The sequence below is a fragment of the Spirochaetales bacterium genome, from assembly GCA_016930085.1.
Lineage (GTDB): Bacteria > Spirochaetota > Spirochaetia > SZUA-6 > JAFGRV01 > JAFGHO01.
Map to the genome: position 1 here is coordinate 1 of JAFGHO010000022.1, position 57,671 is coordinate 57,671.

A 57,671-nucleotide genomic window follows, 5' to 3' on the forward strand; every position below is an offset into this window, starting at 1 on the left:
CCTCCTGGGTGATTTTTGTTTTTTGCTAACTTATTTCACCACAAGGATGTATTTTTTTCAATAGGCAAAAATCGCTCAGGTTAGGTATAAGTAAACCACAAAAAGCGAGGACATACTTAAAAGTAATTCTATATATTTCGATCTTTACGGTTTTAATCGCAACCAAAATAAAGTTTCACATTATTAAAAAAACATCCTCACTCGTTCCTCTGTTTTATTTCATAGCCGCCGTTTTTAAGATAAACCTCTCGCCTATTCTCTTCGATATCATTTTTCACCATCAGCTTGACAAGGTCCTGAAATCCCATTTCCGCTTCCCATCCCAGATCCTTTTTTGCCTTTGCGCTGTCGCCCTGAAGATACTCGACCTCGGTGGGGCGGAAGTAAACGGGATCGATTTCAATCACGGCATCACCGCTTGACGTATCGATTCCCTTCTCGTCGACGCCGGTACCTTTCCATTCGATCGCTATTCCCGCTTCTTTAAAGGCGTATTCGGCGAACTCCCTGACCGTGTGACTTTCACCGGTCGCGATCACGAAATCGTCCGGATTTTCATGCTGAAGCATCATCCACATTGCCTTAACGTAGTCGCCCGCGTATCCCCAATCCCTCCGTACGCATAGATTGCCGAGATATACCTTTTCCTGCAATCCCAGTTTTATCCGCGCGGCCGCCCTAGTTATTTTTCTCGTTACAAAGGTTTCGCCGCGGAGGTGACTTTCATGGTTGAAAAGGATTCCATTCGAAGCAAAGATACCGTAGGCCTCCCGGTAATTGACAGTAATCCAGTAACCGTAGAGTTTCGCGGCGCCGTAGGGGCTTCGTGGATAAAAGGGCGTCCGTTCGTCCTGGGGAATCGTTCCTGATTTTCCATACATCTCGCTTGTCGAAGCCTGGTAAAACCGGACCGTGTCCGTCATCCCGAGGATCCGTATCGCTTCGAGAAGCCGCAGCGTCCCGACCGCGTCGGCATTGGCGGTGTATTCCGGCGTTTCAAAAGAAACTTTGACGTGGCTTTGCGCGGCTAGGTTATAGATTTCATCCGGACGGATACTCTGGATAATACGGATAAGGTTGGTGGAATCCGTCATGTCGCCGTAATGGAGAAAGAACTTCACTTCCTTCTCGTGAAGGTCCCTGTAAAACCTGTCCAACCGGTCCGTGTTGAACGAGGAAGAACGTCGCTTTATTCCGTGTACTTCGTACCCTTTCCCGAGAAGGAATTCCGTGAGAAAGGCCCCGTCCTGTCCGGTAACACCGGTAATGAGTGCTTTCTTACTCATTCAGTATCCTCATATTATTTAAACCAAAATGATATCCATAGTTGATCGGTTTAATCATTATCGATTTCTTTTATCTTTCTTTTTCCATTTAAACTGACTTTTTATATCTTCCCATTTCCCCGCCTCGACCGGGTTTTTTTTCAGGCTCCTGAAATATTCTCGTGCAAAAGCCATAGCGATAGCAAAAAAGAACGCAGCGCCTGCTCCGAATAGGCACATTCTTCCGCGGTATGGACCCGACTTGAGTTTCAATTCCTCCGCGGGCTCGATTATCTGAAATATCTGCGAATTGTCGTTTTCTTCAATTTTTACCAACTCATACTGCTCGCGGAGTGTGCTGTATATCCTGGCCTGCACATCCATTTCACTTTTGAGATTAAAATATTCGGTTGTGAGTGAAGGTATCTGATTTTCTGGGATGACATTAACGGTCGAATCCGTAAAACCCTTTTTCAATTCTTTTAATAGTTTCTTCTTTTTAGTGATTTCGTTTTTTGAGAGAACGACCTTCGATGAATTTTCCGGGAGGTATTCAAGCAGAGTTTCGAGTTCGAGTTCGTCCTTGATGACTTCCTCGCTTAAATCCGCGATGAGGTTCGTCTGTTCCCTTGCCTGATTTGAAATATCGAGAATCCCGTGGGTAACCTGAAACCGGATCATCCTGTCCTGAGCTTTCAGTAAATCCGCTTCCGCAGCCTGCAGACGGTCCTCGATAAAAGCCTTTCGCCGCATCACCTGGCCGGACGTAAGCTCCTTGAAACGGGTTTCGACAAGCTCGATTGCTCTGTTTAAAAATTGCATGGAAAACTCGGCTTTTATATCTCTATATGAGATGGAAAACAAGGTACTTCCAACGTTTTTACTGACATTCATGTGAAACTGCCTATCAAGGTCTTCTCGAATTCCTTTTCGTGCCTCATAACTTTCCTGTTTAGACTGTATATCCAAATCATCCAAAAGATGAAACTCATCGATAAGCCTATCTTTAACTGTATTTCCCCTCAGGATAACCTCCGTCAATTCAATATACCGGTTTGTCGTCGATACTCCGCCGCTTGCAAGCATACTTGTAATAGCACTTGCACTTGTATTTTTTCCTAAAATCGAACTACCCGGTTCCTGTATATTTATAACGACTTGCGGGTTGTAATAATCCGGCATTATATTGACTGGCCAATCTGGCGGCATGATTTTTGTGATAAAAACAAAAAGAAATATTAGTACACTAATGATAATCGTAGCATATACAATAAACCATCTCTGGTTTACAAATATGGATACTATATCAAATAGTGATATTCTTTTTTTTCCTTGTTTTGATATATCGGAATTGTTCAACGTTAACAAGATCTCCTTATAGTGTTTATATCTCAGTATTTAAATCTGAATCATCGCTTATTTCCAAATGGATGGATAATCCATCTATATTAGGAAAAAAACAATCAGATATATCACATCATCGATACTGATCGAATTAATGGATTATCCTTTTTTCCCGCTATATAATATCACAGAATTATAAAACAATCCAGCCCATCGGAATAATATACGGTCTAATAAAATTTCCATGTCCCCTGGATGCCTGTATAATGATATATACCGCCGTCTCCTGATTCATTAAACCGATTTTCAACCACCCGCAGCCGGTACCAGCCGCCAATCGTTACGTTTTTAAACAATTCGTAATAGATAGAGACACTGAAATTCTCCGTCCACTGGGCGGTTCCGGTCGGAGCGCCGGTTAACGGATACCCGTCCTCCCCGATGTATGAATAATCATTGCCGTCATCCCAGCCGTAAAGATCGATTTCCCCTTTCCCGTTTCTGTTCCAGTGGAGTTCCGCCTCCCATTTTCCGGGAACGCCATATGCGAGGGCGAGGTTGATATCGACCACATCCGGGCCGAGGTAAAATCCGAGGGGGAAATCCACCCAGTACCGTCCATGATATGATTCGACATAGATGATCCTCGTGGTGAACTTTCTCAGATTGTAATACTTTCCGTACACCCACGGATCGACAAGGGCAAACTCTCCGTCAAGCCTGAACCTTCCGGGCCCCAGGTTGAAAAAGGGCTGCGACAGGAGGGAAAATCCCGCCTGGTATGCGGCGGCCATCGGGTTGTCTGCCCGTTCAATTTCGTCGCCCAGCACCGCATCGTAAAAGAGGTAGTCGGCGTACAGTTTCACACCGCGATAAGGGACAACGGTGAGGGAGGCGTTAAAGGGAACGGAATACACCCCCTCAGCATAGGTGTTATGGTAGACGGAAAAGGGATTGAAATCGGAAAAAAGCGGAGTTCTCCCCGCGATGAGGTTTGTCTGCATGACACTGAGTGAAAGCCAGGGAAACGGTGTGATCGACAGCCGTGCGAGGGCATAATATTTCGAACGGTCAACATATGCCTTTCCGTTCGCGCCGGCATTGTATTCCGGGTTTGAACCGCTTGTATATAAATCATCCAGATAGACGCTTTCATCCTTCGAAATCGTCGGGTTGAGCTGGAGAAGATAAAACGAGAAAGAAAACCAATCCCAAAAGAACCTGACTTTCAGATAATTGTAATAGGGGACGAGCTGATGCAGGGTCAGGGTGCTCCATTTTCCCGGTCCGATCTTCAGTTTGTCCCTCCCGAAGCGTGCCTCGAACGGGGGATGATAATACGCTGCAATGCCCCGGTACGGAATGTTCTGGTCGATTCTGACGATATCGAGCGGGACGTTCAGAAGGTAATCATACTCGAGCATGTAGGTGTGCGACGACCTGAGTTCGGGTTCGAAGAGGATGGAAAATCCCCCGCCCTGTGCGATAAATCCGATGGTAAGGAAAGAAGGGATCGATTCGATGTCGTAAAAATAGGTGAAATCGACGACACGGGCGGTCATCGATTTGTTGTCGTTTGTATCGATCTCGCGAAGCCTTCCAGGCTCGCTGTCAAAGGCCGCGCAAAAGGCCGTTTCGACGATCGGTGTAAAAAATCCAAAAACCGGGAGTGTTATACCGGCCGTGATCGCGTCGATCTCGGATTTGATAAAGCTGTTTCCGCGTTTTTCAGCCAGTTGATTGAGATTAAGGATAAGGTCACCGGCAATAACCGGGGTTTCATCGAGGGGGGGGACGTACCAGGAATTGATAAAAAGTTCTTCAGCCCGTTTATAGCATTCGGAATCGATGGGGAGGATCCAGGAGTTCTGACTGTAACAATACAAAGATAATAGATGTAGTACAATAAAGCCGCAAAGACACTTTTTCATGATTGTTATCCTTTTGTGAGATATATACTGACAATTTGCTCTTACCAATATTAAAAGACGACATACAAATAATAATATTTTTCAAAAGCAAAATATATTTGAACTGATCGAAAAACGCTTTATAATAATTACATTATTCTTTGATTATATTCAAGCTATCAATTGAAGGAATAAATTGGAATCCATTTAAAATGGTGTTTCGCAGGACCAATGTCCCCCCGGCCATTTTCTTGCTTTCGAGAATATGGATGGCGATAAAGTTATTGAAAACATACGAATCTTCTATAGTAATATCAAATGGAACAGTATCTTCATTGTGGGCCTTAACACAAATCAGGATGCCTGGCCCGCTGTTGTTCCGGATAACACAATTCCTGACCGTGCAGTTGATAAATGTTTCATCAGGTTTGTTCGGTTCAAAATCAATCCCTGCTGCGGGTGAATGGCCTTCCGTATAGGACATTTCAGTGTTTTCAATAAGAAGGTTTTTCGCGGAAATGACACTGATACCCTGCCTGAAATGATCGCGAAGAGTAACGTCCTTTATAACGATGTTTTCATTGAAGCCGCGGTCGCCGCTTCCAAGATATAACCCGTCACCTCCGCTTGATTCCGCGGTCAGCCCCAATATAGAGATATCCTTGCAGCCTTTTATATTGATCGCCATCCTCCATTGGGCTTTTTTATACGGGGGTTTTCTGTAATCATCCTTGTGCATCTTTATCCGGGCACCATAACCATAAATAGTAATATTATCGATATTGACAAGATTAAAAAGCGAAGCACCGCCTTTATGAAACGATCCTTGTTTCGCATGGATTTCCGCACCTTCTTCCAGAACGATTGTCGTGTTGCTGTTGATATAAAGTGGTTCGGTAAACCAAGGTGATCCCATATCAGGAATCAGTATAAAGCTGGCTCCCGAATTGAGTGCAGACGTTAAAATGTGTGTTGAATCATTGGTATCAAAGCCATACCACGCGGCGGATACAATGTCGGATTCATCACCTTTTCTTCCATCTATCTTCCGATGCCTTTTTGTATCAAGAGGGCCAAAAAGCCTTTCTATAAATTGTCTTTGACGTTCCAATCCGTTTTTCATGGACACTTCTCTGTCCGGTAACCTAATACTGGTACATGACGAAAGAATCAGCAAAGAAAATAAACATGATAATGTTAATTTAACTCTCATAATTATTACTATAATAATGAATTTAAATAATTATATCAATTGTTCAATTATACAATGCAGTCTCTTTATCTCTTCACAGAAGACAATAAATATGATAATAATCATAAAGGTTATAGTTATCAATGAATTTAAATAATACTGATTCTGAAAGCATTAAAAAAAATTTATACGGATGTATGTATGATTATTACACACATTAAAGGCGGCTTGGGTAACCAGATGTTTCAATATGCTATGGGGAGAGCACTCTCCCTGCGCCTGAAGACGAACCTCAAACTCGATTTATCATGGTATGAACGGAACAACAACAAATCACAATACGGATTGCATATTTTCTCGATGGACGTCGATACGGCTGCCAGAAAGGAAATAGAAGCGTTTGCCGGTAACTTCAGAAATCCGGTACTTAAAAAGATAAACAGAATGATAAACAAATATCTTCCAGTTCCCCGTAAAAGATTTATTATTGAGAAAAAAGACAAGGCTTTTGACCCTGCAATGCTTGCGATAAACGACCAAGTGCTTCTTGAAGGTTATTGGCAGAGTGAACATTATTTTAAAGATGCCGAAATGGAGTTACGGAAAGATTTTAGTTTTTCTATTAACCCCCTGAAAACGCAAAAAGAAATTTTACATAAAATAGCCAGCATGAATTCAGTTTGTCTTCATTTCCGCCGAGGCGATTATTATCAAAATATAAAAACAGAAAAAATATTCGGCACATGCGGAATCGATTATTATGTACAGGCTGTCCGCTTCATCGCTTCGAGAATCAAGGACCCGTTTTTTTTTATTTTCTCCAATGACCTTGACTGGGTAAAATCAAATTTTAAAATCGATTTCCCGATGCATTTTATGTACCCGGTTTCGCATGACGCCACATTCGATGATTTTTATGCGATGAGTCATTGTAAACATTTTATTATTGCCAACAGTACATTCAGCTGGTGGGGAGCATGGCTTTCTAAAAACACAAAAAAAATCGTTATTGTTCCCCGGCGATGGAACAATCGTGGAGACAAAGCAAATAAGGACAGACACCCAAATGCATGGATACAATTATAACAATAATTTTGGTCGTTGTGCGATTTTAATCAATTCATTTACAAGCGGTGGTGCGGAACGTGTTGTTACAACAATCGTTCAGCATATTATTGCATCTCAAAAAAGTAATATCGACATTATTTCGATGGAAAAAAATGATTATTATAACATCGATCGAAAAATCACCTATTTATCGCATCTTACAGGAAAAGAAAATCTTCTTGTAAAGACAATATGGCTCGTCATTTTTGCTTTTCGATTAAAGCGTTTGGCTAAAGCCAATGCCATCGATGTAATTCAAAGCCACCTGTATCGCGCGAATTATGTCAATATCCTCGCAAGAATTCTCGGATCGAAACACAAAACCCAGATCGTCAATCATGGAACAATAGGTGTCTTCAAGAAAGCCGGTGTGACCGGTTTAATAAAATACAATTTTATTCGTTTTTTTTATACGAACGCAGATTCGATCATCTGTGTTTCGCGCGGCATGAAACATGATATTGCTTCATTGATCGGAGATGAAAAAAAAATAAGGGTTATCTATAATCCTTTTGAAATCGGATACATTAAAAAAGCTGCACGCGAAAAAATCCCGGTAAATGAATTTATTTTTAAGAAACAAAAAAAATATATTATTTTTGTCGGACGTCTTGTCGCATTAAAACGGGTTGAAGATCTTTTTAAGGCTTATATTGAACTCAACGGAAAAGAAAATGATATTGAATTAATTATCATGGGAGACGGTCCGAAAAGAAATACACTTGAAAAACAAGCAAAAGAAAAAGGTATACAAGAACACGTTCATTTTACCGGTTTTGTGAAAAATCCTTATAAATATATAAAAAGATCTCATGTACTGGTGCTTACCTCATCAAGTGAAGGATTTGCGAATGTACTCGTTGAATCGATGATCTGTGAAACTCCGGTTATTTCGACAGACTGTCCGACCGGTCCCAGAGAAATATTAGCGCCTGAGACGATCAATAAAAAGAAAACGATAACCACTGTAGAATATTCCCCATACGGTATTTTAGTCCCTGTCGGTAATATTTCACAGATTGCAAAAGCCATTAAAAGTATTCTAAGCGATAATAGGATGACATGTTTTTTAATTAAAAATGGCATAAAAAGAGTCATTGATTTTGATATTACTATAATCAGCAATCAATATATGGAAGCAATTAATGACTGTTTTAAATGATAACATAAAACCCAATGAACAACTCCTATATCATTTTAATCTGTTCAAAATCGCCCGTGGACTGAGGCTTCCTTTTTTTATCAGATTCACTAACGATTGAGTGATGTTTGATATTTGTTTTTTGTATAAAACTATACCTAAACAGGTTAACGCAACAGAATACAAAACATGATACCAGTAAAACTCAATAAAGGTACTAATAAAAACATATCCTAGAAACAATAATAATATAAATGTTGTTTTTTTAAAATTAAATTTTATATTAAAATATTTTTGTGAAAATGTCGTTTTCAAAATAAAATAAACAATATATGAAATGCCGGTCGAGATAGCCGCTCCCTTTGCTCCTATAAAGGGAACCAATAGTATATTTCCTATCAAATTGATAATTGTAATAATGATAGATATAAAAATATGCCATCCTGTTTTTTTCTTGATATTTATACCAATCGACGTCACTTCCGAAATCGTCGACATTAAAGGCACTAAAATAAGAAAAGGCAAAATCATGCTTGCCCCATGATATCCTTCTCCGAGGATTAATATGACGATATCCTTAAAAGCGAGAAATACAACCGAAATCAAAAACATGACTATGAACATAATATCGAAAATTTTTATAAAGAACTGCTTATCATCCGGATCTTCCTTGTATTTATCATAAGCGACGGGAATCCAGAATGTTTGAAACGATCTTTGGATAATCTTTAGAATTCCGACCAATTTAAATGCTGCCGCATAGACACCAATAGTTGAAAAATCCGTCCAGTTACGAAGCGCCATTTTATCCATACTTTCGAATATAATAAAAATAATATGGGTGGGCATAAAAGGTATTCCATAAAGGAAATAGTGCCAGATATTAATGTCCCGTTTTCCCTTTTTTGAATTATCAGCAAACCAGAATTCTTTCATGAATATGATCGAAAGAAAAAATGCGATACTCATGCTGCCGATATATCCAATACAAATAACAATAAATATCTTTCGCCAGAAAACGGCTAATATAATGGTAAGTAATGATTGTACTATTACCTGAAAAACGGAAATAATCGAACACTTCAAGGCTTGTTTTTTCATCCTGAGAACAATAAAGCCATAACGGTAAAGTACCGTGAAGGAATTGGCGACAAACAATAATACAAAATAAATAATGTTATTGTTCTGGAATAAAAGATTGGAAAAAACATTCCAATATATATATATTATTATATATAAGATTATTATTAAAAATATATTTAATAATATTGATTTAAATATTATCTTCCTTTTTGTCTCATCATCAATATCTATACTGTATCGCATGTAACTAGAATCAAGTCCGAACAGGACGATAAAGGAAATAATGCTGTTGGCGAGTATAAACATGGACGCTCTGCCGAATTCTTCCGGTACAATAAGCCAGGTGATAATCGGCGTTGCGATAAACGATATAATTGCCGACAACCAAGGTCCAATCGAAAAGCCAAAAAATGTTTTAAAAAGAGATTTCATTGAATATGAATCCTGATTTTGTATAAGTTAAACACATATGATAAAAAAAAGTGAATTGTAGGTTTATTTTTTAACAAGATATTTTCTTATATTCTTAAATTTTAGATAATGATATATTATCTGTTTAATAAAAAAGTACGGATTAAAAATATAAAGATCGAATACTTTTATATTATTACCCCGTAAACGGAGATATATTTCAATAATTTTTTTAAATCCCAGTTTATACTTTACAGCGTTAAGCAAATAGCTTCTTCCGGTGAGATTTAAAATAGACAAATCCTTTTTACTCAATCTTCTTTGCAGATAATGACAATATCTGATGTGGACTCCAAGCCTTGCATCGAATGCCGCTTCATTTATTTTTGTCGACAAGCTGCCTTTATTTCTCGTCACGCAATAGATAATTTCTTCACTGGCTTTAAACGATGACATGAAATAAGATACCTTTGTAGAAAACATTGCATCGTTTGCAACGGGTAACTCATCAAATGTAATATTGTTTCTTACAACCAGATTTCTCTTTATCAGTTTTGACCATGGAACATAAAACTCATATCTGAGTCTTAATTCCGCTTCAAGATCCTTTCCCGCAAGGTAATCTGCAATCTTTTTTTTATAATGGATATGCCTGTCGGCAAGAACTCCTGTTTCTGAAAAAATGCTTGTCGGTGTAAAAAATACGACATCAAAATCTGAATCAAGATATTCATGGACTATTGAATAAAAATTTTCAACAAAAAAATCATCTGAATCGGCGAACAACAGCCAGTCACCGGTCGCTTTTTTTAAACCGATATTTTTGCAAACTCCGTCACCTTTTTTTTCTGTTTCGTTTTTACAGAAACAGACATGGCTATAATGTCTGTTATCTATAATTTCTTTATATGCCTCCGCTTGTCGATCGCTTCTATCATCGACAACGATAATTTCGATCTCGTCCTTAACCGGTATTGAATCCAATAGCGTCGTTAACGTTGAAACGGTATTGTAATGAGATATAACAATAGAAAGTTTTTTTGCTTTATTCAATATAATCTCTCAAAAATATTAATTCAATAATAGTAAGAATACATACGATTATTTCTTTATACTAACATTCAATGAAATTAGTGGCAACATGCAGTTTCAACAATTCAATCCAACCGCACACCTCCCCCTTTCCCCAACATCCGAGTCGATTCGCCCGGCTTCCCTTAAACGATGTCGCCGAAACAGACTATCACGGGATCACACCGGTATGTATCATACTCAATCAAACAGGGGGAACCCTTTTTCCCCCGCCCTTTTATATCATATCGTCCGTCCGCTGTTCAAGCGCCTTATACCACGGCGATTTCGAGTGCGGACGCCGCCTCTCTCTCCTTTGCTTTCGACTCCGCCATCACCTCGAACCCGAAATCGACCTCGAACGACTCGTCATACACATCGAGCCGCACCCTGGCGCGCTTTTTTCTCCTGTCGACCCGTATGATATTTCCCTCGAGCCCCTTTAACGGGCCGTCGAGGACGACAATCCGGCTGTCGACATCAAAGATCACCAGAGACTCCTTTATGAGGTCGCCGTATGAGAAAAAATGGAAGAAAATATCGCTGTCCCTGCCCTGAAGGGGCATGATGTCATAGTTCGAGTTGAGAAATCTGAAAAAACCCGGTTTTTTTCGAAGTCCCCAGTAAAGGCGCGGGGGTACGGCATTCGTCTTCAGAAACACATAGCCGGGAAAAACGCTTGCCACCACTTCCCTCCGAAATCCCTTTCTGCGGATTTTCAGCTTTCTCCTCAAGTGGATCACCTCGGCATCATATTCATTCGCCAGAGACCTGCTTTGCCTGACAAAGCGCTGTTCCTGTCCTGTCTCGACCTGCATGACAAATAACGACATCTTCTTACCCCGCATTCTCATCATAGCCGTATCCCCGCACGATAAACCGGGGATTTTCAAGGCATTTCTTGTTGTATCGCACGGGCCCGCCCGCCTCGAAAACCGTTACGGACGCCCCCGCTTCTTCGGCGATAATCTGGCCCGCCGCGGTATCCCACTCCATCGTCGTCCCCAGGCGCGGATACAGATCCGCCTTGCCTTCCGCCACGAGACAGAACTTCAGGGCGCTTCCCGCGCGGATGAACCGGATACGGCGGCCTTTTTCCGCCAAAGAGGCGCAATATTCTTCCGTCTTTCCCCCGAAATTCGATCTGCTTACCGCTATCACCGTCGTATCTCCGTCGCGCCCGGCTTTCAGGGGGAGTTTTTCCGCCATTGAAATAATAAGACCGATTGGTTCCCCGCCTTTGAGTCTACGCCGGGCATTCGTGAGGCGCCAGGACCCCAGACCCCTTGCGGCGAAATAGAGGACATCACGCACCGGAACATGGATCACGCCCGCCTGCGGCCTTTCGTTTTCTATCAGGGCGATATTGACCGTGAAATCTCCGTTTCTCCCGACAAACTCCTTTGTCCCGTCAAGGGGATCGACGAGCCAGAAGACCTCCCACCCCTTTCGATCGCTGTACGGTATATCCCTTCCCTCTTCACTCAAAACCGGGAGGGGGTATCCGTTTTTTAAAAGTTCCATGGTAATGCATTCGTGGCTTTTTCTGTCCGCGATCGTGACGGGTGAACGGTCTTCCTTGTAATCGACCTCAAAATCCGTCCCGTACACATCGAGGATGACCGTCCCGGCCGCGAGTGAGGCGGGGATTGCCCGTTCAATGTATATAACCAAATTCATATCGGTCCCGATCATCGCACCCCCCATCGCCCTATACCGAAACCCGGAGCAGAATACTGCTCAAGTAGCCCGTATTCTTTTCCGCGTCCGCATTCTCTTCCGGGCGGGTGTTTTCCGAAAAAAGATAAAAAAGGTTTCCGTCCGCCGTTCGTTCCGGCGAAAGGTAAAAACCGATTCCCTCGTTGTGGCAGCAATGTTTGACGATAAAATCGAGATCGCTTTTCCCCACAAGGCAGATACCGCGGAAGCCCTTCTCCCTTACCCCGCGGATAAAACCGGCAATCGATTCCTTGTAGTAGACGACATTTTTGACCGTCCGCCTCAGGTACTGGTAGCCTTTTTGTGTCAGGATCTTCATTCCCGCCGGTGAAACGGCATAATGGATCGTACGGTTATTGAGTTTTTTCATGGAAAGCCACCCCTTTTTCACCAGGCGCTTGACGATCGCGTTGATCATCCCGAGCGACAGTCCGACTATCTCGGCAAGGTCGCGCTGTCTGACATGTTGTATCAGGGAGATGCTTTTCAATACCTCGATATCTTTTTCAATAGATCCCATCACAGCCGCACTTTTTATTGTTCATTTTATGAACAACATATCACTCCGTGCGTGAAAAATCAAGGTAAAACCGGTTTTTTTTTACCGCATGACGCCCCATCTCCCACGACCCGCTTTACCCGGTACAGCCGATTGTTCAATCTCCATAAAAACCGCAATCCCGTTCCTACACGGACATATTGTTTATCACTCCGATATCTGGACAAAGTTTACTAAATCATGCTATACATGAATATCGTACAGCGTCACTGACGATATATGAATTGTATCCGTTACAAGTCGACAGCCTATGAAAAAGATTATTGTTTTTGCCAATCAGAAAGGCGGTGTCGGGAAAACCACGTCTGCCGTGAATCTTGGCGCCTACATCGCAGAACAAGGAAAGCGTGTGCTGCTTATCGATTTCGATCCGCAGGGCAATCTTTCGAGCAGTGTAGGGGTGGACGAGGAACAGGCGGGCATTTACGAGCTTATCACGAAAAAAATGGTCGCCCAGCAGGTCATTCTCAAAACCGCGATCCCGAATCTTTCCGTGATTCCATCCAATATCAACCTGACGGGTGCGACCGTCGAGCTTGTCGAGGAACAGAAACGGGAGTATTTCCTCAAGCGCGCGATCGACCATATCCCCGATGTCTATGACTATATCCTCATCGACTGTCCGCCTTCCCTGGGAATCCTGACCCTGAACGGACTGGTTGCCGCTGATTATGTCCTTATCCCCCTCCAGTGCGAGTATTTCGCGCTCGAAGGATTGAGCCAGCTTCTAAAGACAATAAAAAAAGTACAGCAGGACCTCAATCCCCGGCTTAACATCGGCGGAATCCTCTTTACCATGTATGATAAAAGGACAAACCTGGCAAACGAGGTCGTCAAGGAAGTCACCTCCTACTTCAAGAACAAGGTTTTCAGGACGATCATTCCCCGAAACGTGAGAATCAGTGAAGCGCCGTCGCACGCACAACCGATCAGCCTCTACGACCGGCAATGCATCGGCGCCGTCAGCTACGAAAAACTCGCACACGAGGTATTGGAACATGTCTAAGAAAGCACTCGGAAAGGGAATCGGGGCCCTCTTCAGGGACATCGACGAGCAGATCAACACCCGGTCCATCATCGAAGTTCCCCTCGATGCGATAAAACCGAATCCGTATCAGCCCAGAAAGAGCTTTTCCGACGAGGGTCTTTCCGAGCTTGCCGATTCGATCAGGGAGAAGGGAGTGATCCAGCCGATTATCGCTGAAAAACAGCAGGATGAAAGCTATATCCTCATTTCGGGAGAGCGTCGGGTACGGGCCTCCCGGATTGCCGGCCTCGCGACCATACCGGCGATCCTGGGCACCTTTTCCGTTATGGAAAAACTGGAAAACGCCCTCATCGAAAACATCCAGCGTGAAAACCTGAGTTCCCTCGAAGAAGCGGAAGGCTACCGCCGGCTGATCGATACCTTCAATCTCAACCAGGAAGAGATCGCGAAAAAGGTGGGGAAAAAACGATCCACGATAGCGAACACCCTCAGACTCCTCAAGCTTCCCGCGGCGATGAAGGCAGCACTCGATGAGGGCGCCTTTACCCCCGGTCACGCGAGGGCGGTCCTTTCACTCGTCAACCCCTCGGACCAGAAGCTGCTTTTTCAGGAGATCGTGACCAATGGGATTTCGGTCAGGGCCGCGGAACAGTACGCCGCGGATATCGCGGCCGGGAACAAGTCTATGACGAAAAAGCCGTCGAAACAGAAAAAGAACAAAAAAAAGCCCGCGGAAATAAAAGAAATCGAAGACAGACTCATCGAGGCTTTCGGTACAAAGGTCGAATTGAAAGGCTCTTCTCAAAAGGGAAAAATCGAGATCTCCTATTATTCCATGGAAGATCTCGAACGCATTATTGAGATCGTCTCTTCCTGAAACACCCTCTGATTATTCGGCAAGGACGTCGATTCCATCGATATCAGCCATATAAAAAAAATTGTTGATGGCTAAAAAATAATTTATTTTGAAACACCCCTCTGTTTTTTGTATATTAAAGGAAGGATGACACACATCCCAAAGAGGGAGGTATATGAAGAAAAGAGTTCGCTGCCGCCTTATTATGACGATTGCCGCATTTACAATGTTTGTCTCCTGTCCTGCAGGGGATCCGGGTACCCCGGATGACCTCTCGAAAGCATCGACGCTGTTTACCTTCGAAACCGATACCGCTATCGGTGAATGGCTTTCGGAGAATGCCGTGTACAACCACGGTGAAAACGGCGCAACGGGCGGTACGCTTTCAGTTTCGACCGAACGGGCCCGTCATGGAAACAGGTCGCTCGAAGTGGCAGGAATGCTGGGCGACGAAACATATGAATACACATCGCACCAGGCTATATTCAACCTGGATGAAACGACCGGGACGTCCCCGCTGGATGCAAGCCGTACGATGATAAGTGTTTCCGTGTATGTCCCGTCTGCACCGGAAGGGGGCGGAGACTATATCCAGGTGGTCCTCTATAACGGTTCGGACGCGAATATACAAAGCAGGGGATTTTCCTGCCCGGAAGGGTCCTGGAACGATATCGTCTTCGATATCGGATTATATGCCGATGGAACGGAATCCTGGGGATATGACGGTACCGGAGGGAATCCGGAAAGCGTGTACGGCGCGGTCACCCGGATCGGCGTCAAGGTGGGGTTCACAACAGGCCCGGACAGGACGTATCGCTATTTTATCGACGATCTGTATTGGGCGGAGGATTCCCTCCGGTCGCTGTGCCATGGAGCCGGGCTTTATATCGGGGCGGCGGTCAATCCTTTGCTGTTCGATGAAACGGGCTATACCAACAGCCTGAGACTGGGCTTCAATGCCATGGTCGCGGAAAATGTCATGAAAATGACCACACTCCAGCCCCTGGAAGGAACATTCAATTTTGTCCCGGCAGACGCCGTTATCGATTATGCCGTGAAAAATGCCATGGAAGTAAGGGGGCATACCCTCCTCTGGCATAATCAGGTGCCCTCATGGGTATCGGTGAAAAGTTATTCACAACTGGAAGATGTTCTCCAGCATCATATCGATACGGTCACCGCCCGCTACAGGGGAAAGATCGGATGGTGGGACGTGGCGAACGAGGTGATCAGGGACGACGGAAGCGGGCTGAGAAACAACGATGACGGAAGCTCCATATGGGCGGACTCGCCCGCAGACGATTCACTGATAAAACAGGCTTTTCTCCTGGCGCACGCATCCGACCCCGACGCCCTCCTTTATATTAATGATTACAATAACGAAGCCAAAGGCAGCACGAAAGCGGATGCGCTGTACGATCTCATCGAAGCATGGGTTAATATCGACAGTATACCGATTCACGGGGTGGGTTTCCAGCTTCACCTTATGGAGAAATACACCCCCGATTATACGGCGATTCGCAGCAATATCGACCGCTATATCGCGCTCGGTCTCGAGGTCCAGTTCACGGAGATCGACGTCCGTATTGAGGAACCGGTCACCCCGGCTAAACTCGATCATCAGGCGGAGATATACGCGTCCGTGATGCGGATCGCCCTCGACTATCCCGAAGTGACCGCGTTTATGACCTGGGGGGTGACGGACAAATACTCCTGGATCCCCTCGTTTTTCGAAGGTTACGATGAGGGGCTCCTTTTCGACCGGTCGTACGGCCCGAAGCCCGCCTATGAAGCCCTGATAGAGATTTTACGGTGAGTTTGAGGATACGCGGGTAACTGCAGGATGCTAAGTTAAAAAACTTCTTCCAGATCAATCGTCAGTTTGGGGAAAAGGAATAAAAAGCAACAGTCAAGTGATCTCTTTTTGTGGAAAACAATATGATCTTTTTATTATACTTACATGGCAGTTGTAATTTAACGAAAACAAGGAGGTCCAAGGTGAAAATGAGGACAGGGATAACGGGCACAATCCGTGCAATGATACTCGTCATATCCTTCTTTTTTGTATCCGCAGGCCTTTTCGGCGCGGATATTTATGTCCGTGCAGGAGCGTCCGGAAAGGGTAGCATGGAGGAGCCCTACGGCGAGTTATGGAAAGCGATGGAGCGGGCAATCCGGGGGGATGTCATCCACGTTGCCGAAGGCGTTTACACGGGAAAGGGGGGGTCAGGCGCGTTTATCGCCAAGGTTCCTTCGTTGACGCTTGCAGGGGGATATTCGCCTGATTTTTCATCCAGGAATCCCTTTTCTTCCATGACAATTCTCAAACGGGCGGAGGATTACAAGGGAGACAACACCGGGCTTCCGAACGGTATCGTTTCGGGACAGGGCGATCATTCCAACCTGACTGTCGACGGATTTGTCATCGAGGGAAGAACCAGAAACAAATACAGGAACACGGGGGACATCAGTGAATCAGGTTCATTTTCCGGCCCTCTTTTTGAAACAGGGAGTCCGAATGTCAGGATTCGGAACTGCATCATCCTCAATCCCTTCGGGGTCGGCGTATACTGCAAATGGCAGGGAGAAGAAAACGAGGTCGTGAACACTTTTGTCCTCAACAGCTTTTATACCGGCATCAGCACGAGATCCGCACAGGAGAACGCCGTTATCCTGATCAAGAATTGTACCATCGGATTTACATGGAATCAAACCAATAAAGGCGGCGGAACATCGGTTTTTATCGGAAGCCAGGGCCGGACTGTCCTGGAAAACAATATATTCATGTTCAACCAGCTTTACGGCGTTCACAACGGGTTCGGAAACGAGGACACGGTCATGAAAGACAATGTCTTTTTCCAGTGCCAGGGCGGTTATTACCACTTTATGGACGATGACGGGAAAAACCTTTTGGCGTGGAAAGAGGAAGACCTAAAAGATCTGAACGACGAACCCGAGTTCTATATGCTCTGGGAAGCGGGGGGCAACACGGCCAAAGCGCCGGGATTGAAGCCGGATTCCGACTATTTCGAAAAGTTCACGAATTTCGCGGCGGCGGAACCGGGAAAACTCGAGATGGATGAAATGAACAAATGGCGCCAAAGCCTCGGTCTTCCGCTTCAGGCGGGTCCGGGAAAGGGGAAGTCGAACTACGGCCACGCCTACCCCCTCGCCGCGGTGGCGCCGAACCTTGCCGCACCGGGGAGTCGCGCCGGTGTCAATATGGGGGCCGATTTCGCTACCTATGCTTCCGAAGCGGCCGAGGGGAAAAGCCATGATTATAAAACAAAAGAGTTCGCCGATTTTAAACGGGGGACTGAGGGAGTGAAAGATATGAAAGGGGAACCCGTTTCTTTCAGAGCCGGTCTGGGACCGGACAAGCAGCGCTGGTTCGAGACAATCGCGGCCAGATCGGATTACCGCTGCGTCATGCTTCTCAAACCGGGAGAAGAGGACGAGTATACGAGGGATTTCATGCTGGGTTACATTCTGAAAGGATCGGAGGCGGAGAAGGCCTGGAACAAATACTACAAGAAACTGAAAAAATACAATGCCGAGGGCATCGTTATCAAGGGGGTAGCCCATTACCTCGACGATTCATATATGTATCCCGTTGCCATTGTGGTGAATGAAATTAGTGCCGAATGACCGTTTCATGGGGGACGGAGGTTGCTTAAAGCCATCGCCGCGGGTATAATATGATCCGAATCAGCCAATAAGAAGGGGAGAGGGCCGTGGCGAAACTCTGGCAAAAGGATTACAATCTCGACGAACTCATTGAACGGTTCACCGTCGGCGAGGATTACATCCTCGACCGCCGTCTCGTGCCTTCGGACTGTCTCGCTTCGATGGCGCACGCGACCATGCTTGCCTCGATCGGTATTCTCGAACAAAAAGAGTTGACCGGCCTAAAAAAAGAACTGGCGGCCATAATCGCTGTATGGGAAAAGGGCGATTTTCTTGTCGGGATGAGTGATGAGGATTGCCACACGGCGATCGAAAACCGCCTTTCCGAAAAATGCGGGGAGGCGGGAAAGAAGATCCATACGGGGCGGTCGAGAAACGATCAGGTGATCGCCGCCCTGAGACTGTACGCACGCGAGGGACTCCTGGTCTTCCGGAAGGCGTGCTGCGAACTTGCCGGGCGGCTTCTTGAGTGCGCGGAAAAACACGAGTTCGTTCCGATGCCGGGCCGCACCCACATGCAGGCGGCCATGCCGTCGTCCATCGGTCTCTGGGCGGGCGCTTACGCGGAAGAACTCGTCGACGACCTGAACCTGCTCAAAGGGGCGTACCGGTTGAACGACATGTGCCCCCTCGGTTCAGCGGCGAGTTACGGGGTGCCGCTTCCCCTCGACAGGGAAATGGTTTCCGAACTGCTCGGTTTCGGGAAGGTCCAGAACAATGTACTTTATGTCAACAACAGCAGGGGTAAGATCGAGTCCGTCATTCTCGACGCCGCGACACAGGTCATGCTCACCCTCTCGAGGCTGGCACAGGATCTCATCCTTTTTTCACTGCCGGAGTTCGGTTATTTTTCGCTTCCCGACATCCTCTGTTCGGGAAGCAGCATCATGCCCCAGAAAAAAAATCCGGACGGGCTCGAGCTCGTCAGGGCGAAAGCAAAGACACTCTGTTCACTCGCCGCCCAGGTCAAATGTGTGATCGCCGGCCTTCCCTCCGGGTATAACAGGGATTTTCAGGAGACAAAGGGGCCCCTCATCAGGGGGCTGCGTGAATCGGTCCTGAGCACCCGGATCATGTCCCTTACCTGTGAAACGATGACGGTCAACGGGGACAGGCTGCGCGCCGGATTTACTCCGGATATCTTCGCGACGGACGCGGCGATGGAACTCGTAAAAAAAGGGCTTCCTTTCAGGGAAGCCTACCGGGAAACCGCGAAAAATATAAAAACCCTTTCCTCATACGATCCGGACCACATCATCAGGACGCGGACCTACACGGGAACGACCGGCAAGCTTTGTCTCGAAAAAGCAAAAGCCGATATCGGGAGCATCGAAACCAGAATAAGGACCGACGAGGAGACGGTGGAGAAGAAGCTGGCCGCCCTGGCCGGACGGACCGTCACGCTGTTTGGCGTGTAAAGCAGGTCAGTGTACAATTTTACGGAAAACCACACAAATGTTAAGCAAAAAAGCTTACATTAAATAACTACATCATACAACAAAAAGAAATAATTAAAGAATGTTATCGTATAGTTCACCCTGAAGGAAGTATTTGCTGGCAGGTCGGTAATTATATTGATAATGGTTCCATTATACCGCTGGACACCGTTCTTTTCCCTGTTTTCGATGATTTAGGCATGAAATTAAGGAACAGGATCATCTGGCATTTTGAACACGGCCTCCATTGTTCAAAGCGTTTTTCAGGGAGATATGAAACAATCAACTGGTTTACTAAAAAAGACAATTATACATTCAATATCGATCCTGTTCGTGTTCCTCAAAAATATCCGGCAAAAAAATATTATAAAGGACCAAACGCCGGTAAATATTCATGTAATCCTTTGGGAAAAAATCCGGGGGATGTATGGAATATCCCAAATGTCAAAAGCAATCATATTGAAAAAACGGACCATCCTTGTCAATTTCCAGTCGCCCTGATAGAACGATTGGTATTGGCGATGACGGACAAAGGCGATACGGTTTTTGATCCGTTCCTGGGTACGGGTACCTCTATAATAGCCGCTGTCAGGCACGACAGAAAAGGAATAGGTTCCGAATTAATAAAAAAATATGTCGATATTGCTATCAATCGAATCAGGCAGGAAGTCAGCGGAACACTTAAGACAAGGCCGCTTAATAAGCCGATTTATGATCCTGATAAAAGCAACCTATCCGTATCACCATGGTCAAAAAAAGAAAACGGGAATACGTTTAAAACGCAAGAATTATTTCTTGAAAACAATAAAATAGATTATTCTGTGGGAACATGAAAATTACAGAAACATATTCACATTTAAATGGACTGGAATTTTTACTCGTCCACAAGAAAAACCTGTGGGAAGAAATCAGAGAAGTTATACAAACAGTCGACGCGGATAAATGCAAAACAAAGATTTCCAAAGAGAGAGGGATGAAAGGGAAATTACTGTATAGTCCGATAGAAATGAATAAATCATTTACCGGACTATTAAGATCAGAAGGAAAAAACCGGAAAGAGAGCAGAGTCAGTTATTGGGTGACAAGAAGTGAAAAACTGATAAGAAAAACACTCACAATGACGAGTGAGAAGCAGAAAAAGGAAATCGAAACGATGGGAGAGCTTCCCATTTATAGTTATAATCAAACGGATTTTATAAAGGAAAGGATCGCCATAGAAGTACAGTTTGGAAAATATTCTTTCGTTGCATATGATCTGTTTGTAAAGCATTTGGCTTTTTATATTGGAGATAAAATTGACGTCGGAATCGAGATACTTCCAATGAAAACCTTACAAAGTCAAATGAGTTCCGGCGTCGCATATTAAGAGGGAGAATTGTACAATGTTATCAGACAGGGAAGAGGCGTTCCTGCCGTACCGCTTGTCATCATAGGAATAGAACCGTAGAAATACTGTACTGACTTCATCTCTATGGTATTATTTTGTTTTTTTTTGCAACTCATCGTATTCCTGCTTTGTCACGAGAAGCGCCTTGAGAATATAGTTTCTGATGCCGTGAATGACGAAAGCCGGATAAAAAGATCCGGTTGAAAGGTTGAGCGCGCCGACTGTGACGGAAAAAATAAAAAAATCGAGGTAACGGATAATACTCGTACAGTGAAAACCGAACCTGAAGTGAAAGACCGTAAAGGCAAGACCGGCAAGGAGGACCGCGAGGAACGGATTGCCGAGCAGTTCATTGAGAACCGTGAGAAGGAAATATCTGAATATAATTTCTTCGAAAAGCGACGTCAAAAAGGCCACCTGAAAATGCGCTGCCGAGCGGTGTTTTCCGTAAACGGTGACGCTGTTGATGACGAGGGCGATACCCCTCACGGGCGAAAGCGAGGTGATCATGTAGGAAAAACCGCAAAGCAGATGGCCCGCTGCGACCCAGACCGGAAGAAGATACCAGAAGCGAAGGGGATTGAACTGTTCGAAATGCCGGTAAAAAAAGATCACGGCCGCACTCAGCAGTATAACGGAGAGATAAAGATACGGCAGGCCCCGTCTGGCGTTTTCTTTTGAATAGTAGGCCATGGTGTTACCGGAACGGTGACGTTCGTCTATCCGTACAACTCATTGATCGCCTGAATTACCGAATAGATGACGTCATCGATTTCATCCGCATCATCATGTTCTTCCTTTTCGAGTACACTTTTCCGCAATGCTTCGATTAATTCGTTTTTTTGAGGGGATTTGAGTATTTCCACCACCCTCTCGACGATCCGGTCCTTTTCTTCCTGTGTTAACGGCACATTATCTCCCTTACGGTCAGAATCGGATTATTCTACCATATTAATATTTCAATGACAAGCCGGAACGGATTCGATACGGGCATCGTCCGGGATGATACACGTTTTTTGATCGACGCTATACGGAAAAGTTCTGCGGATCAGCCTTCTTCTCCAACAGAATATATTGTTGTCGCGTCTTCTTCACCGATCGCGTACCGTGTCGTGGGGGCGGGATCGGGATCGGGGTCGGGGGCGGGATTGGGATCGTCAGCCCAGAACAATCCGCATGCCGGCGACGGCGCTTCATCGTTTAATTTGTGTATCACCCTTGAAATGATGTCTTTTAATTCCTTCCGTGTCATATTCTTCCTCCTTATATATATCGTATAATTAAAGAATATATCACAATGTGGGGAAACATCCAATTATTTACTGAATATTTTTATTCGCGCAGATTAAAAAAACTACTATTTTTATATATTATAAAATAAGGATACGTTCATACCCTTTCCCGTTGTCAAGGGAGAAAAGATATTCGCATATTTATCTCTTCTCCCTTTTGATATATACCTGAGTCTGATAATTTACTGTTTTTCACCCATGCCGGTCCTTCAATCCGGCATTTACCGCAATCAGCCCTCTTCGCCGATACCGTAGAGGGTCGTTACGACATCTTCTTCCCCTATCGCATACCGTGTTGTCGCGTTGGGAGTCGGTTTCGGGGCATCCGTCGGGGTGGGGTCTTCTTCACCGATTGCATAATAGGTGGTGACAATCGGTTCGTCCGCCCAGAGAACACCGCAGGCAGGAGACGGTGCGTTTTCCCGTAATCGTTCGATAACGGAAACGATGATTTCTTTGAGTTCTTTTCGTGTCATTGATCGCTCCTCATTTTTGGAATGGTTTATTGTATCCTGTTTTCATTTTCATTGCAAGCTTTTTTTTTACTTTCCATGACGGATTCAGCACAACGCCATTTCCCGAATACGGTGAAACCGCCCGGATTTTAGAGTATAATTATATTGCGATACTCAAGGAAAACCCGCAATACCGGGGCCGACAGTTACCCTTCTTCGCCGACACTGTAGAGGGTGGTGACGGTGTCTTCCTCGCCGATCGAGTATTTTGTCGTCGCGACGGGCGTGGGTGTGGGTTCCGGCGGTTTTGTCGGGTTCGGATCTTCCTCACCGATCGCGTATTTTGTCGTCGCGACGGTCTCATCCGCCCAGAGAACACCGCACGCGGGGGCCGGTGCACAGTTTTGCAGGCGTTCGATAACCGATGCGATAATTTCCTTTAATTCCTTTCGTGACATTATCAGCTCCTTTTTAAAATCAGGCCGCACCCGGCTTGATTAGTTCTTTGATATCACCGTATCGTACCCACGGCGATTGACCGGGACAATGCTTCGTCATTTTCCCGGCAACATGCATACACGATGATAACACGCCTTTGGAGGTAATGCAAGTTATTTTTTCAAAGCGGGTCGATCAATGGGGAGCCGCGGGCGTATTGCCGACCCAATATGATTAATGCCGATATAATAACCCTGCCGATGCATTATTAATGGAATATAAAAGCGAGAAATCCCTTGCCGCTTGACCGATTATGCATTATTTTTCAACAAAGGGAGTACGACAATTGTATTTCCAAAAGGAGGCATTCTGATGATATTGGTAACCGGCGCGGGCGGCAGTATCGGATACGAGGTATCCCGATTGCTTTCGGAACGCGGAACAGGCTTCAGGGCCGCACTCCACAACGCGAAAAACGCAGACCGCCTCCGCGCCCTGACGGACGATATTGTTGAAATCGATTACGGAAAACCCGATACATTGGGCGATGCGTTTCGGGATATCACGACCCTTTTTCTGATTCTTCCCGTCCACAGGCAGATGGCCGTGTTTACGAAACATTGTATCGATGCCGCGATCGTTTGCGGCGTTTTGAGGATCGTAAAAATCACCGCTTATGACGAAAGCACGAAGCCCAGTTTCATCGGCCTCATGCATAAGGAATCGGATACAATCATCGAAACATCATCAATGGCATATACATTCATCCGCCCCTCGCCCTTTATGCAGAACATCGTCACGCAGTACGGCGGTATGATTAAAAGCCGCGGCGGACTCTTTCTGCCCTGCGGCGATGCACGGGTCAGTTATATCGACACCAGGGATGTCGCTTTCTTTGCCGCGGCTATTCTCGAAAGCCCGGGTTCCCATGAAAACAAACGCTATTCCATCACCGGAAGCAAAGCCCTCTCCTACACGGAAATTTCCAAAAGCATTTCGGCGGCGACGGGAAAGGCGGTTTTCTATTCGGACATTCCCGAAGAAAAAGCCCGTCAGATGATGTCGGCAATGGAATACCCGGACCATGTCATAGAAGCGAAACTGTCTTCACTCGCCCTCGAAAAAGCCGGATTCAGGCAGGGTATCACGGGGACCTTCAAGGAAATAACCGGAAATGATCCCCGGTCTTTCGATACGTTTATCCGCGACTACGCCTATTCTCTTTGATCGGGATATCGCCCCGGACAATATATCCGCAGTGCCTAAAAAACCAATAGAGTGTAATGAGTATATACCGCTATTTTTTTTCCGCTTTTACCACACAATAACCAATTGTTTTGCTGCCTATCCGGTTCAGATTGGTAAAAAAATACTTTAATAAATCGACGTCTTTTTCAGTTCCCATTTCCAGAAGTTCGGTTTTGTGTTGTTCGATGATTTCAAGGTGAACGCCCCACGACCGTTCTTTTTCTATTGTATTAGCGGTAATATCCCTGATATCGATCAGGCGAAAACCGGTCTTTTCAAGAAGCGATTGATAATCGGCAAGTGAGACCGCAGAACGTATTTCGGCGTATTTTTTCAGAAATTCCGCATCCTCTTCTTTTAGCGTTCCTTTTCTAATAAAATCCGCAATTAGCAGACGCGAAGATTTTTTCAAGACGCGGCAGGCCTCATGTAACGCATTTTCGTGGCCGATATGAAAGATCGATTCGAAAAACCAGCCGCCGTCAAACGTCTCGCTTTCAAACGGTAAATGATTCGCATCGGCAAGCAGGAATTTTACTTTGCTTCCCAATCCTTCCTTTTCAACAACCTTTGTTGCATACGCCTTCTGATATTCACTTGCCGTAATTCCTGTAACCGAGCAATGTTTTTGTTTTGCAAGCAATATTCCCGGGAGACCGAATCCACAACCGATATCAATAAAGGATTTATTTTCACCGATATCAGCCATATCAATCATGTATTGTGTGAATCTGACCGCCCCTTCATACAGGTCATGATCGTACGGCCGGTCCGCTTCCCAATAGCCGACATGCATATGTTTTTTCTTAATCATCTCCCAGAATTTTGACACAATCGAGGTGTTGTAGAATTTCCCGACGGTTTTATGTGTGACATTGGTGTTATTCATTTATTTCTCTCTCTTTCCGCCTAAATTTTATAATGACTCACCATTTTTTTTAGATTTGTAGCCATATCCATATTTTCAACGGAAACAAGCCGTACATTCTCGACGAGTTTTATAAGTTCTTCATTGCCCTTGTTCTGTTCGTTTGTCGCAGAGTTGATATGATGCGCGCGCATGACCAGTTCCTCGATGTCTTTTTTGATCTTTTCCCGATCGTCTTTCAAATCGAGAATAAGCGACCTTATTTCTTCCGTCGCATCGACGACAGTGCCGATGACCGACAAAATCTGATTGGTCCCCGAACTTTGCTCGCCCATTGCGGAGGAAATCTCATTGATCAGTTTTGTCGTATTCCCGATATCGGTATTGATTTTCTCGAAGGCGTTCCCGGTTTCAACCGATCGGGTGACCCCTTCGTCGATAAGCGAAGACATCTTGCCGATATGATTCGCGATTTCCTTTGCCTGTACGGTACTGTTTTCCGCGAGTTTTCGTATTTCATCCGCGACAACGGCGAATCCCTTTCCGTAACTGCCGGCATGAGCGGCTTCGATCGTCGCGTTCATCGCGAGCAGGTTTGTCTGCGACGATATATCGTTCAATACTTCGATGATTTCCATGACCTTCCCGGAGGCTTTCTTGATATCGTCGATGGCGGACAGTGTCCTTTCCAGATGCCGTTCCCCGTCCTTTGTCACGAAGACGAGATTGGCGGCGAGTTCGTTTGCCGTACCGGTAATGTTGTTGACCGATACGATACTCGAGGCCATCTCGTTCATCGCCGACGCCGTTTCATTCACGAACCCCGACAGATTTTCGATATTCGATGTGATTTTCTCGATATAATTGACGATCGAAGCCAGTTTTGCCCTTGTTTCTTCGACAACCCCTATTTGTCCGCCCGTATCGCTGCTGATCTGTCTGATGGAACTGACCATCTCCTCGATCGCGCTCGAGGCGTTCTGGATATCGGAATCAAGAAACGATGATTTATCCGATATTCGTACCGAACTGTTCGATACTTCGAGGAGAATCGATTTGAAATTGTCCATAAATTTGTTTATGGATTCGGTTAACTCACCGATTTCATCGTTCTGAATCACACTGATCCTCGCAGACATCTCTTTTTTCCCGCTTAATATTTCGCTGATCATACTTTTCTGCAAGGATAGCTGCTGGCTAGTCTCGCGTGTAAATACGAATATGCAAAAGAATCCGATTGATATGAAAATGAAAAACGAAAGAAAAAAATATGTGTTATTCATTTCCATCCGTCCGGTTGTGTTATTGTTTCTAAACGGAAATGTACCGCCGATATTCTTCCATTCTTTGAGTTCCCGCTGATAATTTTCCTCTACTGTTTGCAAATCCGTTCCTTCTCTTACCACCGTTTCGATCGCATGAGTATAATCCGCCTCTGTTTTTGAAATTTTAATCTGATTGTAGATGATAAAGGACAGCGATGAAATGCCAAAAACGATCAGTAAAAATATATTTTTGAATTTAAACGAAAGATCCATGAAATTCTTTTTTTTCGGAAGATAATGAATTTTCATAAGGATTCTTGTTTTCTGTAAAATCTGGTTGTTTATGGAAATCTGTATAAAAGCAAGCAAAAGAGGATAGGATACATTGAACAGCATTAAAAAAAACACATGGGATTCATTGATAATACTTTCCGAAAACAAAAAGATGATCGCGCCCAACTGAAAACTCACAAAATTGAGAATCAGGATGAAAACATTCAACTGAAGGATTCTCTTTCTTGCCCTTTCAAACTGTACTTCGTTGACGGTTTTCCCGTCGCATAACATATTATGGACAATCTGGACCGGATGTGAAAGCAGGTAAATGATAATCGATGCGATGACGATCAGGGGAATAAAATTGTATATCATATAGAATGAAAGAAAATGGGTTCCATAACGCGGCAACGTATGAGACATGAAACTTTCGAGGGTCACCTTGTTGAATGCGATATCGGTCGACACAAAATCAAGAAATCCCGTTCCGGTTATGCATATGAATGCGACCAGAACGGAATTGAGTATTATTTTAATCGTTATGCTGTTTCTTTTGATGATATTCATTTGTTTACTCCGTTTCAAAAAAACATAAAATATATCCGGGTTTACAAACCCGTCTGATAGCGCCTTCTCCCTAGACGGCGCAATTTACAAAAACCCCATCTTTTGGGCCGTGCAACGGGCGAAAAGACGGTCCGGCATAAGGCGCGGAAGCAGCCACCGCCCGAAGCTGTGTTTCACGAGGGCGTAGCGCGCGCGGGGGCGTCTCTTTTCGAATATCCTTCTTATTTTCATTCCGGCGGTATAAATATCGGTACCGTTTTCTCCGTGCCGTGTAAATCCGGCCTTGAAAGAAGTCAATGATCCGTAATAATCGGTACCGTGAAAACGCTCGATATCCAGTGAATCCCGGTTTTTCCATAGCGGGGTATTGACTGCACCGGGCCCGATAACGATAACGTCGATCCCGTAGAGGAGAAGTTCTATTCTGAGTGTTCGCGCCATTCCCTCGATGGCGTGTTTGCTTCCCACATACGCCCCCAGGTACGGGTACGGGATTTTGCCGCTCGAGGAGCTTATGAAGAGGATCCTGCCCGGCGGCACTTTACTTTTACGGATTTTCAATAAAGGAAGAAACGCCTGCGTGACAATCATCTGTCCAATGACATTGACCTCGAACTGCTTCCTCATTTCACAACCGGAAAGATGCATGAGGGGCCCGGTGACCGCTATGCCGGCGTTATTGATGAGACCGCAGGTTTCATCTTCCGGGATGTGTTTTCCGACGAACTCAGCCGCCTCTGCCACTTGCCCGTGATCGGTGATATCGAAGCGAAGGGGTTCGAAATTCGGACCGAAATCCTTTTTCAGCCGTTCACCGTCCTCCTGTTTGCGGACACTGCCGAAGACCCGGTATTTACCGCAAGAGGCAAATGCCTTTGCCGTGCCGTATCCGATACCCGACGAGGCACCGGTTATGACCACTGTTTTCATACACATCCCCTGCAACACAAAACTAAGAACAATGATTGAAAACGATAAACCTAATTTTATACAAATTAATAACGTTATGCTTCAATTAATATTAGCTACTTGTCGAATTGCTGTCAAGTTTATCTGATAAAGAATAAGTATAAATTCTATAAAACTAAGAAAAACCCTTAAATGCTTAGGAATACGGATGAAACAAATCTCAGAGTATGCCTGATTGTCCGGCGTTGTGCATTTTACTATATTTTTCGTATAACGGTCAAAGTGTATTTCAAAGGATGGCAGTCGGTCGCGATACAGGCGAAAACGGCGGTGCCTGCGATTACAAAAAGAAAGGAAGCGAAAGTCATGTCGGTGAAGCAGGAAGATTGTTTACAGACGGCAAGGATCGATAAACAGTACGTCCATAAATATAATGAAGAGAACGTATTTTTATGCAATATCCGAAGGGCGTTACCGAAATATTTTTCGAAATACGTTTATGAATCGGTCCTGATCCCGCAGCTTGACGAGTATGAACTCAAACTCATCAATACGTATTATAAACCCCACTGCATGACTCCCTTATTCGAGGGAGAGGACATTTATTTTTATGTACTCAACGGGATACCATTGATCCTTACCCCGGATACGGTGGCAGAGATGAGGTTCGGCAACGAACAGCTCGAGGTCATTCATCGCTATTATGAAAGGGGCGCGTATAACAACAATTTGTATCTGAAACAATTCCTTTACGAACCGGATGAAACGATCCTGTATCGGGTATTCGGGAAACGGATTCCTTATATCGACAGCGCGACGAAAACCCATATCTCACAGATTCTCGAAAAGACTAATGATATCGAAAAAACCGGCATCTACTATACGAATTTGCTGGTGAATCCATACCACTACTTTTTTTTCGAACACCCGAACGAACATCTTCCCGGAATGATGCTGATCGAGGCCGCCCGGCAGTTCATGATCGCCTGCGGACATCTTTTCGGCAAAATACCGCTGAAAGGATGCCAGTTCGTACTCTCGAATTTCGGGGTCGAGTTCATGAGGTTTACCGAACTCAATTATCCGATTACCATCAGAGGAGACGTCGAACACATCAAGTACAACCGCCATGGGTATGTATCCGAGACAAAGGTATCGATTTCAATATTACAAAACGTTCAGACGACCGCGCGGCTTCATATCGACGCGAGGATCATCAATGAAAAACTGTTCAGACGCTTTCGTGAAAATGAAATGAGGGAAATCGCCGCCCACCGTTTTGAATTGTTTCCCGAAGCGCAATATATGTTTACCCTCAAAAATCCGGATACGCCGGAATACTCGAAGACCTCGATAATAAATATTTCGCTTGACGGCATGTGTATCGAACAGGAAGAAACCGTATCCGTGATTGACAAAACAAAAGAATACGAGTTCATGCTCGCCACCGAAGACATCGGATTTATCAATGGAAGATGTATGCCGATATGGCAGACCCGGACCGACGGCAACAATATTGTCGGTTTGAAATTCACATCGGTACAGGCTAATGAGAAAAGAAAGATTGCCGAATTAATTAAAAAACGCTGCCGTGTCGTCGAAAAACGGTTTTTCTTCTGAATCGAAAACCGTATAAACACCACCCCACCTTTCCCGATGCGGGGATTGCTTTAGTCGCCGTATCATTTCCCGGAAGAAGCCTTGATTATTCGAAGGTGACATGATACAATTTCATGGAAGCGATATGGAATTCACGATCAAACAGCTAAAGGAAAAGGGAAAAGAACTCATCCGGCTGAAAGATTATGATGCGGCGATAAAAATTTTCAAAGAAATCATTACACAGGCACCGCAGGATTATTACAGTCTGGATGTACTCGGATTTCTCAATTACATGACGGGCCGTTTCGAAGAAGCCCGGCTTAATTGCCGTGAATCGCTTGCCGTGAAGCCGGATAACTATTACGCGTACAAGGGACTAGGACTCTGTCTGGTCAGACTCGGAAAACCGGAAGAGGGAATCGAGAACATCAAAAAATCGATCGCCCTGAATCCGACTTATTTTGATTCGTATTATGACCTGGCCGTAACCTATATGGAATTAAAACAGTATGATCAGGCGCGCCTTTATTTTACGGAAGCAGGTAACGTCGACGGTAAAAGAAAAAGCGAAATCGAACAGGCATTACGTTACCTGGATACGTTAGAAGCCGCGCAATGAATCCCGTTATTCACCTCTCCCTTTTCATTACGGAAAACTGCAATCTTCAATGCGACTATTGTTTCGCCTCCGGGATGCAAAAACGCGATATTTCTCCCCCGACCGCGACCAGGGCAATCGATTTTCTTTTCGGGCACGCCGGAAAAGAACCTTATCTTCATATCAGCTTCTGGGGAGGAGAACCGTTGCTCAGATTCGATCTGATACAAAACCTCGTGTTATACGCGGAATCAAAAGCAGAGGCGTCCGGAAAAGCGATTTCCTTTTCCATTCCGACAAACGCGACATTGCTTTCGGCCGAAACCATACATTTCATAAAGGACCACGGCATCTCGCTTTCCCTGAGTATCGACGGGACGGATGAATCACAGCGATTTCGAAAAACACTTACCGGAAAAAGCAGTTTCAGCCACGTGGAAAGGACCCTTTCGCTTCTAAAAAAAACCGGAAACGGCTCGAATTGTTCCATACGAAAAACCGTGTTTCCGAAAAACGCAGGACTACTGGCGAGGGACGTGGCGTATTTCCTTGCACACGGATTCCGTTATCTCGCCTTCTCACCTGTAATGGAGACCTCATGGACGGAGCGAAGCTACGATATTTTCCTGAACGAACAGCTTGCCTGTGCCGATATGTGGATCGATGCATTGAAAAAATCCGATCCTTTCTTCGTACAAAGCTGGACGGATATACTCCTTCTCGGGAAATTGTCGGCCGGCAAAAGCGTACATCCTTCTTCGTCTTTTTTCTGCGGGGCGGGAGCTGCGATGATTGCCGTCGATATCGACGGGGATATTTTTCCGTGCCACAGGTTTGTCTTTTACGATAAAGAAAACCGCAGGGAAAAACTCGGTTCGGTCGAATCGGGTTTTTCCGAACATGTTCGATCGCGCTACATTAATGTCAAACAACCGGCAGCATCCCCCCATCACACCCGGTGTTCGCGATGCGGCGTTCGGAACATGTGCAGTCTGCTCTGTCCCGCGACGAATTACAGCCTGACCGGAGATATTGCCGTTCCGGGACCCGCATTATGCAGGTTCGTTTCCATGACGGAAAAGGTAATCGAAGCCATCGAGGATGCCGTCGGCACGACACCGGTCTATAAAGACTATATCGACAACCTGATGAGGGCCACTTTCCCGGGGTATTCAAGATCCAGATTCGGCAAACTGTTTTGGGACCGCGTACTGACTGCCGATATCGAGCGACTTGCCGGGAAAACAGCCGATGGACTCAAGCAGCTTAAACTGCTTAAGCAGGATAAAAAGCGGCGGCGTTCATGAAACATCCCGAAGCATTCATAAAGAACAGACTGATAAAAGCGTTCGTCAATCATGCCGGATTCGATGCCGCACGCTTTATATTACAGCGGGTTATCGTTTCCATGATCATCCCTGCCGCAATGATGAAGAAACTTGCCCTCACCATCGATTCATATTTTAAAAGCTATATTCCCCGGATGGGGAAAGGTGTTGCAGGCTACCTTTATCACTTCAAGCGCAAGCTGGCAGAAGATATCATCGCGGTCAACCTCTCCTTTGAAAACACCGTTAACCTTATCGAGAAGAAGGTCACGATCCGGGGAAAAGAAAACATCGACAGTGCCCTTTCCTCAAAAAAGGGAATCATCCTTCTAGGAGCACATTTTGGTTCGATCATACTGGGTACCATGTCCATGCTGAAAGCCTGTTTCGATTCGGCGTCCTTCCCACGCCCGAGGGCGTCCTTCCCACGCCCGAGGGCGTCCTTTTCCGGCCGATCCATTCATATGTGCACTGAACCCGATATGATACGGTTTCCGGAGAACCTCAAACGGCTAAAAGAAGCCGTTCGCGTATACAATACGGCGTTGTATTTCATCCTTACCGACAAAAAAGGCCATGATATCGCACATGACATGATTAATGCCCTTGATCGGGGTAATATCATTTCGACAAACATGGACGTCCTGAGGGGCGGTTCCGATACATATCAATTCACCCTCTTCGGCAAAGCGCGTGTTACCCTTCCGGCACTCATGGGGGCCGTAAAGGTGGCGTGTATGACTGAAGCGGCGATTCTTCCGTGGTATATGGTGAGAGACGGCGGAGGTTTTGTTCTCACCTGTGAGGCGCCTGTTTTTGCCGGGGAGACCGGCGATCGCGGTTCTTCCCGTCCACAATCCGGCGCCCATGCCGCTGTGGCGGAAAAACTCCGCGGGTTACTCGAACAATGGATTATACGGAATCCGGAACAATGGGTATATTGGGACAGGTTCGGGAAAAGACTGGTGCGGTAGTATGAGGCGGTTTGTCAAATTCTTTACATACCTGAAGCCCTTTATAAAGAAGATTATCCTTCTTTTTTGTTTTATCTGCATCACCACGCTCATCACGCTTCCCGTTCCCATGCTCGAAAAGACAATCATCGATGAAGCGATTCCCGAAAAGAATATACATTACCTGTTCCTTCTTATCGGCGTCATCGCCGCACTTTATGCCGTCAATCAGACGATCGGATATCTGAGAAATATCACCAGTATTTCCGTGAGAGAAAAGGTTCTCTGCCGGGTGCGTATCGACCTGTACCATCATCTGCAGAAAATGTCCATGAAATTTTTCTCCGGCCGGCAATCCGGTTCACTCCTCTCCCGTATGCTGAGTGACGTCGGTTATATTCAGAATCTTGTCAACGACGAGTTTTTCGTCATCATAAGTTCGTTTTTCCGTGTCGGTGTTGTCGTTTATCTTCTCCTGACGATAAGCTGGAAGATTTCATTACTGTGCCTGACCGTGCTTCCCGTTGTTCTTACCGTATTTCTACTCCTGAGAAAAAAGATATACATATTTACCAAAAGACTCCAGGAAGCCCTCGCGCAGCTATCGGGGAAAGTACAGGAAAACATATCGTCAATCAAGATCATTCAGGCCGAGACCGCAGAAGAAAACAAGGGACGGGAAACGGCGCTTCACTGTGAAAATCTCGCGAACCTTACCATCCGGCAGTCACGCGTGGCCATTATCGGCAATTATATCATTACCCTTTTCACCTATGTGCCGCTGCTCGTTATCATATGGAGTATCGGCGGGGCGGACGTCATTAAGGAAACACTCAGCCTGGGTTCGCTTCTTGCTTACATCCAGTACCTTTTCGGGGTGATCGGACCGGTCACCAATTTTCTCAGGTTCAACATGAATCTTCAGGCGGGGTATGCCGCGCTCGACCGGGTGTATGAAATACTGGACGAACCACCCGAGATCATTGACCGGCCGGATGCCGTTCCGGTAAGCACGCCGCTTCAATCAATCGTTTTTTCCGACGTCTCCCTTCATTTTTCCGATCCCGAACATCCGGATAAAATCATCGAGGCGTTGTCTCATATCAGTCTGACGATAAAGCGGGGTGAAAAGATCGGCATCGTGGGGCCCAGCGGGGGCGGAAAAACGTCGCTTGTAAATCTGCTGCTGCGGTTTTATCATCCGACCGAAGGAGTCATCCGCCTCAATGACAGGGAAATAGATGCCTATACGATAAACAGCGTCCGGCGGACAATCGCGTATATGCCGCAGGAGGAATTCCTTTTCAATGACACGGTGAGAAACAATATTACGCTGGGGCGCGAGTATCCGGATGAAGCAATAGAGAAGGCATTGGAGGTCGCTTCCGCTTTCGAGTTTGTCCGTTCCCTCAGGGAGGGGCTTGACACCGTCATCGGCGAACGCGGGGTCACCCTTTCCGGGGGACAGCGCCAGCGTCTCGCGCTCAGCAGGATCTTTCTCAAGCAACCGGATATGTTTGTTTTTGACGAGGCTTTCTCCGCCCTGGATTCCGAATCGGAGACACTTATATTCAACGCCCTTCCGCGTATTATCGGGGACCGTACGGCGATCATTATCGCCCACCGGTTTTCATTCCTCAATCTCGTCGAAAGAATACTTGTTTTCGCAAACGGAAAATGCGTGGAGGATGGAAGCTTCGATGAACTCGTCAACAAAGACGGCCTGTTTTCGAAACTGTATACGATCGGAAAGCTCGAACGCCCTACATAGCGGGGACGGAGGACCGTCTCAGTCAACACCGAATTTTTCAGACAGTTCTTTTTTCAACTCGTCAATATGCCTGTAATGAATCGTATGCAATCCAAGCCCTTCAGCGACTTCTATGTTTACCGGTGAATCGTCGATAAAAAGAATATGTTCCGGTTTTTCATTCAGTTTGTTCAGCGCGGTTATAAACACCTGTCGACGTGGTTTGCTCATTTTCTCTTCACAGGAAAAAATTCGATAATCGAAACAATCCAGCCATTTGAATTTTCTATTTATAAAGGAAAGCATATTTGCCGGCATATTCGACAAGATAGCAAGGGTGAAGCCCTTTTTTTTCAACGCGTTGATCAATGCGATCATATCCTTGTTGATGTTCATCCAGCTTGCCCGATCGAGGTCGATGATTGCATTGATTTCTTTATCCGAAACACATCGTTTGATATCGAGTCTTTCGATTACCCTTTTCCAGTATTCCTTTGCGGAGATGAGTCCGGAATCGTAATCGTAGCGAAGCTTTTGATAGACGGATGCAAGTTGTTCTTCGTTTATCTTAAGTATTTTACATATTTTCCCTGCTTTGTTTTTATTCCGGGACAGACTGATGACACCGCCGAAATCAAAGATTATCGTTGTTATCTTCAACTATTTCCGGCTCAACACGGGAACGAATCGATCTGTCCGACGTAGTAGCGTGCCGTAAGAAGCGCGTCGACGATATCGATGCCGCCGGAACAATTCACATCCGCCAAAGCCGGTTCGAAATTCGATGGTTCCAGGCCGACGTAGTACTGCGCGATGAGAAGCGCGTCGACAATATCGATACTGCCGTTGATATTGACATCTCCAATCTGGCCGGGCGGGGTCGAGGAGGGCGGGATCGTCGCCGTGGGCGCCCAGTTTGCGCCGCGGACCGTGGTCTTTAGCGAGTAAATCTTGTCCTGACAGGTTATGTAGAGCACGGACCCGTCGCTTCCGCCGAAGGTGATATTCGAGCAAAACTCGGGAATCGAGATAAAATCGAGCTGTTCTCCCGACGGCGATACGATCCAGAGGCCGCCTTTACCCATAAAGTAAAGATTGCCGTGTTCGTCGATTGTCATGCCGTCCGGATCGTTCGTACTGCCCGATCCCGGATTGAAAAAGACCGATCCGGTCCCGATGGAGCCGTCGGAATTAATCGGGTATACCATCCAGTATTTGCGGTTACTGTCACTGACATAGAGTTTCGACCCGTCGTTCGATGTGATGATCCCGTTCGGACATCCCATATCGGAGATAATCCTCGAGGCAACACCCTGCGTGTTTATATGATAGACCGCCTGCGGCCTGCCTTCCCAGTTGGGGGTGGTAAAATAGATATCGCCCTGCGGGCGCTGACAGATATCGTTCGGGTAGTACCATGACGTGTCCGAGGCGATCGTTTGCGCGTCCTCGGGACCGTTTGCGCCTATCCGGTAACTCGTTATCTTTTGCGACTGGCTTTCGGCGGCAAGAAGACGGCCGTCAATGGAGAGAAACGTACCGTTCACCCGCTGGGAATTGGACATCCACACGCTTACCTGCCCCTGGCTGTTGAGGCTGTAGATGTTGTACGGGGCGTCATTCGGCGTCGTGAAATAAAGCTTTTGATTGACGGGGTCCCATGTCGGTCCTTCATAATAAAGATTCGAAGAATAGACCTGTACGAGACCGGCGCCGGACCGGATCGTTGTCTGGCCGAAAACCGGAAGGATGGTCATACATAATAAAATCACCGCTACTATGGCAAACTTCTTTATTGTGGATTTCATTATTTTTCTCCTCACATTTTTTTATTTTTTTAAGATGAATTGTTGTTATTATACCCGATTATCACGGAAACTGCAAGTCTTCAGTTGTCACGGCCGGAAGGACCGCCTCTAAAGGAGGTGGTTTCCTTATATTAATGAAAGGTGTGCTTTTTTGAGAATATACTGATATGCGTCGGAGGTAATCCAGCCGCGCGCGAGCATATATATCAGCTTTGTTTTTAACGCTTTGTAATACTCATGAAACCGCGATTTATCGGATTTCATGCATAAGGTTAGCAGCTGAAGCACCTGGCATTTAATATCCTGTTTCTCGTTTTCTTCTATTTTCGATATTGGATGGATCAACATTTCTCTCACCTCCGGGTCAAGGTCACTCGGGAACAGGACAGATTATGTTCAATACATCGCCCTCTGTTCCCGGAAATATCCTTCATTCCCTGATCCTTATTATGCAAATGCAGTGCCATATCGATGCGGCCGGGGATGACATATAATTACCTGTTTTATAAAGAATTAATTATGCTGCCCGTATTGTGTGTGACGATTGGCGAAAAAATGTATACTATTTCATACAGTTATGTTAATTATCGACACAGAAAAATCATATAGCCGGGCTACTTTTTTTTTCCGGCAATATATGATATACTGTTCGCTACAATAAAATAGCTATAAAAAAGGGGAACCTTATGAAAACAACAGTGTCTCTATTATTTTTTTCTTTACTGCTTCTCTTTTGCTGCCAGCCGCCGGGAGACAGCGGGTCCGGGACCATAACAGGCATTATCCGGGATCATTACACCGGAGAACCGCTATCCGGCGTTGCTATCGGCTATGGAAGCAGAAGCGCGACAACCGGGACGGACGGCCGGTATACAATCGATCTTGGAAAAAACTCCGGCACCATCATCGATTCCGTATGTCTGACCAAAACCGGTTACATGTTCCTGCAACTCGATGGCGTGGAGACTGATGCGGGGAAAGAAAATACGGTGAATATATACACGAACAGGATCGACAAGACCGAATATGAGACGATTAATGTGACCGGAAGAATATATCAAAATCCAGTCGCACCGGAAGAAATTCCAGATGAAACCAGTGTGAGATTCTATATTTTCAACAGCACTACCGGCAGCTACATCTCCGGTACATTGGATTATTTGGACGGATATTCGGTCGACACCCCGACCTTCGGCGACGATTGTCTTGTCATTGTCAGTGTCGGCGGTAATGTGTCGATGGCGGCGATGCGGATCGGCGTCGATCTTCATACCGATACGACGGAATGCGATATCACGGAAACCCCGGCCGTACCGGCCCCGGTTTCGATCACGGGAGAAGCGGCGGGAGATTTCGTGACCCTCCAGCTCGCGACCCCTTACGGACTTGTCCCCGCGGGAACCCGTTCATTGGCGGGAACGGCGCCGGAATATATATTTTATATGAATCCGGGAGGATACACGCAATGCGTCTGGCAGGTGGCACGCGGAAGCATTGAAGCGGACTATACGCGGAGATACCAGTCGTCCTCCGAAATCATTAATATCGATACCACGGTCACCCTCCCCGATATCGATGAGGCATTGGGGCCGGACGGTCCAATCGATCCGGATTCATTCAGCTACGAGGATGGTATTTTTCATCTCGATCCGGTCGCGAATACCAGTATGTACCAACTCACGATTATTAATCCCGGCAATCAGTTGACTATCGGTGCCTTAACGGCCCCGCAGGAAAACATCACCCTTGCCGAACCGATTGCATACAAACTGAGTGGAAGCCCGTATTATGTCATGGCGAATGCGATGGATACGGAAGATTATCCGACCACAATGACGAAGACCCTTACGGAAACAGGATTCAGACCGGGCCAGCTGCCGCCGGGCGTCGCGATCGGTATCGTCGACCGGGATGAAGAAAACTTTCAGTTTTATGCCCTGGTGGATTTCTGATACCGTTATCTTTTTTGACCGTCGGGCATTGATTTTAATGCCGCTTTCTGTTTGAATAAAGCCCTTATGCTTGCCGCAGGGATTATTTCGGGGCTGGCAATGGCCTTTTTTCAATCATGCTCATACCTTTCTTCCCGGTTTTTCTATGCCAGGACCAATGGGAGCGGCTTTCATCTCCTGAGTTTTTCCCATATCCAGATGGGGATCGCGGCGGTTATTCTTCTATGGATATTCCGGCCGCAGCACCCGATTCCTTTTACCGGGATCGCCTTTATCGTCATTCTCAACAGCCTCGTGTACATGGCGGGGCAGACCTTTTTTTTACTCGCATTAAAAGAGGCGAACCCTTCACAGATCGCCTCGCTTCTGGCATTGAAACTCATTGCAATCTCGGCCGCGAGTTCCCTCATCCTCCACCTCACGATTTCACCCCTCCAGATTTTCGGTGTCGCCCTCAGTCTTGCCGCGGTTTTTCTTTTGAACTCTTCCCGCGATAAAATACCGGTCAAGGGTCTCGTCTTTAGCCTGCTCGCCGTGGGGGGATATTCGGCATCGGATATCTGCATCGCCGTCATCGTCAACGATCTTAACCGGGCGGGGATCGCCAATGCATCGTTTATCGGCACATGTATGGTGTATATCTGTACGGGCATAATCGGACTCGTGATTCTGCCTTTTTTAAGAGACGGGGTCAAAAAGCCGGTCATGTGGCTTTCGGCCTTTCCATTCGCCGCTTCATGGCTGACGGCCATGTTTTTACTTTTTCAGACCTTTTTGCTGATTGGTCCGTTATTCGGGAATATTTTACAGACAACGCGGGGGATCATTTCCGTTCTGCTGGGCCTTCTCGTGAGCAAGCTGGGATTCATCCGGATTGAAGAAAAAATGGGACGGTATGCGTTTTTCAGGAGACTCGGGGCGGCCGTTCTTATGACCGGAGCGGTAAGCCTGTTTGTTTTTAATGGTATATGATAACAAGACAATTGTCGTACTTTACGATATATATCGTACTTTACAAGAGAAAGGCCGCCGGTAAAAAACGCGGCCTTTTCTCATGCAAGGAGTTATGAAAAGCGTTAAACCTCCTCTTTTTTTCAACACTATAAAAATATAATTATAATAATAAATACAATTGTTTTATATGATCATTTTACTAATATTTATGGCATTTTTCCTTTTTTTAAAAGACAGCGGTCATATAATTGTCACAGTGGAGAGAAGTGAAAAGGGAAACCTTGATTCGTATCCGGTTTTCCACTATTATAGTGAGAACCGGCACCGCAAAGGAAGCGAAGAGTGAAAAACCGGAGCAAACGAAAATGGAATAACTACTATAAAACCCACTCACCCGATACGATCAACTTCGATTCATGGCTCGAACAATATGAGGCGTATTTCCGGCCGGGGACGGAGGTGCTTGAAGTCGGGTGCGGATACGGATTCCATACGGAATACCTTGTCTCGAAAGGCTGTCACGTCTGCGCGACGGATTTTTCCAAAACCGTCCTGAATCGGCTAAAAAAACGCGTCCCCGGCGCCGCGGCCGGATATCTCGATCTTTCAAAAAGGATTCGTTTTCCCGGCGATTCCTTTGACGCCGTCATCGCCGATCTTTGTCTCCACTACTTCGACGACAGGACAACGAGACATATTTTGACCGCGTTCCGGAAGATACTCCGCGCCCGGGGAAGGCTTTTCTGCCGCCTGAACTCGATATACGACCTCAATCACGGGGCGGGACAGGGTGAGGAGATCGAAAGCAATTATTACCGGCATAATGGTATCCATAAACGGTTTTTCTCGAAAGCGTCGATCAACGATTATTTCAAAGAATGGGAAATCGAATCCATCGCCAATTATGATCTGCATCGACATGAAAAAACGAAAAATATCTATGAAGTGATCTGCCGGAACATCAAGGAAAACCCATGCGAATAGAACGGCTTGAGAAAAACGACATCGTTCCCTACGACCTCCTTCTCGAGGCTGATCCGTATAAAGCGATGATCGATTCATACATTCATGATTCATCCGTCTATGTCGCCCGGAACGCTTCCGGCGCCGTCATCGGTATTATCGCCTGGCTTCCGCTATCGGCCGAAACCGCCGAGATTAAAAACATCGCGGTGCACCCTGACTGCCGCAACAGGGGAATCGGGACAAAGCTTATCGGAAAGGCGTTACGGGAAATAAAAGCGGCGGGTTTCTCATCGGTTGTCATCGGCACAGGCAACACAAGCCGTCGGCAGCGTGCGCTTTATGAAAAACTCGGATTCAGGATCAAGGAAGTAGTGAAAGGTTTTTTTACGAAAAACTATCCTTTCCCTATTGAAGAAAACGGGGCAATCTGCGAAGATATGGTGGTTCTGGAAATGGAAATCGGGCGTGACGGACCGGGCTAATTCCGGCAGGATGCATCCCCGCCCGCTTCTTTTATCCGGAACTGAAAGAGGAACACATCCATGAGTTTTATCGATATCCCGACCGAACAAACCACCGCTATAACGGATCTTGTCCTGGCAGTTTCCGCCCTGACCCTGTCACTGTTCATCTATGGTATCGGGCGCACACGGGACGGAAAAAAGTCCTGTATCTGGTCATGGGCTTTCGGATTACTCGCACTTGCCTCCGTATTGGGCGCGGCCGCCCACGGTATTATGATGTCAAAAACGATCCACTTCATTATCTGGCAGCCGATTCATCTGTCGCTCGGCCTTACGATTGCGCTTTTCACAGCCGGGGTGGTGTACGATATAAGGGAATATTCACTTCCCCGCGGGTTTATGCCGGTTATCCTCGGGATCGGTGTTATTTTTTATCTGATCACCGTGCTTGTAAGCGGTGGTTTTTATGTTTTTATCATCTATGAATCCATCGCCATGCTCTTCGCGCTTGTTTCGTATATCATCCTCGCGATAGGAAAAAAGAAAAGCAGGTTCTGGCTGATGGCCGCGGGAATTTTCATCTCCATCTCCGCCGCCGTGATACAGGCAAGCGGTTCCGTCCATTTGACGCTGATCTGGGAGTTCGATTACAACGGGATTTTCCATCTACTGCAGGTGATCGGTATCCTTTTTCTATACACGGGAGTCATTGCCGACCTGCGCGCCCGGTCCCTCCCTTCCGGCACCTCCGCGTAAAAATCCCGCATGCGCCGGGCTGCTTTCCGCCGTTATTGTACTACAGCGGCTTTGTCGCTTCGAAAAGCCATTGCTTTATCTCTCCCTCGACACAGGGGCCGATCGTTTTTCGTACCGCAGCGTGATATACATCGATAAACGCGGTTTCTTTATCGGTAAGGAGTGACGGATCGATAAGGGAACGGTCGATCGGACAGAGGGTAAGTGTTTTGAAGTGAAAAAAGGGATGTTCGTGTATCGGTTTGTCTTCATTCTGAGCGACAACCACCAGGTTTTCGATTCGGATGCCGTACGCCCCCGTTTTATAATAGCCGGGTTCGATCGAACAGACCATACCCGGCGCCAGACTCACATACGTTCCGCGTCTCTGTGAAATGGAGAGTGGACCTTCGTGGACATTGAGATAGAACCCGACGCCGTGCCCTGTCCCGTGGCCGTAATCGAGCTTTTTTTCCCACAAGAAAATTCTCGCCAGCGCATCGAGTTGTATACCCTCCGTCCCCCGGGGAAACGAAATCATGGAAAGTGAAATATTTCCTTTCAGCACACGGGTGAACATTTCCTTCTGTTCCTGCGTGGGGGTACCGATCGCGACGGTCCTGGTGATATCGGTCGTCCCGTCCAGATACTGCGCGCCCGAATCGACAAGGTAAAGACCATTCCCCCCGATGGGCGTATCGGTGCCGGCGGTAGCGGCATAATGGACGATCGCCCCATGTTCCCCGAAAGCGGAAATTGTCCTGAAACTCGGTCCCATATAATATTGCTGTTCCGCACGAAAGGCTTCGAGTTTTCTTTCGGCCGAAAGCTCGGTTACCCCTCCCTCCCGAACGGCGCCCTCGAGCCAGGAGAGAAATTTGACCATGGCGATACCGTCACGGAGATGGGCATTTTTCAGACTGGCGACTTCAGTCTCGTTTTTCACCGCCTTCATGTAAAAAACCGGGCTTTCCTTGAAAAAGAGTTCACAGTGCGGTTCGACAAGAGAAACGGCCCGGTAACTTGTCCTGTTTCCGTCAATCCACGCCCGTCCTCCTTTTTTCGCACACGCTACAAGATGGCAGAGAAACTCATGATAGGGATATACCGATACAAGATGCCGGAGGTGGGCCGATAACGCTTCGGTTGTCTGCTGCAGCCGGAGAAACAGCTTTATCTCCTCCTTCGCGATGAGTGCATAGGCGATAACACACGGATTATAGGGTATGTCACCGCCCCGTATATTGAACAACCACGCAATGGCATCGAGTGAAGAGATGACATGAAACCTGCAGCCCTCTTCATCGAGTTGTTTTTTCAGCCGTATTATTTTATCTTCAAAGGACTCCCCGCAGAAAGTAGTATCATAGGGGGTAACCGGCGCGTCCGGAAAACCGGGGCTGTCTTTCCGGATCAGGTCCACGAGATTGTCCTCGATACATACCACCTCGATGTTCTTCGAGTCGACCTTCTTTTTTATCGCACGAACATCTTCCCAGGAAAAAAGGTCCGGATCGATTCCCAGCCGATCTCCCTGATTAAGCCGGTCTTTGAGCCAGGCCGTCATATCGGGAACATCGTTATTACCGGACTTAAAAAGGACAATGCCGCTTCCGTCGAGTTCCTGTTCCGCCTGCAGAAAATACCGCGAGTCCGTCCAGAGTCCCGCCTTGAAGAGGGTCACAGCAACATCGCCGGCTGAACCGGTAAAGCCGCTCAACCACTCTCTTCGTTTCCACATATCCGGCACATATTCATTCTGGTGGCGGTCTTTCGACGGGACAATGTAAGCATGTATATTACGCGCGCGCATAATCCTGCGAAGCTCTTTAAGCCGCCGGTCTGTCGTATGCATGTTTTTCCTCTCTTCATAAAGGTCGGGTGATCGTGTCATATTGTAAAGCGGAATATCAGACGGGGCCGGAGGACGTCTACTTTCTTACATTAACCAAATCGAGTTGATACCACTCCCCGTCAAACCCGGTCGAACGGATCAAACTCATATTCTCCCCGAAGCGACATATCCGGAATCCTGCCGGAATCTTCGACGGGGATATTGAATACCGATGTCACGGCATCGTGGGTGATTTTTTTAAGGAGGTCATCCGTCATTCCCATGCGTTTGAGTCGCCGGATACAATGGGGGTAAAAAGGAAGGCCGGGGATGCCTGAAACGGTCCTTTTTTCTTCTCTCGTGTGCGGGGCGTGATCGGTCTCGATCCAGTCGATTTTTCCTTCAAGTAACAGGCGGAGCATTTTCTTCTGGACTTCGCGGGGACGGAGGGGGGGATTGACCCGGAGGAGAAAACCATATTCACTTTTCATATGTTCGTCACAAAGGAAAGCATGATGGGGGGTGATGCCGCAGGTAATCCTGATACGTCCCCGTTTCCTCGCTTTTTCCACTTCCCGCACCGAATCATCCGTTGAAATATGGCAGATATGGAGATTCCCTCTGAATCCCGTTCGTTCGGCAAAACCGATCATGTCCCTGACGCTTTCGACTTCGCTTGCCGGGGGACGAATAAGGGTATGCGTAAAGGGATCGGCGATATTTGCCTTTTCCGGCCTGAAAAGGGATTCTTTTTCACAATGGACGGCAAGCACGCCGTCATATCCCGCCCTGACAATTGTCGTAATTACATTCCGCTGATCGTCTTCATTGGTGACGGCAAGATCCCCGGTCGAACTGCCGGCGTAAAGCTTGAGTCCGACGACACGAGGGAACAGATCACGCCAGACAGCCGCCATTTCCGCCGCCTGTCCGGGATATGAAGTCAATCCGGCATAAAGTCCGTGAAAAACCGCGCCTCCGGCACCGTCCGCGAGTGCGATACGGTCTTCGATAATCGTTCTTGCCGTAAGCGGAGGATTCGTGTTGGGCATCTCGAATACCGCGTCCAATCCCGCCCGGTACGCTACGGAAAGACCATGGGCCACGGTTTCCTTATGTTTCTGGTTCCAGTCTCTCAGGTGGACATGGGGATCTATCAAGGGGGTTCCCGCCTTTCAAATCGTCTTTACCAGTCGTTCGAGTCTTTCGATAATTCCGCTGTTTTTTTCTATTATCGCCGAAAGCTCTTCCGAGCTTTCGGCGATTTTTCTGCATTCATCGACCTGGGTCGTCGTCAGTCCGGCGACACCCTCCGCCTGTGCCTTGAGTTGTTCGATCGCGGCGAGGATGTCTTTGCTTCCTTCCGATTGTTCCTCACTTGCCGACTTCACTTCCTCGGAAATTTCGCTGAGCCGGTGAAAGGACGTCAACATATCGCCGATTGTCGTCGTTTCTTCTTCCATTGCGGCCAGAATTTCCGAATTGACCTCCGCCGTTTTTCGTGCGTCCTCAAGTATACTCTCGAGCCGCGCGCCCGCCCCTTCGGAGAGAACCGCGATGTTTTCGATACGGCCCAGCGTGTCCTTGAGAATTTCCCCGATTTTCCCGGCGTTGACGCCCGTCGTTTCCGCGAGGGTTCTGATCTCGTCGGCGACAACGGCAAAACCCTTGCCCGCATCCCCCGCGTGGGCGGCTTCGATCGCCGCATTCATGGCAAGCAGGTTGGTAGTATCAGCTATTGCGGAGATAATTTCAACGATTTCTTCGATTTTTTTACTTTCTTTTTCCGTCGCGCGCGTCGCTTCGACGACCTCCACAACGGTCTGTTCCCCTTCTCTGGCTGCATTGAGAAGATTTTCCGATACGGCATCCGCCCGTTTGGATGTATCGGTAATCAGCGCGATCGAACCGCTGATTTCTTCTATCGCAGAAACACACTCATGAACTAAAACGGCCTGCCTTTTAATGTTCTCCGACACCGATTGAATCGAGACGGTCATTTCGGTAATCGTCGAGGAGGTCTCGGCCATGACGGTGAGTCCGGAATTCGACGCATCGCCGATTTTTCTTGCAGAGTCGACCATATCGCCGATATTACCGCTCAACTTTTCGGAAGTGGAGAAAAGTGTGTTGCTTGATGAGAGGATATTTTTCGTCACCTCTTTGAGGTTTTCAATGAATGAATGGCGGGTTTCCTCTTTTTCAACCCGGAGGGATGTCTGCCGGATGACCATATTTTTAAACCGGCCGGCGTAATAGGTGAGAATACCGGTGACCATGACGAAAATAATCGGTTTATATATCTCGTCATCCCAATCGACGGTAATAAATTTATCGAGTTTATTGATAAAAACATTCCCCCCGGTTTCCAGAATACCGAGGGGGAAAATGACATGAATATGTGTCAAAAACGAATAAAAGACCGCGCTATAGATCCCGGTAAACAGAACGGATGACGGCGAATTTCTGAGTGAAGCGAGTGCCAGAAAGACAAAATAGAGGAAAGTGGGCGCCCCGGTGATGATAAGTCCGGGTTTGTTAAGGGCATTGAGATACACGATAATACTCAGAAACGTGACATCGATAAAAGGAAACACATACGGCATCCACGGATAATATTTTTTTTTCTTCACCTGAAATAAAATCCAGACGGAAATCAATACGGAGACGATGATACAGATCATTTCTGCGAGAAAAACAGGATCGACAATGACAGCAAAAATACTTCCTTTATCCTGAAAGACCCCCGAAAACACGATGATCACCAGGATAAAAAGGATTATGCAAATAAATATTCTGAAAACGGCAATCACCCGTTCACCGTGAATCCGGGCATTCAGAAGAAGTTCCTGTGCAATGTGCTTTGATTCATTGGATATTTCTTTATTCACCGCCGACACGCTCCTTTTCGCAGATTTTCTCTATAAGTCTACGTTTATTTTCGCGTTTTCGCAACGCTTATTCTGGTTATTGCGATCGATGTACTGAATCTCCGTCGCTGCTTTTTTGCAAAAAAACCGGACGAACAAGAGACCGTTTCTACCGGGTGCCGCTTTGACGGGCGGCGTGACCGCCGGTTCCCTCTCTTGCATAACACCACATCATGGTGTATATTTATACAAAAGGCCTTCAGGGCAAGGTGAAATTCCCGACCGGCGGTGATGCCTGCTTCAGGCTCGAGCCCGCGAGTTACCGGGAGGTAACAGATCCGGTGAAAATCCGGAGCCGACAGTAACAGTCTGGATGGGAGAGGGTCTTCTCTTGAAAACATCACATCCGGTGAATGAGAGAATCGTTCGACCTTACTTGCCGTCCACCCCTGAAAGACAGATAAAACCCGGAAAGAAGTGAAACCGTGGAAAGAAAATCCTTTTCCCTTGAAGAAGAAACCTTTATGGAGAAGGCGATCGCGCTCGCGGAACGGGCAAGGGGCGATACCTCTCCGAATCCCCTGGTCGGGGCGGTTGTTGTCAAGGATGGAGCGATTGTCGGAGAAGGATGGCACAAAAAAGCCGGCCTGCCGCACGCGGAAGTTGTGGCACTGGATGCGGCGGGTGAGCGTTCATCCGGCGCTACCCTGTTCGTCACCCTCGAACCGTGCTGCCACGAGGGAAAAACCCCGCCCTGTACAAAAAGAATTATCGGGGCGGGCATTAAACGCGTGGTTGCCGCCATGAAAGATCCTTTTCCCCTTGTGGCCGGAAAGGGATTCGAAGAGTTACGGCGCGCCGGTATCGAGGTATCGTATGGTCTGTGTGAAAAAAAGGCCCGCAGGATGAATGAAGTGTTTCTCACCTATGTCGAAACCGGACGCCCCTTTGTGACCATGAAGGCGGCGGTTTCCGCCGACGGGAAAATCGCAACGAAGACGGGAAGCAGCAGGTGGATTACCTGTACCGCATCACGTGACTATGTCCATGGGCAGCGGGGGTTTCATGACGCCGTAATGACGGGAGTCGAAACGGTATTGTCCGACAATCCCTCTCTTACCTGCAGACTTCCGGGAAAAAAACAACGGGTGAAACCTCGTATTGTCCTCGACAGCAGGGGGAGAACACCGATTGACGCACGGGTCCTCGAAGCCCCGCCGGGTCAAAAAACGATAATCGCCGCAACCGAACGTATATTGCCAGAAAAAAAAGCGGCACTCGAAAAAGCGGGTGCTGAGGTCATTGTCGTGAATACGGACGGGGACGGAAGAGTGGATCTGGTACATCTGATGGAAATTCTGGGGAAAAGGGAAATCTGTTCCGTTTTTGTCGAGGGGGGAGGGCGTGTGAATGCGGCCGCTTTGAAAGCGGGTATTGTCGACAAGCTTCTTCTCTTTATCGCCCCGAAAATCATCGGCGGACGTGATGCACCGACATTTGTCGAGGGGGAAGGTATCGAGTCGGTCGAAGAGGCAAAGCCCCTTTCGCTGGTTTCAATGTTGCGGTTTGACGATGATATTATGTGTGAATATTATATAGTGAACGGGAATAAGGTTTAAGGAGAGAGGTATGTTTACCGGAATTATCGAAGAATGCGGAACAATAAAGGAAATCGGCGGACCACCGGGGGCCGTCGGATTTACCGTCGCAGCTGTTACCGTCCTCAAGGGAACCAAAAAGGGGGACAGCATTGCGGTAAATGGTGTGTGCGTTACCGTCAACCGGCTTTCACCCGATTCCTTTTCCTTTGCATTGACGCCGGAAACCATGGAACGCACCGTGTTCAAACAAATGAAAAAAGGAGACCGATGTAATCTGGAACGGGCGCTCAGGGCGGGAGATCCTTTTGGCGGGCATTTTGTCACCGGCCATTGCGACGGAACGGCGCAAATCGCGGCGATATCGGCAAGGGGTGACTCGCGGGTTTTTAAAATCAAAGCTGATCGCAGAATTATGAAATATATCGCTTCCAAAGGATCGGTCGCGGTAGACGGCATCAGTCTTACCCCCTATGATTGTACCGATACCGATTTTACCGTTTCCGTCATACCCCTCACATTGGAACAGACGACACTAAAAGACAAAAAACAGGGCGATATGGTGAATATAGAGGCGGATATTTTATGTAAATACCTTGAAAGGCTTGTCGATTGTACCATGCTTGCGGAAGAGGAAAAGAAAAAAAGTACGATCGATAAAGATTATCTGAAAAAGACAGGTTTTCTGATTTAGACGCGAGGAGGTGCGGCTATGGCATTCATTGCTATCGAAAAGGCAATAGAAGAAATTACCCGCGGCAAGATGATTATTGTCGTTGACGACGGGGACCGGGAGAATGAAGGAGATCTCATTATTGCCGCGGAAAAGGCGACACCGGAGTCCATTAATTTTATGGCGAAGTACGGCCGCGGCCTGATTTGCGTTCCCCTTCAGGGCGAACGGCTCGATATTCTCCGTCTCCCCCCGATGGTGTCGGACAACAGGGAAAAAATGAAAACCGCGTTTACCGTTTCGGTGGACGCGAAAGAATGCACGACCGGCATCTCCGCCCATGAACGGTGGCTTACCATCAAGAAACTGATCGACCCCGCGACAACGCCGGACGATCTCCTCCGGCCGGGGCATGTGTTTCCGCTGAGATATGAAAACGGAGGCGTCTTAAAACGCGCCGGTCATACCGAATCAGCGATCGATCTTGCCGTCCTCGCCGGATTGTATCCGGCGGGTATTATTTGCGAAATCATGAACGAAGACGGAACAATGGCGCGGACGCCGGAACTCGAAGTTTTCGCAAGCACTCACAACCTTTCGATCATCACGATCGCCGATCTCATCACTTATCGGATGAAAAAGGAAAAACTTATCGAACGGGTCGCGCAGGCGGAACTGCCCACGCGGTACGGTAATTTCAAGACGGTCGCATATAAATCGGCGGTGGACAATCAATGCCATCTCGCCCTGGTAAAAGGGGATGTCGCCGGCAAAAGGAATGTGGCGGTCAGGGTTCATTCCGAGTGTCTCACCGGTGACGCACTCGGTTCGCTGCGATGCGACTGCGGGGCCCAGCTTCAACGGGCGATGGAATATATTGCGGAAAAAGGCCGCGGCGTCATCCTCTACATGAGGCAGGAAGGCCGCGGCATCGGGCTGATGCATAAACTCAAGGCATATGAGCTTCAGGACGGCGGAAAGGACACGGTAGAGGCGAATGTCGAGCTGGGATTCCCCCCCGACCTGCGGGATTACGGCGTCGGCGCCCAGATACTCGTCGACCTCGGTCTGACGACGATTCACCTTTTGACCAACAACCCGTGTAAAATTGCCGGATTGTCCGGTTACGGACTCACCGTCACACGGCGAATCCCGATTGAAATCGAACCCCTTCCCACGAACGCCTTTTATCTTAAAACCAAAAAGGACAAGCTGGGACATATTATCAATATATAAGGTAATGGAGGATATCGACATGGAAAATATAAAAATCATCGAGGGAGAACTCATTGCAAAAAACCTGCGGTTCGGCATCGTCGTTTCGCGGTTTAACGAGTTTATCTCGGGTAAATTGCTGGAAGGCGCGCTAGATTGTCTGTTCAGGCATCAGGCCGATAAAAAAGACGTGTCGGTGGTATGGGTACCCGGTTCGTTCGAAATACCCATCACCGCACAGCGGATGGCCGCATCGGGGAACTATGATGCGATTATCTGTCTCGGCACCCTCATCAGGGGATCAACACCGCATTTCAACTATATCGCGGCGGAAGCTTCGAAGGGTATCGCCCAGGTCGGCCTGAAACATAATCTTCCCGTCCTTTTCGGGGTGATTACCACGGATACGATCGAACAGGCGATCGAACGAGCGGGAACCAAGGCGGGAAACAAGGGATTCCATGCCGCAGAAAGCGCGATCGAGATGGCGAATCTCTTCAAGAAGATATGATGCGTGTGACGGGAAAAAACTGAATCAATAACAAAGCAGAAACGGAGGACAAATGATTTTCAGACTGCTCTTTCCCGCACTGACCTTCATTGAAGCGGATTTTCTTTTAAAGGTACGGAAGAAAAGGGCGTTCGGCCGCGCATTAGCCGTATGGACCGGCGGCTGGGTATGTTTCAATATACTCTTTTTTATTCCCCTCATTTTCTCAAGCCGCTCCATCATGGGTTCCGCCGTTATTTTCACGCTGCTTTCTCTCTTCCTCCCGGCCGTCTTTCTTCTCAGATCGCATCTGATCGGATATTCCGAAAACACTTTGCTTCGAAGAATCACGTCATCCGAAGCGGATAAAAAACGGTTGACGGCCCTGCTGCGTGAAAAAACATCCATCGCGTTGACACTCTTTCTGCTTTCATTTTCCCTGCTCTTCGGCTATGCCCTGGCTGTTTCCTTTATTTTTTTACTTTTCGGGGCGATCACCCTGTCTCTCTTTTTCATCCAGCTGGCCGTTTCCGCAATATCGTCTATCATCATTCTTATCCTTTTCGTTTTTCGCCGTTATCTCTTCGGAAAAAACTGGAAATGGGTCAGAAAAGGGTTCATAAAACTGTTCGGGTTTGCCGGATTTCCCGTTGCCGCCGCTTTAGCCGAGGCCCTCTTTCTGATACTCATAAGCCCCTTCTATTTTACCGGGTGGAACGCATCGATTGCCGCCGTTGTTTTATCGGGCATTTTCTTTTCTCTTCCCCTGCTCAACAGCATATTCAGGGACAAACGCCTTTTCGTCCCTTTCAGGTTTACCGTTTTCCTTTTTTTGTCGGTACTGATTATTGTATTTTTTTCACCGCTCGCCTCTGCTATTGGGCGGCTGCCGGGGCTCTCCTGCGGCATGATTGATGAAATGATCCGTCCGCTTGTAACGGCACTTTCGTATTATTCCGGGATATGCCTGTCGGTCGTCAGGGGCATTCCGCTTCCCCTTTTTATTTTTCTGCCGTTTACTTTTTTCCCGCTGCTCGCCGTCAACAGGGGTATATATGAAGCGGCATATGTGATTCGGAAACAGTATGAACGGTACCGGCACAAAAACGTGTTCGGTAGGAAAACCAGGGTGTCTTTCAGCGGCGCGCTTTCACCGTATCGTGCATTTTTCTCGCTTTCGGCGGCCGTGATTATCGGATATATTCTTTTTCTTGAAGCCCGTCCCGTTTCAAGACTACTCCTTGACTTTACCGGGGCCCTCCGGATGACGGAAAAATCAGGATCGTTCGGAATGACCGCCGATATCATATATCGGTCTGTCGATATTCTCTTTACAGCCATTACCGTCATTCTCCTCCTCCGGGGTATCGCCGGAATCCTTTATTCACTGAGGAGTTTACTCTTTCTTTCGGAGGATGAGTTTGTCTTTTCGGAAAAACGGATTCTTTCATCGACATTGCACCGTATTCCCCTCAAGACAATCACCCATATCATCGTAAGGCAATCGGCCCTCGACCGGTGCTTCGATACCGGCGTCCTCGTTATTCGAACATCGGGAAGCGGGAAAGACATCCGTATTCACGGGATGTCCTTTATCCGGGAACGGCAGAGGCTGCTTATGGAAAAGGTAATGGGCCCGGATTGAGACACGGATAACGGCTTTACGATTCGGGCCGGCCTTCCGGCGCGGGCGGCGGGAACATCTATTTATCATTTTTGAATTAAAGCTTTTTATTCTATGTTTTTTATATGATTTTTTTATCAATATCAGTCAATTTAATTCACATTTACTTGCCTTTTCCCCTATAAATTAATAAATTTAATCGTTATGAAAAGCTTAAAACTACTAAAAAAAGAATCACTGGCAGTGAAAGACCCTGACTTGGCAAAAGAATGGCATCCAAACAAGAACGACGGCCTTTCCCCAAAAGACGTGTTTCATCATTCCGGCAAAAAGGTATGGTGGATATGCAAAAAAGGCCACGAATGGCAGGCGATTGTCAACAACAGGGCGAGCGGAACCGGGTGTCCCTATTGTAAGGGAATTTATGTGTGCGATGATACCTCATTCAAAACACTTAGATCCGACCTGGCAAAAGAATGGCATCCGACCAAAAACGGTAAATTAACACCAAATGACGTCACGATCTATTCTGCGAAGAAAGTATGGTGGAAGTGCAAGAAGGGACACGAGTGGCAGGCGATTATCGCGGCCAGAACCTCCGGAAACAAATGCCCCTTCTGTAACGGCAGAAAACTTTGTGAGGACAGTTCACTGGAAAAGGCGAACGCGAAACTGTCCGCCGAATGGCATCCCACAAAGAACGGAAAACTTTCACCAGCCGATGTATTGCCGAGTAGCCCGAAAAAAGTGTGGTGGCAATGTAAAAAGGGGCATGAATGGAAAGCGGGAATCGCCTACAGGGGAAGGGGAAGAGGATGTCCGTACTGTGACGGTAAAAAGGTAAGCAAGGACAATTGCCTTGCGACCCTCCATCCGGAAGCGGCAAAAGAGTGGCATCCTTCGAAAAACGGAGACCTTTCTCCGAAAAAGGTGACACCGCATTCACAGAAAAAGGTGTGGTGGCAGTGTAAAAACGGCCATGAATGGCAATCATCCGTGGGGTACAGGACAATGGGGTATGGATGTCCCTATTGCGACGGAAGAAAAGTAAGCAAGGATAACTGTCTTGCGACGCTTAATCCACAGCTTGCCTCCGAATGGCATCCCACAAAAAACAGAATACTTAATCCGGAGAATGTGACTCCATTTTCCAAAAAGAGAGTATGGTGGCAATGTAAAAACGGACACAGCTGGAAAGCCTCTATTCTGGACAGGCATAATGGGGAAAATTGTAAAAAATGTCTGCGGCAGAATAAACAGACAGGGTAACTGATTATTGCTGGTGATCGAACGAACCCGATTGAATACTCTTATTTGATATGGAAGAGTAAGAAACATTAAAGCAATTCATTTTCGAGGGCAGTTTAACCGGCTGCCCTTTTCATGAAATCCAATCAAAGCTAACCCATACCATGAAAAGGCGGATAAGCGCCGATTATCCTCACTCATATGAAATAAATCGTCATTTACCCCATCACGGCCGGAAATACCTTACAGGTTGTCCTTCCATTTGTTGATCGCAAATATCTCCTGGTCGATGGTGATAATGTTGGTAAGAATTTCTTTTATGCTTTTGACATTGCGAAGCCGGAACACGACCTCCCTGTTTCGGATCAGCATTGCAAGCTTCGCCAGGATTTTCAGGTGAATCAGTTCAGACGGCGTACAGATCAGGAAAAAGATATGGGTCTTTTCACCGTCAAGTGAATTGAAATCCGTGCCTTCCCGGCAAAGGCCAAATACAATACATGGTTCCGCAACGGGACAGTCTTCCGGATTTCTCGGATGGGGAATTGCCACCCCCCGGCTAATCGCCGTCGACACCATATCTTCGCGTTCAAGGAGGAGGGAGAGGAGTGTTTCGCGTTCCTTTATCCTGCCGGACCGTATGAGTGGTTCGATCAGCTGAATCAGAATGTCCTTTTTTGTGCCCGGTTTCAGGTCTAAAACGACCAGTTCCGGCTGAATCAGCCGTGAAAGGGGGAGGATGATGGTTCCCTCCTCACTGAGTTTGACAAGGGTCGTCTTCGATGCCATGGTCATTCGGGACATCAGCCAATCGTCGATAACCGTCCTGATAAACCGCTGCTGATTGGCGACCGTTGTCACGGGAATCTCGCCCTGATCCGCCATCCGGTGCAGTGTCTCTTCCGATATTTTCAGGTATCCTGCCAGTTCACTGAGTGTCATGATATCTTCGTCGATTTTTCTGGTTTTTTTACTGTTGTTTTTCATTGAAATGACCTCCAATGTACACTATTGTCTATTGTTGTACATAAATATACCACTTTATAATTATGAAAACAACCGGAATCTGCGGATAAATTATTGACCTCATATATTGTTTTCATTTTTGGGGTTGAAGTGACTTTAATATACTCCCTTATTGAAAACCGGATTCCATTTCCCGAAGCACCGCCCGGGCCTTTTGCTCCCATATCCGTTCCGTCCGCCTGTTGAAATGCTGCATCCGTGAAAAAAGCGTGACAAGCCGCCTGAAGGTGGCAACCGCCTCGTCCTTTCTTCCTTTTTTTCTTAAAAACTCTCCGTAATGGTACATCGCCTTGAGGCCGGGATATGATGTTTCGAGGATACGGTACTCGTCTTCGGCGGCTTCGACCTTGCCGGATGAGGCAAGGACATCGGCATAGAGAAGCCACACATCGTAGCTTTCGAACCTTCCGTCCTTTTCCTTTATACGAAGGAGATACGCCTCAGCTTCGCCGAAACGGCCCAGGTGGTAAAGGACCCCGGCAAGACCGTGGAGGATATACACATCATCGGCGTAAGGGCCCGAAAGACATTCACGGTAAAGGGATTCGGCTTCGAGATACCCTCCCTGTTTCATATATTCGTCCGCGAGTTCCTTTCTGTTGAGAAATGTGTCGGATTCTTCAAGACGTTCTTTCAGTTCCTCTATTTTTTTTTGCGGGTTGAGTGTATGGATGACTGTTTTCCGGAGGTCTGATCGGGTGTGACCGGAGAGGAGTGAGGGAAGTATTTCAACGATCAGATAGGCGATTCCGCCCGCAAGGGGAATGAAGATAATGACATAGATCCACCATCCCGGCCGTCCCGTTTTTACGGCATGGACGATACAGAGTACCTGGAGAATGATGGGGACCGCGACCAGGATCAAATACACATTATCTCCCCGTTAACGCGTCTCGGAAACACCGGTCAGTTAATTCGTTTGAAGACAAGGGGAGGCCCCGATTGAGCCCGTGCCTGGATGACCTTGATAAGATCGTCATTGATAAATGTAATTCTGCTTTGTCCCCCGTTTGCTTCAAGACTTTCGATAATAAGGACGTTCCCGCTTTCAGAGATGACTTTATATTTGTTGACGCTGGATTGTGTCTGGCCCGAGGTCGACAATTCTGTTCTCACCGTATTTTTTGTATAAATAAGCTGCATGCTTTCAAACATTGTAAAGACCGTTTCGATTTCAGGATTCTTTTCGATTTCTCTTCTGATTTGGGGATCGTTCTTAAAGGTCGCGGTATCGAATTGCCATGTTCCCACGATCGCTTTCGCAAGTTTCCCGTCCGATGAGCCTTTTCCGTCGCAGGCAAAAAAGCATATCAGAAAGATCGAACACGCTATTGATATTATTTTTTTATGCCGTGTCATTATAGTCGTCTCCTTTATTTTTGTCGAATGTGATTAATAATATGAAACGGACGATAAAAATCAAGCCATTTTCCGAAAAAAACGACTATATCCTCCCCGCGTATCGTCTCATTCAAAGCTGTGGAGTACGTTTTCGACATTGAAAAGCAGCACATCGAAATCAAACGGTTTGTCCAGCACGGTTAACGCCCCGTTTTCAATCGCTTCTTTATGCAAATCCTCGTTCCCGAAAGCCGTAATAAGGATAATCGGCGGAAATCCCTGCAGCGATTTCAGTCCGGCCATGATTTCCATGGCGGTATAGTGCGGCATTTTGATATCCGATATTATCAAATCGATCTTTCCTTCATCGCCCAACATGGATTCGCTTATTTCTTCGAGTAATTCCTTACCATTCGCGCACGGCTTAACTTTATAGCCGAATTTTTTGAGATAAATAAGCAGCAGGGTCCGCATTTCCTTGTCGTCTTCAGCAACAACAATATACGGCGTCTTCTCTTTCTGTTCCTTGTTATCCCCGGTCATTGATGTGGTGACATTCTCCATAATGTAGCCCTCCTCTTTTATTGATGGACATTTCAATATTAATATATGCAAAAACCATGCCGTCATTATCCGGCTTGCAGCACGGAGGAAACAACAGGTACAGTGCCCGCAATACATGGAGGGATGATGGCGATTGATGATTTTTTGGACAATGTGGTGTTTTTCTACACTTTCGGGTCGATATTATGGCGTTTCAATTTTTGATAAAGGGTTTTCCTATCAAATCCCAATATTCGCGCCGCGGCGGATTTATTGTTGTTCGTTTTTCCCAGAACGAATATAATATATCGTTTTTCCAGTTCATCCATTGAAATAAGCGCTTCCCTGCCACCGCCGAATACCGAATGATCGTCGACTGCGCGGCTGCGGATCTTCTCCGGCAAATCATCGACAAGTATCTGCTCGTGATTCGTCAGGGCGACCGCCCGCTCGATACCGTTTTTCAATTCACGAACATTACCCGGCCAATCATAGGAAAGCAGCTTTTCCATCGCGTTTTTATTGATTCCCGTTATTTTCTTGTTATACCGTGATGAAAAATAGGAAAGGTAATAATCGGCAATCAACAGAATATCATTCCCCCTCAATCGAAGCGGGGGAACTTCAATCTGAATGACATTAAGGCGGTAGTAGAAATCCTCACGTACCGTTCCGGTACGGACGGCTTCTTCGATATCTCGGTTTGTTGCCGAAATCACCCGCGTATCGAACGGAATTTCTTTTTCATCTCCCAAAGGGCGCACTACCCTGCTCTCAAGAACACGCAGCAGTTTTGCCTGAAGATACACGGGGATCTCACCGATTTCATCGAGAAAAAGGGTTCCCCCGTCGGCCTGGAGAAAGAGACCTTTTTTATCCGTTTTTGCGTCGGTAAAAGCGCCGTGCCTGTACCCGAAAAACTCGCTTTCAAGCAATGTCTCCGGAACAGCCGAGCAATTGACGGCCACAAAAGGTCCTTCCGCCCTCCCGCCGAACCCATGGATTGCTTTTGCAACGAGTTCTTTACCTGTACCGCTTTCTCCCGTAATGAGGACATATGAGTCGGTGTCAGCGGTCCGCCTGATGAGTCCGTATACCGTATCCATGACCGGGCTTTTCCCGACGATACCATAAGGATTTTCGCCGCCGTCGATCAATTTATTCAATTTCTCAATTTTATCGGACAGCGAACGGTATTTGACCGCCCGGTCAAGCATGAGTGAAAGGATAGAGGTATCGAACGGTTTTGGAATAAAATCATATGCTCCTGCGCGAATCGCCGCGATTGCCGTTTCCATGCTTCCGAACGCGGTAATGATAATGACGGGGAGGTCCGGCCTGTTTGAAACGACACGCGCGCATAATTCGAGACCGTCCATCCCCTTCATGTTGATATCGGCAAGAAGAACATCGATATCGCGTTTTTCGAGTTCATGCAGGGCGATATCGGCAGAGGGGACGGTCGTCACGGAAAAACCCGCTTTGCCGAGCGTCGAGGAAAGCATCGCGCACATATCATGGTCGTCATCGACAATCAATATCTTCCCTCTCACATCGACTCCCCGACCCCGGGCGTTTTCCTCTCCGATCGCTTGTGAAGCCGGATACCGGCAATGAGACGGTAA

Annotated in this window: 54 protein-coding genes and 1 riboswitch; of the genes, 26 read left to right on the plus strand and 28 right to left on the minus strand. The window is 46.8% G+C overall.

The window, feature by feature from the left end; genetic code table 11:
* Window positions 1-197: 197 nt before the first annotated feature.
* The 4 genes from gmd to JW881_03860 all read right to left on the minus strand — a co-directional run bounded on the left by gmd (window position 198) and on the right by JW881_03860 (window position 5,435).
* Window positions 198-1,286 carry a GDP-mannose 4,6-dehydratase gene (gene gmd, locus JW881_03845; GenBank protein MBN1696627.1) on the minus strand — a complete coding sequence of 363 codons (1,089 nt, stop codon included), beginning with the start codon at window positions 1,284-1,286 and terminating at the stop codon, window positions 198-200.
* Window positions 1,287-1,343: 57 nt separating this feature from the next.
* Entirely contained in the window at window positions 1,344-2,159 is an 816-nt protein-coding gene (locus JW881_03850) for a hypothetical protein (protein ID MBN1696628.1), read from the minus strand.
* 680 nt (window positions 2,160-2,839) lie between these two features.
* Entirely contained in the window at window positions 2,840-4,540 is a 1,701-nt protein-coding gene (locus tag JW881_03855) for a hypothetical protein (GenBank protein ID MBN1696629.1), read from the minus strand.
* A gap of 133 nt (window positions 4,541-4,673) precedes the next feature.
* Window positions 4,674-5,435, minus strand: coding sequence for a right-handed parallel beta-helix repeat-containing protein (locus tag JW881_03860; GenBank protein MBN1696630.1), 762 nt, complete (start codon window positions 5,433-5,435; stop codon window positions 4,674-4,676).
* Between the two features lie 477 nt (window positions 5,436-5,912).
* Here JW881_03860 and JW881_03865 point away from each other — a divergent pair, with 477 nt between their 5' ends.
* Together JW881_03865 and JW881_03870 are read left to right on the plus strand one after the other, a co-directional pair.
* Window positions 5,913-6,797, plus strand: a complete 885-nt coding sequence (locus tag JW881_03865) for an alpha-1,2-fucosyltransferase (protein ID MBN1696631.1) — start codon at window positions 5,913-5,915, stop codon at window positions 6,795-6,797.
* Window positions 6,745-7,980, plus strand: coding sequence for a glycosyltransferase (locus JW881_03870; protein ID MBN1696632.1), 1,236 nt, complete (start codon window positions 6,745-6,747; stop codon window positions 7,978-7,980). The genes JW881_03865 and JW881_03870 overlap by 53 nt, the downstream gene beginning before the upstream one ends.
* Window positions 7,981-8,010: 30 nt before the next feature.
* Here the strand turns inward: JW881_03870 and JW881_03875 are convergent, their stop codons facing one another.
* The 5 genes from JW881_03875 to JW881_03895 form a co-directional block, all read right to left on the minus strand.
* Window positions 8,011-9,474, minus strand: coding sequence for a polysaccharide biosynthesis C-terminal domain-containing protein (locus JW881_03875; protein ID MBN1696633.1), 1,464 nt, complete (start codon window positions 9,472-9,474; stop codon window positions 8,011-8,013).
* Between the two features lie 63 nt (window positions 9,475-9,537).
* On the minus strand, window positions 9,538-10,506 hold the full coding sequence (locus tag JW881_03880; GenBank protein ID MBN1696634.1) for a glycosyltransferase: 969 nt from the start codon (window positions 10,504-10,506) through the stop codon (window positions 9,538-9,540).
* Between the two features lie 290 nt (window positions 10,507-10,796).
* On the minus strand, window positions 10,797-11,381 hold the full coding sequence (gene loaP, locus JW881_03885; protein ID MBN1696635.1) for an antiterminator LoaP: 585 nt from the start codon (window positions 11,379-11,381) through the stop codon (window positions 10,797-10,799).
* A complete protein-coding gene (gene cysQ / locus JW881_03890; GenBank protein ID MBN1696636.1) occupies window positions 11,362-12,204 on the minus strand; it encodes a 3'(2'),5'-bisphosphate nucleotidase CysQ in 843 nt (280 codons plus the stop codon). Before cysQ ends, loaP begins: the two co-directional genes overlap by 20 nt.
* A 31-nt stretch (window positions 12,205-12,235) precedes the next feature.
* Entirely contained in the window at window positions 12,236-12,763 is a 528-nt protein-coding gene (locus JW881_03895; GenBank protein MBN1696637.1) for a winged helix-turn-helix transcriptional regulator, read from the minus strand.
* 289 nt (window positions 12,764-13,052) lie between these two features.
* On the opposite strand from JW881_03895, the gene JW881_03900 reads away from it, so the two are divergent.
* From JW881_03900 to JW881_03930, 7 genes are all read left to right on the plus strand, one after another.
* Entirely contained in the window at window positions 13,053-13,808 is a 756-nt protein-coding gene (locus JW881_03900) for a ParA family protein (protein ID MBN1696638.1), read from the plus strand.
* A complete protein-coding gene (locus tag JW881_03905) occupies window positions 13,801-14,667 on the plus strand; it encodes a ParB/RepB/Spo0J family partition protein (protein ID MBN1696639.1) in 867 nt (288 codons plus the stop codon). The genes JW881_03900 and JW881_03905 overlap by 8 nt, the downstream gene beginning before the upstream one ends.
* Before the next feature lie 154 nt (window positions 14,668-14,821).
* Window positions 14,822-16,462 carry an endo-1,4-beta-xylanase gene (locus tag JW881_03910; GenBank protein ID MBN1696640.1) on the plus strand — a complete coding sequence of 547 codons (1,641 nt, stop codon included), beginning with the start codon at window positions 14,822-14,824 and terminating at the stop codon, window positions 16,460-16,462.
* 182 nt (window positions 16,463-16,644) lie between these two features.
* Window positions 16,645-18,294 (plus strand): right-handed parallel beta-helix repeat-containing protein, encoded by a 1,650-nt coding sequence (locus tag JW881_03915; protein ID MBN1696641.1) that lies wholly within the window; start codon window positions 16,645-16,647, stop codon window positions 18,292-18,294.
* A gap of 86 nt (window positions 18,295-18,380) precedes the next feature.
* On the plus strand, window positions 18,381-19,751 hold the full coding sequence (gene argH / locus JW881_03920; GenBank protein MBN1696642.1) for an argininosuccinate lyase: 1,371 nt from the start codon (window positions 18,381-18,383) through the stop codon (window positions 19,749-19,751).
* A 71-nt stretch (window positions 19,752-19,822) separates the two neighbouring features.
* The gene (locus tag JW881_03925; protein ID MBN1696643.1) at window positions 19,823-20,602 is read left to right on the plus strand and encodes a site-specific DNA-methyltransferase; all 780 of its coding nucleotides are present in this window, start codon (window positions 19,823-19,825) and stop codon (window positions 20,600-20,602) included.
* Window positions 20,599-21,135, plus strand: coding sequence for a hypothetical protein (locus tag JW881_03930; GenBank protein ID MBN1696644.1), 537 nt, complete (start codon window positions 20,599-20,601; stop codon window positions 21,133-21,135). The genes JW881_03925 and JW881_03930 overlap by 4 nt, the downstream gene beginning before the upstream one ends.
* Before the next feature lie 111 nt (window positions 21,136-21,246).
* Here the strand turns inward: JW881_03930 and JW881_03935 are convergent, their stop codons facing one another.
* The 5 genes from JW881_03935 to JW881_03955 form a co-directional block, all read right to left on the minus strand.
* Complete coding sequence (locus JW881_03935; protein MBN1696645.1) at window positions 21,247-21,849, minus strand: CPBP family intramembrane metalloprotease; 603 nt, start codon at window positions 21,847-21,849, stop codon at window positions 21,247-21,249.
* Between the two features lie 26 nt (window positions 21,850-21,875).
* Window positions 21,876-22,067 (minus strand): hypothetical protein, encoded by a 192-nt coding sequence (locus JW881_03940; GenBank protein MBN1696646.1) that lies wholly within the window; start codon window positions 22,065-22,067, stop codon window positions 21,876-21,878.
* Between the two features lie 137 nt (window positions 22,068-22,204).
* The gene (locus tag JW881_03945) at window positions 22,205-22,408 is read right to left on the minus strand and encodes a hypothetical protein (GenBank protein ID MBN1696647.1); all 204 of its coding nucleotides are present in this window, start codon (window positions 22,406-22,408) and stop codon (window positions 22,205-22,207) included.
* A 270-nt stretch (window positions 22,409-22,678) separates the two neighbouring features.
* Window positions 22,679-22,924, minus strand: coding sequence for a hypothetical protein (locus JW881_03950; GenBank protein ID MBN1696648.1), 246 nt, complete (start codon window positions 22,922-22,924; stop codon window positions 22,679-22,681).
* 185 nt (window positions 22,925-23,109) lie between these two features.
* The gene (locus JW881_03955) at window positions 23,110-23,361 is read right to left on the minus strand and encodes a hypothetical protein (protein ID MBN1696649.1); all 252 of its coding nucleotides are present in this window, start codon (window positions 23,359-23,361) and stop codon (window positions 23,110-23,112) included.
* A 352-nt stretch (window positions 23,362-23,713) separates the two neighbouring features.
* Here JW881_03955 and JW881_03960 point away from each other — a divergent pair, with 352 nt between their 5' ends.
* Window positions 23,714-24,568 (plus strand): NmrA family NAD(P)-binding protein, encoded by an 855-nt coding sequence (locus JW881_03960; GenBank protein MBN1696650.1) that lies wholly within the window; start codon window positions 23,714-23,716, stop codon window positions 24,566-24,568.
* 70 nt (window positions 24,569-24,638) lie between these two features.
* Here JW881_03960 and JW881_03965 read toward each other — a convergent pair whose 3' ends face one another.
* From JW881_03965 to JW881_03975, 3 genes are all read right to left on the minus strand, one after another.
* A complete protein-coding gene (locus JW881_03965; GenBank protein ID MBN1696651.1) occupies window positions 24,639-25,478 on the minus strand; it encodes a methyltransferase domain-containing protein in 840 nt (279 codons plus the stop codon).
* Window positions 25,479-25,498: 20 nt separating this feature from the next.
* On the minus strand, window positions 25,499-27,565 hold the full coding sequence (locus JW881_03970; protein ID MBN1696652.1) for a hypothetical protein: 2,067 nt from the start codon (window positions 27,563-27,565) through the stop codon (window positions 25,499-25,501).
* Window positions 27,566-27,649: 84 nt separating this feature from the next.
* Window positions 27,650-28,495: an SDR family oxidoreductase gene (locus JW881_03975; GenBank protein MBN1696653.1), complete on the minus strand. Its 846-nt coding sequence runs from the start codon at window positions 28,493-28,495 to the stop codon at window positions 27,650-27,652.
* Between the two features lie 171 nt (window positions 28,496-28,666).
* On the opposite strand from JW881_03975, the gene JW881_03980 reads away from it, so the two are divergent.
* The 5 genes from JW881_03980 to JW881_04000 all read left to right on the plus strand — a co-directional run bounded on the left by JW881_03980 (window position 28,667) and on the right by JW881_04000 (window position 34,726).
* Window positions 28,667-30,094 carry a hypothetical protein gene (locus JW881_03980; protein MBN1696654.1) on the plus strand — a complete coding sequence of 476 codons (1,428 nt, stop codon included), beginning with the start codon at window positions 28,667-28,669 and terminating at the stop codon, window positions 30,092-30,094.
* A gap of 100 nt (window positions 30,095-30,194) precedes the next feature.
* Entirely contained in the window at window positions 30,195-30,695 is a 501-nt protein-coding gene (locus JW881_03985) for a tetratricopeptide repeat protein (protein MBN1696655.1), read from the plus strand.
* The gene (locus tag JW881_03990) at window positions 30,692-31,981 is read left to right on the plus strand and encodes an SPASM domain-containing protein (protein ID MBN1696656.1); all 1,290 of its coding nucleotides are present in this window, start codon (window positions 30,692-30,694) and stop codon (window positions 31,979-31,981) included. Before JW881_03985 ends, JW881_03990 begins: the two co-directional genes overlap by 4 nt.
* Window positions 31,978-32,976, plus strand: coding sequence for a hypothetical protein (locus tag JW881_03995; protein MBN1696657.1), 999 nt, complete (start codon window positions 31,978-31,980; stop codon window positions 32,974-32,976). Before JW881_03990 ends, JW881_03995 begins: the two co-directional genes overlap by 4 nt.
* Window position 32,977: 1 nt before the next feature.
* Window positions 32,978-34,726 carry an ABC transporter ATP-binding protein gene (locus JW881_04000; GenBank protein ID MBN1696658.1) on the plus strand — a complete coding sequence of 583 codons (1,749 nt, stop codon included), beginning with the start codon at window positions 32,978-32,980 and terminating at the stop codon, window positions 34,724-34,726.
* Between the two features lie 18 nt (window positions 34,727-34,744).
* On the opposite strand, the gene JW881_04005 is transcribed toward JW881_04000, so the two are convergent.
* From JW881_04005 to JW881_04015, 3 genes are all read right to left on the minus strand, one after another.
* Entirely contained in the window at window positions 34,745-35,365 is a 621-nt protein-coding gene (locus JW881_04005; GenBank protein MBN1696659.1) for an HAD family phosphatase, read from the minus strand.
* 11 nt (window positions 35,366-35,376) lie between these two features.
* Window positions 35,377-36,513 carry an SMP-30/gluconolactonase/LRE family protein gene (locus JW881_04010; protein ID MBN1696660.1) on the minus strand — a complete coding sequence of 379 codons (1,137 nt, stop codon included), beginning with the start codon at window positions 36,511-36,513 and terminating at the stop codon, window positions 35,377-35,379.
* A 126-nt stretch (window positions 36,514-36,639) separates the two neighbouring features.
* A complete protein-coding gene (locus tag JW881_04015) occupies window positions 36,640-36,861 on the minus strand; it encodes a hypothetical protein (protein MBN1696661.1) in 222 nt (73 codons plus the stop codon).
* Window positions 36,862-37,199: 338 nt separating this feature from the next.
* Here JW881_04015 and JW881_04020 point away from each other — a divergent pair, with 338 nt between their 5' ends.
* The 5 genes from JW881_04020 to JW881_04040 all read left to right on the plus strand — a co-directional run bounded on the left by JW881_04020 (window position 37,200) and on the right by JW881_04040 (window position 41,605).
* A complete protein-coding gene (locus tag JW881_04020; GenBank protein ID MBN1696662.1) occupies window positions 37,200-38,465 on the plus strand; it encodes a carboxypeptidase regulatory-like domain-containing protein in 1,266 nt (421 codons plus the stop codon).
* Window positions 38,466-38,516: 51 nt separating this feature from the next.
* Entirely contained in the window at window positions 38,517-39,437 is a 921-nt protein-coding gene (locus tag JW881_04025) for an EamA family transporter (GenBank protein MBN1696663.1), read from the plus strand.
* 324 nt (window positions 39,438-39,761) lie between these two features.
* Complete coding sequence (locus tag JW881_04030; protein MBN1696664.1) at window positions 39,762-40,403, plus strand: class I SAM-dependent methyltransferase; 642 nt, start codon at window positions 39,762-39,764, stop codon at window positions 40,401-40,403.
* Complete coding sequence (locus JW881_04035) at window positions 40,394-40,867, plus strand: GNAT family N-acetyltransferase (protein MBN1696665.1); 474 nt, start codon at window positions 40,394-40,396, stop codon at window positions 40,865-40,867. The genes JW881_04030 and JW881_04035 overlap by 10 nt, the downstream gene beginning before the upstream one ends.
* A 60-nt stretch (window positions 40,868-40,927) precedes the next feature.
* Complete coding sequence (locus tag JW881_04040; GenBank protein MBN1696666.1) at window positions 40,928-41,605, plus strand: hypothetical protein; 678 nt, start codon at window positions 40,928-40,930, stop codon at window positions 41,603-41,605.
* A gap of 40 nt (window positions 41,606-41,645) precedes the next feature.
* Here JW881_04040 and JW881_04045 read toward each other — a convergent pair whose 3' ends face one another.
* The 3 genes from JW881_04045 to JW881_04055 all read right to left on the minus strand — a co-directional run bounded on the left by JW881_04045 (window position 41,646) and on the right by JW881_04055 (window position 46,309).
* Window positions 41,646-43,439 (minus strand): aminopeptidase P family protein, encoded by a 1,794-nt coding sequence (locus tag JW881_04045; GenBank protein MBN1696667.1) that lies wholly within the window; start codon window positions 43,437-43,439, stop codon window positions 41,646-41,648.
* A gap of 119 nt (window positions 43,440-43,558) precedes the next feature.
* On the minus strand, window positions 43,559-44,578 hold the full coding sequence (locus JW881_04050) for a dihydroorotase (protein ID MBN1696668.1): 1,020 nt from the start codon (window positions 44,576-44,578) through the stop codon (window positions 43,559-43,561).
* 15 nt (window positions 44,579-44,593) lie between these two features.
* On the minus strand, window positions 44,594-46,309 hold the full coding sequence (locus JW881_04055; protein MBN1696669.1) for a hypothetical protein: 1,716 nt from the start codon (window positions 46,307-46,309) through the stop codon (window positions 44,594-44,596).
* Between the two features lie 230 nt (window positions 46,310-46,539).
* A riboswitch (FMN riboswitch) is annotated at window positions 46,540-46,677 on the plus strand.
* A gap of 96 nt (window positions 46,678-46,773) precedes the next feature.
* Between JW881_04055 and ribD the strand changes: the two genes are divergently transcribed.
* From ribD to JW881_04085, 6 genes are all read left to right on the plus strand, one after another.
* Window positions 46,774-47,907 carry a bifunctional diaminohydroxyphosphoribosylaminopyrimidine deaminase/5-amino-6-(5-phosphoribosylamino)uracil reductase RibD gene (gene ribD, locus JW881_04060; GenBank protein ID MBN1696670.1) on the plus strand — a complete coding sequence of 378 codons (1,134 nt, stop codon included), beginning with the start codon at window positions 46,774-46,776 and terminating at the stop codon, window positions 47,905-47,907.
* A 10-nt stretch (window positions 47,908-47,917) separates the two neighbouring features.
* Entirely contained in the window at window positions 47,918-48,580 is a 663-nt protein-coding gene (locus tag JW881_04065) for a riboflavin synthase (protein MBN1696671.1), read from the plus strand.
* A gap of 18 nt (window positions 48,581-48,598) precedes the next feature.
* Window positions 48,599-49,795, plus strand: coding sequence for a bifunctional 3,4-dihydroxy-2-butanone-4-phosphate synthase/GTP cyclohydrolase II (locus JW881_04070; protein ID MBN1696672.1), 1,197 nt, complete (start codon window positions 48,599-48,601; stop codon window positions 49,793-49,795).
* A 28-nt stretch (window positions 49,796-49,823) separates the two neighbouring features.
* On the plus strand, window positions 49,824-50,285 hold the full coding sequence (locus tag JW881_04075; protein ID MBN1696673.1) for a 6,7-dimethyl-8-ribityllumazine synthase: 462 nt from the start codon (window positions 49,824-49,826) through the stop codon (window positions 50,283-50,285).
* Between the two features lie 52 nt (window positions 50,286-50,337).
* Window positions 50,338-51,909, plus strand: a complete 1,572-nt coding sequence (locus JW881_04080) for a PH domain-containing protein (protein ID MBN1696674.1) — start codon at window positions 50,338-50,340, stop codon at window positions 51,907-51,909.
* Between the two features lie 222 nt (window positions 51,910-52,131).
* Window positions 52,132-53,157 carry a zinc-ribbon domain-containing protein gene (locus JW881_04085; GenBank protein ID MBN1696675.1) on the plus strand — a complete coding sequence of 342 codons (1,026 nt, stop codon included), beginning with the start codon at window positions 52,132-52,134 and terminating at the stop codon, window positions 53,155-53,157.
* A gap of 222 nt (window positions 53,158-53,379) precedes the next feature.
* Here JW881_04085 and JW881_04090 read toward each other — a convergent pair whose 3' ends face one another.
* The 5 genes from JW881_04090 to JW881_04110 form a co-directional block, all read right to left on the minus strand.
* Window positions 53,380-54,123, minus strand: coding sequence for a PTS sugar transporter subunit IIA (locus JW881_04090; protein MBN1696676.1), 744 nt, complete (start codon window positions 54,121-54,123; stop codon window positions 53,380-53,382).
* Between the two features lie 148 nt (window positions 54,124-54,271).
* Window positions 54,272-55,033, minus strand: a complete 762-nt coding sequence (locus JW881_04095; protein MBN1696677.1) for a tetratricopeptide repeat protein — start codon at window positions 55,031-55,033, stop codon at window positions 54,272-54,274.
* 35 nt (window positions 55,034-55,068) lie between these two features.
* Entirely contained in the window at window positions 55,069-55,521 is a 453-nt protein-coding gene (locus tag JW881_04100; protein ID MBN1696678.1) for a hypothetical protein, read from the minus strand.
* Between the two features lie 108 nt (window positions 55,522-55,629).
* A complete protein-coding gene (locus JW881_04105) occupies window positions 55,630-56,067 on the minus strand; it encodes a response regulator (protein MBN1696679.1) in 438 nt (145 codons plus the stop codon).
* Between the two features lie 164 nt (window positions 56,068-56,231).
* Window positions 56,232-57,599 (minus strand): sigma-54-dependent Fis family transcriptional regulator, encoded by a 1,368-nt coding sequence (locus JW881_04110; protein MBN1696680.1) that lies wholly within the window; start codon window positions 57,597-57,599, stop codon window positions 56,232-56,234.
* Between the last annotated feature and the right edge of the window lie 72 nt (window positions 57,600-57,671).

Bases quoted from the DNA above. Each gene is read 5' to 3' on its own strand.
- gmd (MBN1696627.1), bottom strand. From the start codon at position 1,286: ATGAGTAAGAAAGCACTCATTACCGGTGTTACCGGACAGGACGGGGCC.
- JW881_03850 (MBN1696628.1), bottom strand. From the start codon at position 2,159: ATGAATGTCAGTAAAAACGTTGGAAGTACCTTGTTTTCCATCTCATAT.
- JW881_03855 (MBN1696629.1), bottom strand. From the start codon at position 4,540: ATGAAAAAGTGTCTTTGCGGCTTTATTGTACTACATCTATTATCTTTG.
- JW881_03860 (MBN1696630.1), bottom strand. From the start codon at position 5,435: ATGGGATCACCTTGGTTTACCGAACCACTTTATATCAACAGCAACACG.
- JW881_03865 (MBN1696631.1), top strand. From the start codon at position 5,913: ATGATTATTACACACATTAAAGGCGGCTTGGGTAACCAGATGTTTCAA.
- JW881_03875 (MBN1696633.1), bottom strand. From the start codon at position 9,474: ATGAAATCTCTTTTTAAAACATTTTTTGGCTTTTCGATTGGACCTTGG.
- loaP (MBN1696635.1), bottom strand. From the start codon at position 11,381: ATGATGAGAATGCGGGGTAAGAAGATGTCGTTATTTGTCATGCAGGTC.
- cysQ (MBN1696636.1), bottom strand. From the start codon at position 12,204: ATGAATTTGGTTATATACATTGAACGGGCAATCCCCGCCTCACTCGCG.
- JW881_03895 (MBN1696637.1), bottom strand. From the start codon at position 12,763: ATGGGATCTATTGAAAAAGATATCGAGGTATTGAAAAGCATCTCCCTG.
- JW881_03900 (MBN1696638.1), top strand. From the start codon at position 13,053: ATGAAAAAGATTATTGTTTTTGCCAATCAGAAAGGCGGTGTCGGGAAA.
- JW881_03905 (MBN1696639.1), top strand. From the start codon at position 13,801: ATGTCTAAGAAAGCACTCGGAAAGGGAATCGGGGCCCTCTTCAGGGAC.
- JW881_03910 (MBN1696640.1), top strand. From the start codon at position 14,822: ATGAAGAAAAGAGTTCGCTGCCGCCTTATTATGACGATTGCCGCATTT.
- JW881_03930 (MBN1696644.1), top strand. From the start codon at position 20,599: ATGAAAATTACAGAAACATATTCACATTTAAATGGACTGGAATTTTTA.
- JW881_03935 (MBN1696645.1), bottom strand. From the start codon at position 21,849: ATGGCCTACTATTCAAAAGAAAACGCCAGACGGGGCCTGCCGTATCTT.
- JW881_03945 (MBN1696647.1), bottom strand. From the start codon at position 22,408: ATGACACGGAAGGAATTAAAAGACATCATTTCAAGGGTGATACACAAA.
- JW881_03950 (MBN1696648.1), bottom strand. From the start codon at position 22,924: ATGACACGAAAAGAACTCAAAGAAATCATCGTTTCCGTTATCGAACGA.
- JW881_03955 (MBN1696649.1), bottom strand. From the start codon at position 23,361: ATGTCACGAAAGGAATTAAAGGAAATTATCGCATCGGTTATCGAACGC.
- JW881_03960 (MBN1696650.1), top strand. From the start codon at position 23,714: ATGATATTGGTAACCGGCGCGGGCGGCAGTATCGGATACGAGGTATCC.
- JW881_03965 (MBN1696651.1), bottom strand. From the start codon at position 25,478: ATGAATAACACCAATGTCACACATAAAACCGTCGGGAAATTCTACAAC.
- JW881_03970 (MBN1696652.1), bottom strand. From the start codon at position 27,565: ATGAATATCATCAAAAGAAACAGCATAACGATTAAAATAATACTCAAT.
- JW881_03975 (MBN1696653.1), bottom strand. From the start codon at position 28,495: ATGAAAACAGTGGTCATAACCGGTGCCTCGTCGGGTATCGGATACGGC.
- JW881_03980 (MBN1696654.1), top strand. From the start codon at position 28,667: ATGCTTAGGAATACGGATGAAACAAATCTCAGAGTATGCCTGATTGTC.
- JW881_03985 (MBN1696655.1), top strand. From the start codon at position 30,195: ATGATACAATTTCATGGAAGCGATATGGAATTCACGATCAAACAGCTA.
- JW881_03990 (MBN1696656.1), top strand. From the start codon at position 30,692: ATGAATCCCGTTATTCACCTCTCCCTTTTCATTACGGAAAACTGCAAT.
- JW881_03995 (MBN1696657.1), top strand. From the start codon at position 31,978: ATGAAACATCCCGAAGCATTCATAAAGAACAGACTGATAAAAGCGTTC.
- JW881_04000 (MBN1696658.1), top strand. From the start codon at position 32,978: ATGAGGCGGTTTGTCAAATTCTTTACATACCTGAAGCCCTTTATAAAG.
- JW881_04010 (MBN1696660.1), bottom strand. From the start codon at position 36,513: ATGAAATCCACAATAAAGAAGTTTGCCATAGTAGCGGTGATTTTATTA.
- JW881_04015 (MBN1696661.1), bottom strand. From the start codon at position 36,861: ATGTTGATCCATCCAATATCGAAAATAGAAGAAAACGAGAAACAGGAT.
- JW881_04020 (MBN1696662.1), top strand. From the start codon at position 37,200: ATGAAAACAACAGTGTCTCTATTATTTTTTTCTTTACTGCTTCTCTTT.
- JW881_04035 (MBN1696665.1), top strand. From the start codon at position 40,394: ATGCGAATAGAACGGCTTGAGAAAAACGACATCGTTCCCTACGACCTC.
- JW881_04040 (MBN1696666.1), top strand. From the start codon at position 40,928: ATGAGTTTTATCGATATCCCGACCGAACAAACCACCGCTATAACGGAT.
- JW881_04045 (MBN1696667.1), bottom strand. From the start codon at position 43,439: ATGCATACGACAGACCGGCGGCTTAAAGAGCTTCGCAGGATTATGCGC.
- JW881_04065 (MBN1696671.1), top strand. From the start codon at position 47,918: ATGTTTACCGGAATTATCGAAGAATGCGGAACAATAAAGGAAATCGGC.
- JW881_04070 (MBN1696672.1), top strand. From the start codon at position 48,599: ATGGCATTCATTGCTATCGAAAAGGCAATAGAAGAAATTACCCGCGGC.
- JW881_04080 (MBN1696674.1), top strand. From the start codon at position 50,338: ATGATTTTCAGACTGCTCTTTCCCGCACTGACCTTCATTGAAGCGGAT.
- JW881_04090 (MBN1696676.1), bottom strand. From the start codon at position 54,123: ATGAAAAACAACAGTAAAAAAACCAGAAAAATCGACGAAGATATCATG.
- JW881_04100 (MBN1696678.1), bottom strand. From the start codon at position 55,521: ATGACACGGCATAAAAAAATAATATCAATAGCGTGTTCGATCTTTCTG.
- JW881_04105 (MBN1696679.1), bottom strand. From the start codon at position 56,067: ATGGAGAATGTCACCACATCAATGACCGGGGATAACAAGGAACAGAAA.